At 72.4% G+C, this 56,525-nt stretch carries 55 protein-coding genes and 1 tRNA gene (2 of these 56 cut by a window edge); 20 read left to right on the top strand and 36 right to left on the bottom strand.

Features of this window, described 5'->3' with window-relative positions; genetic code table 11:
- A protein-coding gene (locus EV378_RS20955; protein ID WP_132428885.1) for a cadmium resistance transporter crosses the window boundary here: on the bottom strand, nt 1-515 show its 5' portion. It extends 82 nt beyond the left edge of the window; 515 of the gene's 597 nt are visible here — the first part of the coding sequence; the start codon lies at nt 513-515; its stop codon lies beyond the left edge, outside the window.
- A 178-nt stretch (nt 516-693) separates the two neighbouring features.
- Nucleotides 694-1,239, bottom strand: a complete 546-nt coding sequence (locus EV378_RS20950; RefSeq protein WP_132428883.1) for a DUF2231 domain-containing protein — start codon at nt 1,237-1,239, stop codon at nt 694-696.
- A 69-nt stretch (nt 1,240-1,308) separates the two neighbouring features.
- On the opposite strand from EV378_RS20950, the gene EV378_RS36795 reads away from it, so the two are divergent.
- Entirely contained in the window at nt 1,309-1,437 is a 129-nt protein-coding gene (locus EV378_RS36795) for a PIN domain-containing protein (protein ID WP_279389656.1), read from the top strand.
- A 358-nt stretch (nt 1,438-1,795) separates the two neighbouring features.
- Here the strand turns inward: EV378_RS36795 and EV378_RS20940 are convergent, their stop codons facing one another.
- Nucleotides 1,796-2,023: a hypothetical protein gene (locus tag EV378_RS20940; protein WP_132428881.1), complete on the bottom strand. Its 228-nt coding sequence runs from the start codon at nt 2,021-2,023 to the stop codon at nt 1,796-1,798.
- A gap of 528 nt (nt 2,024-2,551) precedes the next feature.
- Between EV378_RS20940 and EV378_RS20935 the strand changes: the two genes are divergently transcribed.
- The 3 genes from EV378_RS20935 (at nt 2,552) to EV378_RS36410 (ending at nt 4,318) form a co-directional block, all read left to right on the top strand.
- Nucleotides 2,552-2,992 (top strand): ester cyclase, encoded by a 441-nt coding sequence (locus EV378_RS20935; RefSeq protein WP_132428879.1) that lies wholly within the window; start codon nt 2,552-2,554, stop codon nt 2,990-2,992.
- A gap of 538 nt (nt 2,993-3,530) precedes the next feature.
- Nucleotides 3,531-3,776, top strand: a complete 246-nt coding sequence (locus EV378_RS36415; RefSeq protein ID WP_165922408.1) for a hypothetical protein — start codon at nt 3,531-3,533, stop codon at nt 3,774-3,776.
- Nucleotides 3,777-4,099: 323 nt separating this feature from the next.
- Nucleotides 4,100-4,318, top strand: a complete 219-nt coding sequence (locus EV378_RS36410) for a site-specific integrase (protein WP_243653681.1) — start codon at nt 4,100-4,102, stop codon at nt 4,316-4,318.
- A 111-nt stretch (nt 4,319-4,429) separates the two neighbouring features.
- Here the strand turns inward: EV378_RS36410 and EV378_RS20925 are convergent.
- Nucleotides 4,430-4,511, bottom strand: a tRNA-Tyr gene (locus tag EV378_RS20925).
- 89 nt (nt 4,512-4,600) lie between these two features.
- On the opposite strand from EV378_RS20925, the gene EV378_RS20920 reads away from it, so the two are divergent.
- Together EV378_RS20920 and EV378_RS20915 are read left to right on the top strand one after the other, a co-directional pair.
- Nucleotides 4,601-5,092 carry a YajQ family cyclic di-GMP-binding protein gene (locus EV378_RS20920; protein WP_132428877.1) on the top strand — a complete coding sequence of 164 codons (492 nt, stop codon included), beginning with the start codon at nt 4,601-4,603 and terminating at the stop codon, nt 5,090-5,092.
- Nucleotides 5,093-5,801: 709 nt separating this feature from the next.
- Entirely contained in the window at nt 5,802-7,373 is a 1,572-nt protein-coding gene (locus EV378_RS20915) for an FAD-dependent monooxygenase (protein WP_132428875.1), read from the top strand.
- Between the two features lie 326 nt (nt 7,374-7,699).
- Here EV378_RS20915 and EV378_RS20910 read toward each other — a convergent pair whose 3' ends face one another.
- On the bottom strand, nt 7,700-8,086 hold the full coding sequence (locus EV378_RS20910; RefSeq protein ID WP_132428873.1) for a hypothetical protein: 387 nt from the start codon (nt 8,084-8,086) through the stop codon (nt 7,700-7,702).
- Between the two features lie 202 nt (nt 8,087-8,288).
- Between EV378_RS20910 and EV378_RS20905 the strand changes: the two genes are divergently transcribed.
- Complete coding sequence (locus tag EV378_RS20905) at nt 8,289-8,723, top strand: BLUF domain-containing protein (RefSeq protein WP_132428871.1); 435 nt, start codon at nt 8,289-8,291, stop codon at nt 8,721-8,723.
- Nucleotides 8,724-8,741: 18 nt separating this feature from the next.
- On the opposite strand, the gene htpX is transcribed toward EV378_RS20905, so the two are convergent.
- The gene (gene htpX, locus EV378_RS20900; protein WP_132428869.1) at nt 8,742-9,602 is read right to left on the bottom strand and encodes a zinc metalloprotease HtpX; all 861 of its coding nucleotides are present in this window, start codon (nt 9,600-9,602) and stop codon (nt 8,742-8,744) included.
- 161 nt (nt 9,603-9,763) lie between these two features.
- Between htpX and EV378_RS20895 the strand changes: the two genes are divergently transcribed.
- From EV378_RS20895 to EV378_RS20885, 3 genes are all read left to right on the top strand, one after another.
- The gene (locus EV378_RS20895) at nt 9,764-10,522 is read left to right on the top strand and encodes an enoyl-CoA hydratase (RefSeq protein ID WP_132428867.1); all 759 of its coding nucleotides are present in this window, start codon (nt 9,764-9,766) and stop codon (nt 10,520-10,522) included.
- Nucleotides 10,523-10,658: 136 nt separating this feature from the next.
- A complete protein-coding gene (locus EV378_RS20890; protein ID WP_132428865.1) occupies nt 10,659-12,596 on the top strand; it encodes a 2-oxoacid:acceptor oxidoreductase subunit alpha in 1,938 nt (645 codons plus the stop codon).
- Nucleotides 12,593-13,663 carry a 2-oxoacid:ferredoxin oxidoreductase subunit beta gene (locus EV378_RS20885; protein WP_132428863.1) on the top strand — a complete coding sequence of 357 codons (1,071 nt, stop codon included), beginning with the start codon at nt 12,593-12,595 and terminating at the stop codon, nt 13,661-13,663. The genes EV378_RS20890 and EV378_RS20885 overlap by 4 nt, the downstream gene beginning before the upstream one ends.
- 60 nt (nt 13,664-13,723) lie before the next feature.
- Here the strand turns inward: EV378_RS20885 and EV378_RS20880 are convergent, their stop codons facing one another.
- The gene (locus EV378_RS20880) at nt 13,724-15,145 is read right to left on the bottom strand and encodes a sunset domain-containing protein (protein WP_132428861.1); all 1,422 of its coding nucleotides are present in this window, start codon (nt 15,143-15,145) and stop codon (nt 13,724-13,726) included.
- 151 nt (nt 15,146-15,296) lie between these two features.
- On the bottom strand, nt 15,297-15,665 hold the full coding sequence (locus tag EV378_RS20875; protein WP_132428859.1) for a sunset domain-containing protein: 369 nt from the start codon (nt 15,663-15,665) through the stop codon (nt 15,297-15,299).
- Between the two features lie 942 nt (nt 15,666-16,607).
- Here EV378_RS20875 and rarD point away from each other — a divergent pair.
- The gene (rarD, locus tag EV378_RS20870; RefSeq protein ID WP_132428857.1) at nt 16,608-17,525 is read left to right on the top strand and encodes an EamA family transporter RarD; all 918 of its coding nucleotides are present in this window, start codon (nt 16,608-16,610) and stop codon (nt 17,523-17,525) included.
- Here rarD and EV378_RS20865 read toward each other — a convergent pair.
- The 17 genes from EV378_RS20865 to EV378_RS20785 all read right to left on the bottom strand — a co-directional run bounded on the left by EV378_RS20865 (nt 17,501) and on the right by EV378_RS20785 (nt 36,622).
- On the bottom strand, nt 17,501-18,478 hold the full coding sequence (locus EV378_RS20865) for a polyprenyl synthetase family protein (RefSeq protein ID WP_132432473.1): 978 nt from the start codon (nt 18,476-18,478) through the stop codon (nt 17,501-17,503). The two genes, rarD and EV378_RS20865, sit on opposite strands and share 25 nt — an antisense overlap.
- 42 nt (nt 18,479-18,520) lie before the next feature.
- Nucleotides 18,521-20,131 (bottom strand): NADH-quinone oxidoreductase subunit NuoN, encoded by a 1,611-nt coding sequence (nuoN, locus tag EV378_RS20860; RefSeq protein WP_132428855.1) that lies wholly within the window; start codon nt 20,129-20,131, stop codon nt 18,521-18,523.
- A complete protein-coding gene (locus EV378_RS20855) occupies nt 20,128-21,774 on the bottom strand; it encodes an NADH-quinone oxidoreductase subunit M (RefSeq protein ID WP_243653680.1) in 1,647 nt (548 codons plus the stop codon). Before EV378_RS20855 ends, nuoN begins: the two co-directional genes overlap by 4 nt.
- On the bottom strand, nt 21,771-23,666 hold the full coding sequence (gene nuoL / locus EV378_RS20850; protein WP_243653938.1) for an NADH-quinone oxidoreductase subunit L: 1,896 nt from the start codon (nt 23,664-23,666) through the stop codon (nt 21,771-21,773). The genes EV378_RS20855 and nuoL overlap by 4 nt, the downstream gene beginning before the upstream one ends.
- Nucleotides 23,667-23,748: 82 nt before the next feature.
- On the bottom strand, nt 23,749-24,048 hold the full coding sequence (gene nuoK / locus EV378_RS20845) for an NADH-quinone oxidoreductase subunit NuoK (RefSeq protein WP_132428851.1): 300 nt from the start codon (nt 24,046-24,048) through the stop codon (nt 23,749-23,751).
- Entirely contained in the window at nt 24,045-24,896 is an 852-nt protein-coding gene (locus EV378_RS20840; RefSeq protein WP_132428849.1) for an NADH-quinone oxidoreductase subunit J, read from the bottom strand. The genes nuoK and EV378_RS20840 overlap by 4 nt, the downstream gene beginning before the upstream one ends.
- Nucleotides 24,893-25,435, bottom strand: coding sequence for an NADH-quinone oxidoreductase subunit NuoI (gene nuoI, locus EV378_RS20835; RefSeq protein WP_132428847.1), 543 nt, complete (start codon nt 25,433-25,435; stop codon nt 24,893-24,895). The genes EV378_RS20840 and nuoI overlap by 4 nt, the downstream gene beginning before the upstream one ends.
- Before the next feature lie 4 nt (nt 25,436-25,439).
- Nucleotides 25,440-26,726, bottom strand: a complete 1,287-nt coding sequence (nuoH, locus tag EV378_RS20830) for an NADH-quinone oxidoreductase subunit NuoH (RefSeq protein WP_132432469.1) — start codon at nt 26,724-26,726, stop codon at nt 25,440-25,442.
- Nucleotides 26,727-26,764: 38 nt separating this feature from the next.
- A complete protein-coding gene (locus EV378_RS20825; protein WP_132428845.1) occupies nt 26,765-29,215 on the bottom strand; it encodes an NADH-quinone oxidoreductase subunit G in 2,451 nt (816 codons plus the stop codon).
- Nucleotides 29,212-30,567: an NADH-quinone oxidoreductase subunit NuoF gene (nuoF, locus tag EV378_RS20820; RefSeq protein WP_132428843.1), complete on the bottom strand. Its 1,356-nt coding sequence runs from the start codon at nt 30,565-30,567 to the stop codon at nt 29,212-29,214. The genes EV378_RS20825 and nuoF overlap by 4 nt, the downstream gene beginning before the upstream one ends.
- 4 nt (nt 30,568-30,571) lie before the next feature.
- Nucleotides 30,572-31,390, bottom strand: coding sequence for an NADH-quinone oxidoreductase subunit NuoE (gene nuoE / locus EV378_RS20815; RefSeq protein WP_132428841.1), 819 nt, complete (start codon nt 31,388-31,390; stop codon nt 30,572-30,574).
- Entirely contained in the window at nt 31,387-32,751 is a 1,365-nt protein-coding gene (locus EV378_RS20810; protein WP_132428839.1) for an NADH-quinone oxidoreductase subunit D, read from the bottom strand. The genes nuoE and EV378_RS20810 overlap by 4 nt, the downstream gene beginning before the upstream one ends.
- Nucleotides 32,748-33,596 (bottom strand): NADH-quinone oxidoreductase subunit C, encoded by an 849-nt coding sequence (locus tag EV378_RS20805; RefSeq protein WP_132428837.1) that lies wholly within the window; start codon nt 33,594-33,596, stop codon nt 32,748-32,750. The genes EV378_RS20810 and EV378_RS20805 overlap by 4 nt, the downstream gene beginning before the upstream one ends.
- 2 nt (nt 33,597-33,598) lie before the next feature.
- A complete protein-coding gene (locus tag EV378_RS20800) occupies nt 33,599-34,309 on the bottom strand; it encodes a NuoB/complex I 20 kDa subunit family protein (protein ID WP_132428835.1) in 711 nt (236 codons plus the stop codon).
- A gap of 19 nt (nt 34,310-34,328) precedes the next feature.
- Entirely contained in the window at nt 34,329-34,709 is a 381-nt protein-coding gene (locus EV378_RS20795) for an NADH-quinone oxidoreductase subunit A (protein WP_132428833.1), read from the bottom strand.
- Between the two features lie 389 nt (nt 34,710-35,098).
- Complete coding sequence (locus EV378_RS20790; protein WP_132428831.1) at nt 35,099-35,791, bottom strand: demethylmenaquinone methyltransferase; 693 nt, start codon at nt 35,789-35,791, stop codon at nt 35,099-35,101.
- Nucleotides 35,792-36,034: 243 nt separating this feature from the next.
- Nucleotides 36,035-36,622, bottom strand: coding sequence for a hypothetical protein (locus tag EV378_RS20785; RefSeq protein WP_132428829.1), 588 nt, complete (start codon nt 36,620-36,622; stop codon nt 36,035-36,037).
- A 39-nt stretch (nt 36,623-36,661) separates the two neighbouring features.
- Here EV378_RS20785 and EV378_RS35430 point away from each other — a divergent pair, with 39 nt between their 5' ends.
- Entirely contained in the window at nt 36,662-36,826 is a 165-nt protein-coding gene (locus EV378_RS35430) for a hypothetical protein (protein WP_165922407.1), read from the top strand.
- Between the two features lie 279 nt (nt 36,827-37,105).
- Here EV378_RS35430 and EV378_RS20780 read toward each other — a convergent pair whose 3' ends face one another.
- Entirely contained in the window at nt 37,106-38,224 is a 1,119-nt protein-coding gene (locus EV378_RS20780) for a glycosyltransferase (RefSeq protein WP_132428827.1), read from the bottom strand.
- Nucleotides 38,224-39,384 (bottom strand): glycosyltransferase family 4 protein, encoded by a 1,161-nt coding sequence (locus EV378_RS20775; RefSeq protein WP_207908817.1) that lies wholly within the window; start codon nt 39,382-39,384, stop codon nt 38,224-38,226. The genes EV378_RS20780 and EV378_RS20775 overlap by 1 nt, the downstream gene beginning before the upstream one ends.
- Before the next feature lie 176 nt (nt 39,385-39,560).
- On the opposite strand from EV378_RS20775, the gene EV378_RS20770 reads away from it, so the two are divergent.
- Nucleotides 39,561-40,415, top strand: a complete 855-nt coding sequence (locus EV378_RS20770) for an inositol monophosphatase family protein (protein WP_132428825.1) — start codon at nt 39,561-39,563, stop codon at nt 40,413-40,415.
- A gap of 9 nt (nt 40,416-40,424) precedes the next feature.
- On the opposite strand, the gene EV378_RS20765 is transcribed toward EV378_RS20770, so the two are convergent.
- From EV378_RS20765 to EV378_RS20755, 3 genes are read right to left on the bottom strand one after another with little or no spacing between them, the layout of a single operon-like run.
- Nucleotides 40,425-40,895, bottom strand: a complete 471-nt coding sequence (locus EV378_RS20765; protein ID WP_132428823.1) for a DUF3592 domain-containing protein — start codon at nt 40,893-40,895, stop codon at nt 40,425-40,427.
- Between the two features lie 34 nt (nt 40,896-40,929).
- Complete coding sequence (gene menD / locus EV378_RS20760) at nt 40,930-42,516, bottom strand: 2-succinyl-5-enolpyruvyl-6-hydroxy-3-cyclohexene-1-carboxylic-acid synthase (protein WP_132432465.1); 1,587 nt, start codon at nt 42,514-42,516, stop codon at nt 40,930-40,932.
- 33 nt (nt 42,517-42,549) lie between these two features.
- Entirely contained in the window at nt 42,550-43,278 is a 729-nt protein-coding gene (locus EV378_RS20755) for a PIG-L deacetylase family protein (RefSeq protein WP_132428821.1), read from the bottom strand.
- A 99-nt stretch (nt 43,279-43,377) separates the two neighbouring features.
- Here EV378_RS20755 and EV378_RS20750 point away from each other — a divergent pair, with 99 nt between their 5' ends.
- Both EV378_RS20750 and EV378_RS20745 read left to right on the top strand, forming a co-directional pair.
- Nucleotides 43,378-44,118 (top strand): dienelactone hydrolase family protein, encoded by a 741-nt coding sequence (locus EV378_RS20750; protein WP_132428819.1) that lies wholly within the window; start codon nt 43,378-43,380, stop codon nt 44,116-44,118.
- 41 nt (nt 44,119-44,159) lie between these two features.
- Entirely contained in the window at nt 44,160-45,812 is a 1,653-nt protein-coding gene (locus EV378_RS20745) for an ABC-F family ATP-binding cassette domain-containing protein (RefSeq protein WP_132428817.1), read from the top strand.
- Between the two features lie 89 nt (nt 45,813-45,901).
- On the opposite strand, the gene EV378_RS20740 is transcribed toward EV378_RS20745, so the two are convergent.
- The 5 genes from EV378_RS20740 to EV378_RS20720 all read right to left on the bottom strand — a co-directional run bounded on the left by EV378_RS20740 (nt 45,902) and on the right by EV378_RS20720 (nt 51,687).
- Nucleotides 45,902-46,213 (bottom strand): adhesin, encoded by a 312-nt coding sequence (locus EV378_RS20740; protein WP_132428815.1) that lies wholly within the window; start codon nt 46,211-46,213, stop codon nt 45,902-45,904.
- Nucleotides 46,214-46,319: 106 nt separating this feature from the next.
- Nucleotides 46,320-47,141 carry an aldo/keto reductase gene (locus tag EV378_RS20735; protein ID WP_132428813.1) on the bottom strand — a complete coding sequence of 274 codons (822 nt, stop codon included), beginning with the start codon at nt 47,139-47,141 and terminating at the stop codon, nt 46,320-46,322.
- A gap of 50 nt (nt 47,142-47,191) precedes the next feature.
- On the bottom strand, nt 47,192-48,040 hold the full coding sequence (locus EV378_RS20730; protein WP_132428811.1) for a patatin-like phospholipase family protein: 849 nt from the start codon (nt 48,038-48,040) through the stop codon (nt 47,192-47,194).
- Nucleotides 48,037-51,036 carry an FAD-binding and (Fe-S)-binding domain-containing protein gene (locus tag EV378_RS20725; RefSeq protein ID WP_132428809.1) on the bottom strand — a complete coding sequence of 1,000 codons (3,000 nt, stop codon included), beginning with the start codon at nt 51,034-51,036 and terminating at the stop codon, nt 48,037-48,039. Before EV378_RS20725 ends, EV378_RS20730 begins: the two co-directional genes overlap by 4 nt.
- 60 nt (nt 51,037-51,096) lie before the next feature.
- The gene (locus tag EV378_RS20720; protein ID WP_132428807.1) at nt 51,097-51,687 is read right to left on the bottom strand and encodes a hypothetical protein; all 591 of its coding nucleotides are present in this window, start codon (nt 51,685-51,687) and stop codon (nt 51,097-51,099) included.
- A 134-nt stretch (nt 51,688-51,821) separates the two neighbouring features.
- On the opposite strand from EV378_RS20720, the gene EV378_RS20715 reads away from it, so the two are divergent.
- The 3 genes from EV378_RS20715 (at nt 51,822) to EV378_RS20705 (ending at nt 54,053) form a co-directional block, all read left to right on the top strand.
- Complete coding sequence (locus EV378_RS20715) at nt 51,822-52,208, top strand: aminoglycoside phosphotransferase family protein (RefSeq protein WP_207908816.1); 387 nt, start codon at nt 51,822-51,824, stop codon at nt 52,206-52,208.
- A 10-nt stretch (nt 52,209-52,218) separates the two neighbouring features.
- Nucleotides 52,219-53,127: a 1,4-dihydroxy-2-naphthoyl-CoA synthase gene (locus EV378_RS20710; protein WP_132428803.1), complete on the top strand. Its 909-nt coding sequence runs from the start codon at nt 52,219-52,221 to the stop codon at nt 53,125-53,127.
- Nucleotides 53,128-53,270: 143 nt separating this feature from the next.
- Nucleotides 53,271-54,053, top strand: a complete 783-nt coding sequence (locus EV378_RS20705; RefSeq protein ID WP_132432463.1) for a VldE C-terminal domain-containing protein — start codon at nt 53,271-53,273, stop codon at nt 54,051-54,053.
- 2 nt (nt 54,054-54,055) lie between these two features.
- Here EV378_RS20705 and EV378_RS20700 read toward each other — a convergent pair whose 3' ends face one another.
- Nucleotides 54,056-54,274, bottom strand: coding sequence for a hypothetical protein (locus tag EV378_RS20700; RefSeq protein ID WP_132428801.1), 219 nt, complete (start codon nt 54,272-54,274; stop codon nt 54,056-54,058).
- Between the two features lie 155 nt (nt 54,275-54,429).
- On the opposite strand from EV378_RS20700, the gene menE reads away from it, so the two are divergent.
- A complete protein-coding gene (menE, locus tag EV378_RS20695) occupies nt 54,430-55,611 on the top strand; it encodes an o-succinylbenzoate--CoA ligase (RefSeq protein WP_243653678.1) in 1,182 nt (393 codons plus the stop codon).
- Nucleotides 55,612-55,811: 200 nt separating this feature from the next.
- Nucleotides 55,812-56,525, top strand: partial view of a hypothetical protein gene (locus EV378_RS20690; protein WP_165922405.1) — the 5' end (the start) only. It continues 891 nt past the right edge of the window; 714 of the gene's 1,605 nt are visible here — the first part of the coding sequence; the start codon lies at nt 55,812-55,814; its stop codon lies beyond the right edge, outside the window.

The following is a 56,525-nucleotide window of genomic DNA, read 5'->3' as shown; positions in this document are numbered from 1 at the left end:
CGGGCCAGCGTCCGGGCGACGGGCGGCCGGGTCGCAAGGAAGCGACCGGCGACGCACCACACGCCGACGAGCACGAGGAACACCACGACGTAGGTGATCATCCCGGCGGTTCCGGCGGTGGCGAACACCGGGACGTACACACCGATGTTGTCGCCACCGTTGGCGAGGGTGACCAGCGCGACGGTGAGGATCCCGACGTCGCCGTCCCCCGGACCGGACTCGTCGCCGGTGTCGTGGCGTTCGCGCCATGCCGCCCGGGCTGCCCGGATCCCCAGCAGCAACGGCAGCAGACCGAGGTAGGGCAGGACCGACTCCGGCAGCAGCCCGGCCGCCAGGGCTCCGACGACGGCGCCGGCGAGGATCCCGGCGAACCCGAGGTACTGACCGACGACCACGTCCGGCACGCCCCGCCGGTTACCGGCGACCCGGGCGAAGAACAGGGCCAGGATCAGGATGTCGTCGATGTTCGTCACCGCGAACATGCCCGCAGCCTGGGCGATCACGGACAACGACACGGGACCTCTCCGGCTCGGCAGCGACCGCGCCGGTCGACGCGACAGGCCTCAGTGTCGGGGATGCCCGATTCGGCGCGCCGCTCGGACGGCGCCACGGATCGTCACCGGTCGGCCGACCGCGGCTCGTGACCGCGTCCCGGACGGACCTGCGTTTCAGCCGCCGCCCGGCGGCGGCCCGTCAGGGTGGCCCGACCCGGGCCTGCTGTGAGAACTGACCGGTCCAGGCGGCCCGTGCCCCGGACTCGCCGATCCGGTAGACGGTGAACACGGAGCCCGCGGCCACGACGACGGCCAGCAGCCCGACGACGACGGTCACGACGGTCCCGCCCGGCTGCCCCGATGTGGTTCCGGGACCGGTGGCCGTGGCCGCGCCGGGAGCGTCCCGTCCGCCGGATCGACGCGAGCCGAGAAGGTGACGGCCCAGCAGGACCATGGCGACGACGGCCATGGCGATCGCCCACGGCAGCATCGTGTCCCCGATCTCGGTATGGGTGCTCACCAGCGGGGTCCGCGCGACCCGTTGCTCGAGCCACTCGCCTGCCTCGGTCGTCAGCGGGACGAAGATCAGGGCCACCACCGAGAGGATCGCGGTCGGCCAGACGAGGCGTCGTCGAGCGGCGGGCCAGAACGCCACGAGCAGGATCAGCAGCGCACTGAGCGGCACGAGTACGACGACCGCGTGCACGAGCAGGATGTGGGCGGGAAGCCCGTCGATCGTGGACACGGCCGCGATGATCGTGCCCGCCGCCGTACCGTGGCCATACCGCGATCATGACGACCGACAGCGCAACCGATGCGGCCCGTCGTCCTGGACGACGACGTCGCCTCCCAGGCCCTCGAGAACCGCCTCACCGGGCCGGTGGCTACCAGACTGATCGGCGCCACGTGGTGCGTCACCTTCGTGACCGTCGCCGAACTGTGACAGTGGGCCGAGATCCGGCACTGGGGACACCGGACCCGCGACCAGCTCGACGACTGGCTCGCCCACGTCGTGGTCCTGGACTCGGATGAGACGGTCGCCCGGACCTGGGGTCGGATCAACGCCGCCGCCCGGCTCCGCGGACGCTCACAGCCGGTGAACGACTCGTGGATCGCCGCCACGTGCATCGCCAACGACGTCCCACTCGCGACGCTGAACATCAAGGACTTCGCCGACTTCACCGAGCACGACGGCCTCATCCTGCTGCCGTCGTGACCGGCCTCCACACGCGCCCGGCCGCGGATCCTTCATGGTCTCCGAGCGGTGTCGGGTTCGGGCGGAGCCCGGCCGCCGGAGGCAGCTACTCGATGTACCCGGTCGCAGGGTCGACCTGGACGAGGAAGCTGCGGATGGACTCTTCGAGATCTGTTCGGCTCATGGCCTCGCCGCCGCACGACGACGCGGTGAACCCGTAACCCTCGCTGGGACCGGTCAGCCAGTCGAAGTCGTACTGACCGAGGACCCCGGGGCGCCTGGTCACCCGGAATGTGTGCCCGTCGACAGTCATGGTGTCCGGGGTCTCGGACATCGGCCCAGCGTGTCGGTCCGGCATCGGTGCTGCAACCGCTTCGAGCCTGAATCGGGGTGAGCTGCTCGAACGTCGGATGCCCGAGACGGCTCATGAGAACCGGCTCGTCCTCCGTTGGCCTGGGCCGGGTAGCCGGCCCGCGCCGGCCGGAGGCGGCGCATTGACGTGGCTCAACGACGATGTCCCGGCGCTCACAGGTGGCGGCATGGCCCGGGTACAGCGTCGACGTCCTGTTGCGCGTCTACGCGACGTGCATCGTCGGCCAGGAAGCGGCCCGTGCGTCGTCGAGTCGAGGAGGCCTTACGCGCGGGCGGCGACCAAATCACTCGCCCGGCTGTTATCCGATCCCTGAGCGGAGCCGGACTCGGACGCAGCTCGGAGGCCAGCCCCAACCCGTGGAAGGCGCCCTGGGTTGCCAGGGATTCAAGTGTCCTCTTCCGATCGGCAGATGTTGTCGATGTCCCGGCCTCCTACCGTCGAGTCGCACCCGCCTTGGGAGTGCCTGATCATGTCGGAGGGGTTATGAGCATGAGCGTTAAGCAGGAATCGACGCCTACCTGGGTTCAGAGCTGGCTGGATGCATGGAACGAGCGCGACGGGGCCGCGATCAACGCCCATCTGGCCTCCGATGTGGTGTACCAGGACATGACACTCGGGGAGCGATTCGAGAGCCCAGAGGCGGTTCGGGCGTTCGCCGACGAGATGACTACTACGTTCTCATCTGACTACGGGTTCATCGGCGGCCCGCAGTCGGTCTCCGGCGACGACAGCTACGCGTTCGAGTGGACGCTGACCGGCACGAACGACTGCGCCGACCCGCAGCGCGGCCTTCCCGCAACGGGCAAGAAGTTCGAGATCCCGGGCATCTCGATCGGGCGACTCCGCGACGGGAAGATCGTGGAGAACCGGGACTACTGGGATCTGGCTGGATACCTCATGCAGGTCGGTCTGATGGAGCAACCCGGCTGACGCGACAGGGCACGTCGTTGTTCCCTGTCCGGCCTACAGACCGGCTCGTCCGCCCCGCTCTCCCCACATGCATCGCGGGAGCGGGGCATCCGCGCTGACCAGCGGACACCGCCTCGCGTCCGCTGGCGAGTTCTCGACGCTCTCGGATGCTCCACGGCCCAGAGGTGGATCTTGGTGCCCCATTCTCCGAGCAGCTCCCTCGTCCTGGCCGCCTGCTCGTCGTAGAGGCGGGGACCAGGGTGGCGCCTGCGCCATCGCATAGCGACGCCGCAGGCACCCTGGTGGCCGTCTCTGCGGCGTGGACACTCATCGGCCGAGGGGCAGCATCTCGTCACGCTCCGTTGGTCCTGGCGTCTTCGTACGGTCGCAGCTCGACGCCCTGGTGCTCGTCGCCGATCGGCTCATGGATCTGGGCGCCCTGTCCGTGGCTGGGGCCGGGTAGCCGGACCCGGCGCCGCGAACGGGCCGGAGGTGTAGTGAGCGAAGCGACGGGGCCGGCCTGGCCGGCCCCGCGCCGCCGGAGGCGGCGCTCTTGACGGTGAGCCGCAAGCGGGCGATCTTCCACAACGCGGTGGACTACGCGGTCGAGCTGGGCCACCTGTCGGGCAACCCGATCGGCTCGATGAAGTGGCGTGCGCCGAAGCTGACCGAGGCGGTCAACCCGCGCGTGGTGATCAACCCGGGGCAGGCGCGCGCTCCTGGCTGCTGTTCGGCAAACCGGCTCCGGCGCGCGGCTGGTCGCGTTCTTCGGGTTCATGTACTACGCGGCCCCGCGTCCGGGTGAGGCGGTGGATCTACGACGCGACGCGCTGTCGCGGCCGTCGTCGGGCTGGGGCGAGTTGTACCTGAGCATGTCGGCCCCGTCGGCCGGTCGGTCGTGGAGCGAGTCCGGAACGCGCCGCGAGCCCCGCCAGCTCAAGCACCGGGGCGCCGAGGAGGTCCGCGTCGTGCCGTGCCCGCCCGCGCTGACCGAGCTGCTGCGTGCACACCTCGTCGATCACGGCACCACGCCGGATGGACGGCTGTTCCGTGGCGCTCGCGGTGGTCCCCTGTCGGAGAGCCTGTACGGCCGGGTGTGGGCCAAGGCGCGTGACGTGGCGCTGTCGGGTGAGGAAGTGGCGTCCCCCGCTCGCCCGTCGTCCGTACGACCTGCGGCACGCGGCGGTCTCGACGTGGCTCAACAGCGGCGTCCCGGCGCCTCAGGTCGCGGCCTGGGCGGGTCACAGCGTGGACGTCCTGCTGCGGGTCTACGCGACGTGCATCGTCGGCCAGGAGGACGCGGCCCGGCGCCGGATCGAGGAGGCGCTGAGTGACCCGCATCCATGATCGCGACCGCGGATCCCCGTACACAGGGGGACTCAGTCGAACAGAGCCGGACCGACGAGAAGCGGCCCCCGTCCAACGTTTCCGCTGGTCGGGGGCCGTTCTCGGTGGGTGTGGCAGGTGAAGGATTCGAACCTTCGAAGGCGATGCCGACGGATTTACAGTCCGCTCCCTTTGGCCGCTCGGGCAACCTGCCGGGGGTGCGATCGGCGTACCGAAGCGCGTGGAAGAGGATACGACACGATCCGAGCGCTCCCATCGAGGGGGCCTGTCCGAGGAGGAGTCATGGCCGACCCGTCGTTCGACGTGGTGAGCAAGGTCGACCGGCAGGAGGTCGACAACGCCCTGAACCAGGCGGCGAAGGAGCTGTCACAGCGCTTCGACTTCCGCGGGACGAACACGAGCGTCTCGTGGGCCGGCGAGGAGGCCGTCTCGTTCGAGTCCGACACCGAGGAGCGCCTGAAGGCCGGCATCGAGGTCTTCAAGGAGAAGCTGATCAAGCGTGACATCTCGCTGAAGGCCCTGGAGGTCGGCGAGCCGGCGTTGTCCGGCAAGGCCTACAAGGCCACCGGCACGATCCTGCAGGGCATCGCGCAGGACAAGGCCAAGGAGATCAGCAAGACGATCCGCGACGAGAAGCTCAAGGGCGTCCAGGCTCAGATCCAGGGCGACCAGCTCCGCGTGTCCGGCAAGAAGAAGGACGACCTCCAGGCCGTCATCACGCTGCTCAAGGGCAAGGACTTCGGGATCGCACTGCAGTTCACCAACTACCGCTGACGCCACGGACGCCGCCTCGGTGCGGGCGAACCGATGGCGCCCCGCTCGGCACCGAGGGCACGGTGACCTCGCGCATCCGAGGCCGACGTTGCATCTCACGGTCTGGCTGTCCGGGGTCGGTAAGACGACGCTCGCACGCGACCTAGAGAGACCGACGGTGCTCTGCGGCTGACACCGACGAGTGCATGCTGCCGCCGTTCGGGGTCCGGTGGAACGAGGTCGCCGGCAAGTGTGACGCCCCGGAGGGCCGGTTCGCCTGGGCCGCCCACCAGGTGTTGCGAGCGGCCGGCTCGGTGATCCTCGGCTTCGGCTGCTGGTCACGCGGGGAGCGGTGGGCCCTCTGCGGGATGGCCGACCCGGCCGGCGCCGACGTCGCGCCGCAACACGTCACTCACCTCAAGTCCGAGCGCATCGAGCGAGCGACGGACCGGCGGCGCGAGGCTCCCGAGGCCTTCGAGCTGACCCGACGATCACGCGCGGTTCCACGCCGTGTTCACGCCGCCGATGCCCGAGGATCGCCGCCGACGCCCGAGGAGCTGAGAGGGGACCCGCCGCAGCCTCCGGCCCCGTGCGGGAGCTGGCCGGAGTAGGCGTCCGACCGCGGCCAACGGCGCCTGGGCGTCTGAACGGGTGACAGAGCGGCGAGCTGGAGGTCAGTTGATGCTCCTCGTGCCAGCCTGAGCTCGCTGGGTGGAGCGGCCACCCCGGCGTGACGGGAGTCGCGATGGGCGACGGCGGAGCGGACGAGGTGCTGGTGGTCGGGGCAGGGCCGGTCGGCCTGACGGCCGCCTGCCAGCTGGCTCGGCTCGGCGTCCGGCCGCGGGTGGTCGAGACGCTCGCGATCCCGACGACGGAGTCACGGGCGGTCGCGGTGCAGGCACGGAACATGGAGATGCTCGCCGCGCTCGGCGTTCTGGACCGGCTCGAAGAGCGGGGGCGGCGCATCCCCGGCCTGGAGATCAGCGACGGCCGGACCGGACGAACTCACGCCCGGATGGAGTTCGGCGAGATACCGAGCCGCCACCCGTACATGCTCGACCTCCCGCAGCCGGACACCGAGGCGGCGCTGGCCGAGCGGGCCGTCGAGCTCGGCGTCGTCGTCGAACGCGGTGTCACGCTCACGACGTTGACCCAGGACGACGACGGCGTCGACGTCACCCTGCGGTCCGCGAGCGGCGCGGAACGGACAGCGCGGTTCGGCTGGGTCGTCGGCGCCGACGGCGGGCACAGCACCGTCCGCGCGCAGGTCGGCACGACACTCCACGGCAGCTTCGTCGGGCAGCACTTCGCGATGGCGGACGTCGACGTCGAGACCACCCTGTCACTCGACACGATCCGGATGTTCACCCACCCCGACGGCCCGGGGATGCTGTTCCCGATGGCCGGGACCAGGGCGCGGGTCCTGTTCCAGGTCGCCGAGCCGGGCGACGGCGACCCCACCCTCGCGCAGATCCAGGCGCTCGCCGAGGCACGGATGGGCGGCGCGGTGAACTGCAGCGATCCCCGGTGGCTGACGTACTTCGAGATCCACCACGCCCAGATACCGCGGTACCGCTTCGGTCGCGTCCTGCTGGGCGGCGACGCCGCGCACGTCCACAGCCCGGCGGGTGCGCAGGGCATGAACACCGGTATGCAGGACGCGGCGAACCTGGCCTGGAAGCTGGCGCTGGTGGCGCGGGGCCGGGCAGACGCCGCCCTGCTCGACACCTACCACGACGAGCGGCATCCGGTCGGCGCCGACGTCGTCCGCCAGACGACCACGCTGACGAACATCGGGACCGCGACGGGCGCCGAGGCCGTCGTCCGTAACCTCGCCTTCTTCGTCGTGGGCCACGTCCGGCGGATCGGTGAGGCCGCCGCCACGAAGACGGCCGAGCTCACGGTCGCGTACCCGCACAGCAGCCTGTCCGTCCAGCATGGACGGGGCGTCCGGGCCGGCGATCACGCGCCGGATCCGGCTGGCACGTCGGTGGCCGTCGAGCAGCTCCTGGCCCGGCCAGGGTTCACGCTGCTGGTGTTCGGACCAGCCGACCTCGACAGGCTCGCGGCGACGCTGGGCGAGCTCGGGACCGTCGTCCCGGTCGTCACCGAGGCGGACCGCGGCGTCGGTGTCGTCGACGCGGACGGCGTCCTGGCGCACGCGTACGGGCTCGGCTCCGGCGGGCTCGCGCTGATCCGTCCGGACGGGTACCTCGGGCTCGTCGCGGACTCGGCCGACGACCGGCTACTGCACCACTACCTGCAGGTCAACCTGCACGTCGGAAGCCGCGCCACGGCCTGACGCACCCCGTACCGGCGTGCCGCACCCGTCGCAGCCGGTGCGACACGCCGGGGAGGGGTGCGGCACGCCGGCGAGAGAGGGGTGCGGCGCTCAGCGAGGAGGTGCGGCACGGCGCACAGGAGTGCGGTGGGCTGAGAACGGAGGGCCGCGCCGCGGCCTGACGCACCCCACACCGGCGTGCCGCACCGGTCGCAGCCGGTGCGACACGCCGGGGAAGGGTGCGACACACCGGGACGGAGCGCGGGGCTCGGGAAGGGGTGCGGCACGCCGGAAGGAGTGCGGCGCTCAGGGACGGGGCGCGGCACGCCGGGACGGCACCGGGAGGGTCAGGGGGTACCCGAGATCGACGAGCCGGTCAGGTCGGCGCTCGTCGCCCCGGTCACGCCGACGGCGACGCCCGCGGCCAGCAGGAGGGCGGTCATGCCGGCGAGAACGGCGGGCAGGATCCGGCGGCGGGCCTTCGGGGTCGTCGGCACGGTCGCGACCGGGTGCAGCCCGGCCGGCTGCAGCGGCGGGAACACGTCCGGGACCGGGTAGACGCGCGGGACCGGCGCGTGGCCGGGGGACGACGTGCGCTGGACCGGGATCACCGGGATCACCTGCGTCGAGTCGTCGGTGAACTCACCGGGGACGACGGTGGGGATCGCGGTCGTCGGCGGCTCGAGCTCCTCGAAACGCGCGTGGCGAGGGCCGGAGGGCGTGGTCTGGGTCATGGGATGCCCTTTCGCGCGGAGGAACCTCTTGCTCCGGATATCGCACTCGCACGGGGGCGCCGTTAGCGAGGCGACCGCTGTCATCGGCAGAACTGGGTACGTGGCAGCGGCGGTCGCAAAGTGAGACATCCACAGTGTTCTGCATCACAGAGACTGACGGCCATCCGAACATGATCACTGTTGATCGAGGAGAGCCTCTCGTATGAGCGACACCACGTTCCGGCTGATCTACCGGAGCCGCTCCCTGATTCCCGCGGAGACCCGGAAGGCCGTGCTCGGCGAGATCTTCAGCTCCGCCCGGTCGAACAACAAGCGGCAGCAGATCACCGGGGCGCTGCTGCTCAGCGGCGACTACTTCGTCCAGGCGCTGGAGGGCGACGAGCAGGCCGTCCAGGCGCTCTACGAGCACATCGCCAAGGACGACCGGCACGAGGACGTCACCGTCGTCGACGAGCGCCGCCTCGACGAGCGCACGTTCGGCAAGTGGTCGATGGCCCAGGTGTCCGACGACGGCGGCGCCGACATCCCGTTGCTGACGAACCGGGACAAGGGCGGCATCACCCGGAAGGCCGCCGATCCGACCACCGCCGACCAGGACGTCGTCCTCGACTACATGCACGACGTCGCACAGTCCTAGACGATGCGCCCGGACCGGTCAGCCGCGACGGGCCATCTCCTGCAGGCGCGCGATCCGGTCCTCGATCGGCGGGTGCGTGGAGAACCAGCGCGCCGTGCGCTCGCCCGGCCGGAACGGGTTGGCGATCATCAGATGCGACTGGGCCGTCAGGCCGGGCTCCGGCGGGAGCGGCGCGGCCGCCGTCCCGTACTTCAGCTTGTTCAGGGCCGACGCCAACGCCAGCGGGTCGCCGGTGAGCTCCGCCCCGGACGCGTCGGCCTGGTACTCCCGCGACCGGCTGACCGCCATCTGCACGACGCCGGCCGCGATCGGCCCGAGCAGCGCCACCAGGATCATCGCGATCGGGTTCGGGCGCTCCTCGTCGCCGCCGCCGAACATGCTGAACAGGAACCCGAACTGGGCCAGGAACGTGATCACCGCCGCCATCGCGCCGGCCACCGACGAGATCAGGATGTCCCGGTTGTAGACGTGGCTCAGCTCGTGCCCGATCACGGCACGCAGCTCGCGCTCGTCGAGCAGCTCCAGCAGGCCGCTCGTGACGCAGACGGCGGCGTTGCGCGGGTTGCGCCCGGTCGCGAACGCGTTCGGGGCCTCCGTCGGGCTGATGTAGAGCGCCGGCATCGGCTGGCGCGCACGCTGGCTCAGCTCCCGGACGATCCGGTGCAGCGCGGGGAACTGCGCCTCGGTGACCGGCTGGGCGTGCATCGAGCGCAGCGCCAGCTTCGCCGAGTTGAAGTACGCGTAGCCGTTCACGCCCAGCGCGACCAGCAGCGCGACGACCAGACCGGTACGACCGAAGAACGACCCGATCAGCAGCACGACCGCGCTCATCCCGCCGAGGAGCACGGCCGTCTTGAGCCCGTTCATGTGCCTGTGCACGCCGTCGCCGTCCTTCCACCCGAATCCGTGTTCCCGCCGGGTCAACGATCCGCCCGCACCCCACGTTCCCCCGTGACCGCCGGCGTGTTCGCGGTGCCACGTTCCGCACCGTGGGACCCGGCGCATGCACCGGAACGGACACGAGGGGAGGATCGGACCCCATGAGCACCGAGGTCCGCACCGAGGTCACCGACGGCGTCGCCGTGCTGACGCTGTCCAACCCGGCCCGCCGCAACGCGTTGAACCTGGAGCTGTCGCAGAAGCTCGTCACCGCCGTCGAGGACGCCGCGGCGGACGAGAAGGTAGGCGCGATCGTCGTCACCGGCGAGGCGCCCGCGTTCTGCGCGGGCGGCGACCTCGGGGAGCTGCAGCAGGCCGACCCGGCCACGCTGCGCAAGGTCTACTCCGGATTCCTGTCCATCGCGGCCTGCCCGCTGCCCACGCTGGCCGCCGTGAACGGCGCCGCCGTCGGCGCCGGGATCAACCTCGCGCTGGCCTGCGACGTGCGCCTGGCCGGCCCGACGGCCAGATTCGACGTCCGGTTCATGCAGCTCGGGCTGCACCCAGGCGGCGGGTACACGTGGATGGCGCACCGGATCCTCGGCGCGCAGGGCGCGGCCGCCATGACCCTCTTCTGCGACGTGCTGGACGCGGCCGAGGCGCAGCGCGTCGGTCTCGTGTGGCGCACCTACGACTCCGACGAGGCACTGCTCGACGGCGCCCGCGAGCTGGCCGGTCGTGCGGCCGCGGCGCCGCGGGAGCTGATCGAGCAGACCAAGGCGACGATGCGGGTCACGTCGCGCCTGGACAGCCAGTCCGACGCGACCGACATCGAGGTGCGCGCGCAGGCCGAGTCGGTCCACTCCGAGGCGTTCCGCGAACGCGTCGCGGCGCTGCAGGCGAAGATCTCGAAGAAGTGAGCGGGATCACTCATGAATAACCGGAGCCTGCTGTGATGTGGCACAGGGTGCACGGACAGCGCACGTCACGGCGAGTTAACCTCGGCCAGAGCAGGCTCACTACCACAGCCGATGGGAACCGGGGGCTGAGAGGCCGATGACGACCAGCGACACCTCTGTCGAGAGCCACGACGGGGAGGTGGTCCAGCGCGACCGGGTCGTGATCCGGTTCGCCGGTGACTCGGGCGACGGCATGCAGCTCACCGGCGACCGCTTCACGTCGGAGACCGCGAACTTCGGCAACGACCTGTCGACGCTGCCGAACTTCCCGGCCGAGATCCGGGCGCCCGCCGGCACGCTGCCCGGCGTCTCGTCGTTCCAGCTGCACTTCGCGAACTACGACATCCTGACGCCGGGCGACCGGCCGGACGTGCTCGTGGCGATGAACCCGGCCGCGCTCAAGGCGAACATCCGCGACCTGCCCCATGGCGGCGTGCTGATCGTCAACACCGACGAGTTCACGAAGCGGAACCTGACCAAGGTCGGGTACGACGCGAACCCGCTCGAGGACGGATCCCTGGAGGCCTACGACGTGCACGGGGTCGCCATGGCGACGCTGACCCGAGGCGCGCTCGAGGAGACCGGGCTGTCCAAGAAGGACGCGGAGCGCGCGAAGAACATGTTCGCGCTGGGGCTGCTGTCCTGGATGTACCACCGGCCGAGCGAGTCGACCGAGCGGTTCCTGCGCGAGAAGTTCGCGAAGCGACCGGACCTGGCCGAGGCGAACATCCTGGCGTTCCGCGCCGGGCACGCCTACGGCGAGACGACCGAGTCGTTCGCGGTCACCTACGAGGTGGCGCCCGCGCGGCTGGAGCCGGGTACCTACCGGCAGATCACCGGCAACACGGCGCTGTCCTACGGGCTCGTCGCGGCCGGGCAGACGACCGGGCTGTCGGTGTTCCTCGGCTCGTACCCGATCACGCCGGCGTCGGACATCCTGCACGAGCTGTCCAAGCACAAGGCGTTCGGCGTGACCACGTTCCAGGCCGAGGACGAGATCTCCGGCGTCGGCGCGGCGCTCGGTGCCTCGTTCGGCGGCGCACTCGGCGTCACGACGACGTCGGGTCCCGGCGTCGCGCTCAAGGCCGAGACGGTCGGCCTGGCGGTGGCGCTCGAGCTGCCGCTGCTCGTCGTCGACGTCCAGCGCGGGGGTCCGTCCACCGGGCTGCCGACGAAGACCGAGCAGGCCGACCTGCTGCAGGCGATGTTCGGGCGCAACGGCGAGGCGCCGCTGCCGATCATCGCGCCGTGCACGCCCGGCGACTGCTTCTCCGCCGCCGTCGAGGCCGCCGCGGTCGCCGTCCGGTACCGGACGCCGGTCATGCTGCTCTCCGACGGCGCGCTGGCCAACGGCTCCGAGCCGTGGAAGATCCCGGACGCGGAGTCGCTGCCGACCATCGACCCGGGCTTCGCCACCGAGCCGAACGCCCCGGACGGGTCCGGGGAGTTCTGGCCGTACCTGCGTGACCAGGACACGCTGGCCCGCCCGTGGGCGATCCCCGGCACGCCAGGACTGGAGCACCGCGTCGGCGGTCTGGAGAAGGCCGACGGCCGCGGATCGATCTCCTACGACCCGGACAACCACGACCGGATGGTCCGGCTGCGGCAGGCCAAGATCTCCGGCATCGAGGTCCCGGACCTCACGGTCGACGACCCGGACGGCCCCGACGACCCGGCCGACGTGCTGGTGATCGGCTGGGGCTCCACGTACGGCCCGATCAACGCCGCCGCGCGCCGGGTCCGCAACATGGGCCACTCGATCGCCACCGCGCACATCCGCAACCTGAACCCGATGCCGTCGAACCTGGGTGACGTGCTCGCGAGCTACCGCACGGTGCTCTGCCCGGAGATGAACCTCGGGCAGCTGGCGCTGCTGCTGCGCTCGCGGCACCTGGTCGACGTGAAGAGCTACACGAAGGTCGCCGGGCTGCCGTTCGGCGCCGAGGAGCTGCAGGACGTGTTCCTGGACTACCTGACCGGCACGCACCCGGACGCCCAGGCGTCCACCACGGAGCCCGAGGGGGCACAGGCATGACCGCCATCGACCTGGGTCTGCCCGGGGTCGGCGGACTCGACGGGGTCCCGACCACCGACGAGAAGCAGACCGCGAAGGACTACACCTCCGACCAGGAGGTTCGCTGGTGCCCCGGCTGCGGCGACTACGCCGTGCTGGCCGCCGTCCGGCAGTTCCTGCCGACGCTGGGGATCAAGCGCGAGAACACGGTCTTCGTCTCCGGCATCGGCTGCAGCTCGCGCTTCCCGTACTACCTGAACACCTACGGGATGCACTCGATCCACGGCCGTGCGCCGACGATCGCGACCGGGCTGGCCACCACGCGTCCTGACCTGTCGGTGTGGGTCGTCACCGGTGACGGCGACGCGCTGTCCATCGGCGGCAACCACCTGATCCACGCGCTGCGCCGCAACGTGAACCTGAAGATCCTGCTCTTCAACAACCGGATCTACGGGCTGACCAAGGGCCAGTACTCCCCGACGTCCGAGGAGGGCAAGGTCACCAAGTCCACGCCCTTCGGGTCGGTGGACCACCCGTTCAACCCGATCTCGCTGGCGCTCGGCGCAGAGGCCACGTTCGTCGGCCGGGCGCTGGACTCGGACCGTAAGAGCCTGACGTCGGTGCTACAGGCGGCGGCCGAGCACCGTGGCAGCGCGCTCGTCGAGATCTTCCAGGACTGCCCGATCTTCAACGACGGCAGCTTCGACGTCCTGCGCAAGGGCGAGAACGAGAACCGGCTGGTCCCGGTCACCCACGGCGAGCCGATCCGCTTCGGCCCCGAGGGTGACGACGGCCTCGGCACGTGGGCCGTCGTCCCACGCGGATTCGGCCTCGAGGTCGTCGAGGCGTCCACGGTGGACCCGTCGCGGATCGTCGTGCACGACGCGTCGGACCACGAGCTCGCGTTCGCGCTGTCGCGTCTGTCCGACCAGGACCTGAACCACACCGTGACCGGTGTGTTCCGCAACGTCGAGCGGACCACCTACGACGACGCCGCCCGCGCCCAGGTGACGGCGGCCTCCGAGGCGGCGGGCACGCCGGACCTGCAGAAGCTGCTCAACGGCCGGGACACCTGGACGATCGTCTGAGTTCCCGATCCACGACGACGGCCGGGACCCGATCGGGTCCCGGCCGCCGGTCGTTCCGGGTCAGCGACCGGTGGTCCAGATGACGAACCCGGCCGCCTCCGCCTCCGCGACCCCGATGAAGTACAGGTCGGCGCGGGTGCGCAGGTAGTACGGCGAGTCGGGCGTGTGGTACCGCCCGGTCGCCACCTGCACCTTCACCCGGTGCGTCATCGGCGCGCCGGAACCGTCGGCCGCGGGGTGCAGGGAGCCGGGGTGCGGCCCCTCCGCTCCGGTCGCTGCCGGCGCGGCCGCGGGCTCGGCCGGAGCGGCCGCACCGCCCGCGGCGGCGTCGCGGGCCGCGATCTTCTCGCCCGCCCCGCCCGGTGCCGGACCGAGCAACCGGCTGCCCGACGGCGTCGGCTCCGGCGGGCCGTCCGTTCCCGACGCCGGTGGGTCGGCGACCGCCACACCGGCGGACCCACCCCCCGCGGCATCGGCTGCGATCTTCTCGCCGGCCCCGCCGGGCGGCGGACCGAGCAGCCGGCTGCCCGTCGGCCCCGTGTCCGATGTGGACGAAGCATCGGTCGACGCCCCGTTCGTGCTCGTCGCGGCGACGGCAGCGGCCCCTCCGGCCACGGCAGCCCCGCCGGCCACCGCTGCGGCGGTCCCGGCCCCGGAACCGGCGGAGGTTCCTGCGTCCGTCTGCTCGGGCGGGGCGCTCACCGACGCCGAGCCGGCCGCGTCGGTCGGCGTCGCCCCGGAACCCGCGGCAGCGGCGTCGCTTGCCGCGATCGCCTCGCCCGCGCCACCCGGGGGCGGGCCGAGCAACCGGCTCCCCGCGGGTCCCTCCTCCGCCGCGGCCGAGCCCGACGACGCGTCCGGCGACGCCGACGCCGACGCCGTGGACGCGGGCGCCGCGGCGGATGCCCCGGCTGCCTCGCGCGCGGCGATCGCCTCGCCGGCACCACCGGGCGGTGGACCGAGCAACCGGCTGTCCGTCCCACCCGCACCCGACGAGGCGTCCGGTGCCGGCTCCGCCGTCGCCGCGGGTGCAGCGCCGGCGGATCCGGCCTCCGGCGCCGCGGTCGCCTCGCCCGCGCCACCCGGCGCCGGACCGAGCAGGCTGCTGTCCCCCGAACCCGGGGACGTGCCGCCGGCCGACGCCGCGTCGGCGTCGTCGGGCGCGGCTCCGTTCGAGCTCGATGCGGCTCCGACGGCGGCCGCTCCTCCGAGCACGGCGGCCCCGCCCGCCACGGCCGCAGCGGTCCCCGCCCCGGAGCCGTCGGCGGTGCCGGCATCCGCCCCGCCCGGGGAGGCGTCGGCCGGCGGCGGACCGGTCGGGGCGTCGGCGGCCGCCGGGGCGTCGGGCGGGGTCTCGGCAGGAGCGTTCGGTGCAGCGTTCCCCGCACCGCCCGCCGGCGGCCGAGATCGGTTCAGGCGAATGATCAAGACGATCAGAGCGAGCACCGCGACGATGGCGACCAGCCACAACAAGGCAGACATCGGACAGGCCCTCCGATTTCCCCCGCGGCCCGGACGGGCCGGACTGTGTGGTTGATATCACGAAAGCGCGGCGACCCGCACGATCGAGTCAATTCTGAGACAGCCCATCGGTCGTGGGCCGTTCGGAGGTACGTCGACTGCCCGGACGGTCTCAGCCGCTGCCGCCGCCGGGTCGCGAGTTCCACGCGACGAACCCGGCCGCTTCCGCCTCCCGAGCGCCGACGAAGTACAGGTCGGCACGCGTGCGGACGTAGTACGGCGACTCCGTGGTGTGGTACCGACCGGACCCGGTGTGCACCTTGACCGGATGTGTCGACGGAGGCTCCGCCCCGTCGGCGGGTGCCCGCACGCCGCCCGGGTACGGATCCCCGGCGTCGGCGGCCCGTTGCCCCGGGCTCACCCCCGCCGGGCCGATGAGCCCGGTGTCCAGCGACGCCATCGCCGGCCCGCTGGCCGGTTCCGACCGGGCCATGTCCTCGGCCGACACGGTCCACAGCGGGGAGCCGTCCGCGACCTTCATGCTCGGGACGGGACTCGTCGGAGGTGCTCCGCGAGGTGGCGTGGACGTCGCCTCCGGAGCGGGGTCTGCCGAGACGGGGCCGGGTGCGACCTGCTCCGGGCCGGGTGGGGCCGTGGTCGGCGGCTCGGCAGCCGGCGGCGGCCCGGCGGTCGGCGGCGGCCCGGCGGTGGGCGGCGGCCCGGCGGTGGGCGGCGGCCCGGCAGCCGGCGGCTCGGCAGCCGGCGGCTCGGCAGCCGGCGGCTCGGCAGCCGGCGGCTCGGCAGTCGGCGGCTCGGCGGTCGGCGCCGGCCCAGCGGTCGGCGCCGGGCCGTCGGTCGGCCGCGGCTCGGCAGTCGGCGGCTCGATAGTCGGCGCCGCCCCAGCAGTCGGCGCCGCCCCAGCAGTCGGGGCCGGGGCAGGAGAGCCGGCACCGAATCCGAGGTCCGCGTCGCCGTGCGGATCGGGGGCGGTCCCGGCGGCCGCACCGTCGGGCGCGGACGGCTCCGACGGTCCGTCGACGGCGAGCGGGTCCGAGGCGGGCTCCGCGACGGGCGGCTCCGCGACGGGCGGCTCCGAGCCGTGCGTGAGCAGGTCGGCCTCGTCGCCGCCGGTCGGTGTCGGGTCCTCCGAGTCCTCCGAATCCTCCGGGAGCGGATCACCGGGCCGGTACCGGCGCGGCCGGGCGATGGCCTGCTCCTCCCCCGCTGACGGCACCGGAGCACCGGTCGTCGACGACTCCGGGACGGCATCGACGGCCGTGTCGCCGTCGGACCCCACCGTGGAACGGCGGGACCGCGAGCGGACCACCAGTGCCACGACCGCGATCACGACGATCACTGCAACGGCGATGAGCAGCCACGACAAGCTCGACATCGGGTCGGTCCCCTCGTTCTGCCCGGCTACCCGGACCCCGGTGGTTGATATCACGGATCGCGTGCGACGCACAGGTGCTCTGATGAGCGGGTGAGGGTCGACGACGATTCCCTCGACCGCCGTGGCGTCGCGCTCGGGGTCGGTGCGTACGCGGTGTGGGGGCTGTTCCCGGCGTTCTGGGCCCTCCTGTCGCCCGCGTCTCCGCCGGAAGTGCTCGCCCACCGCATCCTGTGGACGGCCGTGCTCATGTCGGTCGTCCTGACCGTGCTGAGGGGCTGGCGGGACCTGCGCACGCTCGGGCTCCGCGGCTGGCTGAACGTCGCGGCGGCGGCCGTGTTCATCGCCGTCAACTGGGGCGTGTTCATCTACTCCGTGTCGATCGGGCACGTCGTGGAGGCCGCGCTCGGCTACTACATGACGCCGCTGGTCAGCGTGCTGCTGGCGGTGCTCGTGCTGCGCGAGAAGGTCGGCCCGGCGCCCTGGGTCGCGCTGGCGCTGGCCACGGCGGCGATCGTGGTGATCGCGGTCGGGGCGGGCGCGGCACCCTGGCTGAGCCTGGTGCTGGCCGTGACGTTCGGGATCTACGGGTTGATCAAGAAGACGATCCCGCTCCCGGCGACGGCGAGCCTCACCGGAGAGGGCATCGTGCTGGCGCCGATCGCGGCCGCGGTCGTGCTGGCCTACCAGCTGAGCGGCTCCGGAACGTTCGTCGGCCTCGGACCGTGGCACACGCTGCTGATGCTGGCCGCCGCCCCGGTCACGGCCCTGCCGCTGCTGCTCTACGGCGCGGCGGCGCGGCGGATCCCGCTCGCCACGCTCGGCGTCCTGATGTATCTGAACCCGACGCTGCAGTTCCTGTGGGGCGTGCTCGTCGTCGGCGAGCAGATGCCGACGAGCCGCTGGATCGGGTTCGTGCTGGTCTGGCTCGCGCTGACCGTGTTCACCGTCGACATCGTGCGACGGGCACGGCGGCGCGCACCGGTTCAGCCGGTGCGGTCCACGGTGTAGTCGACGAGCGTGCGCAGGGCGTCCACGGCCGGGCACGGCGGCAGTGCGTCCAGCTCGTGCCGGGCACGCTCGGCGTATCCCGCCACGGTCTCCCGCGCCCGCGTCAGCCCCTCACCGGACCGCAGGAGGGTCAGCGCCTCCTCCACCTCGCCGTCGTCGTCGAGGGGGCGGGACAGCAGGTCCCGCAGCCGCATGTCGTCGGGACCCGCGTCGCGCAGCGCGTAGAGCATCGGCAGCGTGTGCACGCCCTCGCGCAGGTCGGTGCCGGGTGTCTTGCCGGAGTCGTCGGACGGCGAGGCGATGTCGATGATGTCGTCGGAGATCTGGAACGCGCTGCCGATGACGTCGCCGAAGCGGTGCAGCGCCTCGACGTGCTCGGGTGCCGCACCGGAGAACATCCCGCCGTAGCGTCCGGACGTCGCGATCAGGCAGCCGGTCTTCTCGTCGATCACCTGCAGGTAGTGCTCGACCGGGTCGACCGACTCCTTCGGTCCCCTCGTCTCGCGCATCTGCCCGGTGACGAGCTCGGCGAACGTCTCCGCGACGATCCGCACGGCGTCCGGCCCCAGCTCGGCGACCAGCCGCGACGCGTGCGCGAACAGGAAGTCGCCGGTCAGGATCGCGACCGAGTTGTCCCACCGAGAGTTCGCGCTCTGCGCGCCCCGGCGCATCGTGGCCGCGTCCATCACGTCGTCGTGGTAGAGCGTCGCGAGGTGGATGAGCTCGACGACGGCCGCCGAGGTGATCACGTCGTCGCGTTCCGGGTGCGGGCCCACGTGCGCCGCGATCAGCGTGAACAGCGGCCGGAACCGCTTGCCGCCCGCGTCGATCAGGTGCAGGGCGGTCTCGGTGACGAACTGGTACTCGCCCTGCACCTCCCGGTGCAACAGGTCCTCGACGCGCTTCAGACCGTCCTCGACGGCCTCGGCCAGCGCCGGGTCGGCCAGCTGCATCCCGGCGACGCTCTGTGTCTCCACCCCCACAGGGTACGAACGTCAGCCGCCGAACGCCCCGCCGGAAGCCCACTGCAGCGCAGGTGTGGGCAGGATCCCGAGCAGGAGCGTCACGAGGACACCGAGCGTGATCGCCATCGTCGTGAAGGCACCCGGCACGACGACCGTCGGGCCGTCGGCCGCCGGCTCGCTGAAGTACATCATCACGATCACGCGCAGGTAGAAGAACGCGGCGACGGCGCTGGCCACCAACGCGATCACCACCAGCGGAGCCATCCCGTCCGCCAGCGCGGCCGAGAAGACCGCGAACTTCGCGGTGAAACCGCTGGTGAGCGGGATGCCGGCGAGCGCGAGGAGCAGGAACGTCATCACGCCCGCGACGAGTGGTGAGCGCTTCGCCAGCCCGGCCCACTGGGACAGGTGGCTCGCCTCGCCGTCGGCGTTGCGCACCAGGGAGATCACGCCGAACACGGCGAGCGTGGTGAACCCGTAGGCCAGCAGGTAGAACATCGTGCCAGCGGTGCCCTGCTGGGTGATCGCCATCGTGCCGAGCAGCAGGAAGCCGGCGTGCGCGATCGACGAGTACGCGATCATGCGCTTCACGTCGGTCTGGGTCAGACCGAGCACGGCGCCGACGGCCATCGAGATGATCGCGACGGCCCACAGCACGCCGCGCCACTCCCACCGGGTGGCGCCGAACGCGACGTACAGCACGCGGGCGATCGCGCCGAACGCGGCGACCTTCGTGCACGCCGCCATGAACGCCGTCACCGGCGTCGGGGCGCCCTGGTAGACGTCCGGCGTCCACGTGTGGAACGGGGCGACGGACCCCTTGAACAGCAGGCCGATCAGCAGCAGCGCGAGCCCCGCGAACAGCAGCGTGTCGGACACGGCGGAGCCGGCGGACGCGTTCGCGATCGCGGACAGCCGCACCGAGCCCGCGTAGCCGTACAGCAGCGCCACGCCGTAGAGGAAGAACGCCGAGCCGAACGCGCCCAGCAGGAAGTACTTGACGGCCGCCTCCTGGGAGAGCAGCCGGCGACGGCGGGCGAGCCCGCACATCAGGTACAGCGGCAGCGACAGCACCTCGAGTGCGATGAACATCGTCAGCAGGTCGTTCGCCGCGACGAACGCCATCATGCCGCCGAGCGCGAACAGCGCGAACGGGAAGACCTCGGTCTGCATCGTCGGCGCGTCGCCGGGCGGCCCGTACGACCGGTCGACGTGCTCCGACGAGCCGCCGCCACCGGAGCCGCCGGAACGGGCGAGCGCGCGCTCCGCCGCCGACGGGATGAACGCCCCACCCGGCTCCACCGAGCGGTCCGCGATCATCAGCAGGCTCGGGATCGCGAGCAGCAGCAGCGTGCCCCACAGGAACAGCGTCGGCGGGTCGACCGACAGCGTCTCGCCGAGCGTGATCACCGGTGTGGGCGAGCCGAGCGCGTAGGCGCCGAGCGACACCAGCGCGACGACGAGCACCAGCGCGGTCCAGACGACCTGCACCGGCCACCGCTGGTGGCGGGGCAGGAACGCCTCGATCAGCACCGCGATGCAGGCACCGCCGAGGATCACCAGCAGCGGTGCGACGGCGACGCCGTCGACCGCGGGCGGCGGGATCTGCTCCTGCGCGAGAACAACATCCGTGACGATCATCGGGCGGTCCCTCCCACGGACACCGGGTCGGGCAGCCCGACCTCCTGCATCGTCGCCGCCACCGACGGGTTGATCACGTCGAGCACCGGGCCCGGGACGAACCCGAGCACCAGGATCAGGACGATCAGCGGGGTGAGCACACCGATCTCACGCCGGGACAGGTCCGGGAAGCCGGAGCCACCGGTCGTTGTCGCGGCCACACCCGGGTCGACCATCGCGCCCGGACCGCCCGCGCCGCCGCGCTCCAGCGCGCCCAGCACGGCGTCGCCGCGCAGCGGGCCCTGCATCGTGCGCTGGTAGAACCAGAGCACGTACAGCGCGGCGAAGATGATCCCGACCGTCGCGATGATCGTGAACACCGGCGCGTTCGGGAACGACCCGACCAGCACCAGGAACTCGCTGACGAACGAGTTCGTGCCGGGCAGCGCCAGCGACGAGAGCCCCGCGACGAGCAGGCAGCCCGCCATCAGCGGGGCGACCTTCGCGACGCCACCGTAGTCGGCGATCCGCCGGGAGCCGCCGCGGGCGATCAGCATGCCCACCATCACGAACAGCATCCCGGTCGAGAGACCGTGGTTGACCATGTAGAGCGTCGCGCCGGCGAACGCCTGGCTGGAGAACGAGAAGATCCCCAGCGCGATGAAGCCGAAGTGCGCCACCGACGTGTAGGCGACGAGCCGGCTCATGTCCGACTGCCCGACGGCCAGCAGCGCGGCATAGATGATGCCGATCACCGCGAGCGTCAGCACCAGCGGCGCGAGGACCTTGCTGGCCTCCGGGAACAGCGGCAGGCAGTACCGCAGGAAGCCGTAGGTACCGACCTTGTCCAGCACGCCGACCAGCAGCACGGCTCCGACGATCGGGGCCTCGGCGCCGGCGTCCGGCAACCAGGTGTGGAACGGGAACAGCGGCGCCTTGATCGCGAACGCCACGAAGAACCCGAGGAACAGCCAGATCTGGGTCGACGTCGACGTGCTCGCCGCGATCTGCTGCAGCTCGGCCCAGGTGAACGTGCCACGGCCGATCGCATCGAGGCTGTTCACGTACAGCCCGATCAGCGACGCCAGCATGATCAGGCCGCCGAGCAGCGAGTAGAGGAAGAACTTCACCGCCGCGTACTGCCGCCGGGCCCCGCCGAAGCGTCCGATCAGGAAGTACATCGGGATGAGCATCGCCTCGAAGAAGACGTAGAACAGGAACACGTCGGTCGCGGCGAACACCCCGACGAGCGTGGCCTGCGCACTCAGCAGCAGCGCCAGGTAGCCGCCGACGGTGCGCCCCTCCGGCAGCTTCTCGGACCACGCGTAGAGCATCAGGACCGGCACCAGCACCGCGGTGAGCACGATCATCACCAGGGCGATGCCGTCCACACCGAACGCGATGTGCGTGCCGAACGTGGGGATCCACGGCACGGAGAACTCGAGCTGGAACCGGGTGCCCGCTTCCGCGGCCGCCGTCGAGTAGCTCGCCCACGCGACGATCGCGCCGACGAGCTGGAGCAGGGCGAAGCCCATCGCCGTCGCCTTGGCGGCGCCGGGGTTGGAGCGCAGCCCCACCAGCACGAGCGCGCCCACGACGGGCACCAGGAACAGGATCAGCAGGAGCGGGTTGCCCCCGGAGTCCGGAACGATTCCGGTGTTCACGCGAACCTCACCGCCAGCATGGCCGCGACGATGAGGACCCCACCGCCGAGCATGGACAGGGCATAGGACCGGACGAACCCGGTCTGCAGTCGTCTCAGACGCCCGGAGCCGCCGCCGAATCCGGCGGCCAGACCGTTCACCGCGCCGTCCACGCCGCGGTTGTCGAAGAACACCAGGATCCGGGTCAGCCAGATCCCGGGACGCTCGATGAGCGCCTCGTTGATCGCGTTCGCGTACAGGTCACGGCGGGCCGCGCGGACCGGCAGCGACACCGGCTCCGGCCGCTCGACCGGCGTCTCGCGCCTGCCCACGACGAGGTAGGCGACGATCACGCCGAGCGCGGACAGTGCGATCACCAGCCACGGCACGACCGCGTGCGGCAGCGCGCCGCCCTCGGACTCCTGCAGCTCGCCGAGCGTCGGGGCCAGCCACTCCGGCAGCAGCGGCGACAGGATCGCGCCCGCGCCGATCGAACCGAGCGCCAGGATGATCATCGGGACGGTCATCGTCGCGGGCGACTCGTGCGGGTGGTACTCGTGCCCGTCCGGACCCTCGCGGCCCTCCCAGCGCGCCTTCCCGAAGAACGTCATGAGCACCAGGCGCGTCATGTAGAACGCGGTGAGCCCTGCGGCCAGCGCGGCCAGCCCGCCGAACACCCAGCCCCGCCAGCCGTCCTGGGCGAACGCGGCCTCGATGATCGCGTCCTTGGAGAAGTAGCCGGACAGGAACGGGAAGCCGATCAGGGCCAGGTAGCCGAGGCCGAACGTGACGAACGTGACCGGCATCTTCCGCCAGAGACCGCCGAAGTTGCGCATGTTCACGTCGTCGTTCATGGCGTGCATGACCGACCCGGCACCGAGGAACAGCCCGGCCTTGAAGAAGCCGTGCGTCAGCAGGTGGAAGATGCCGAGCGCGTAGCCGACCGGCCCGAGCCCGACGGCCAGGATCATGTAGCCGATCTGGCTGACCGTCGAGTACGCGAGCACCTTCTTGATGTCGTCGTACGCGCAGCCGATGATCGCGCCGATCATCAGCGTGATCACGCCGATGAGTGCGACGACGAGGCGTCCGGTCTCGGTCAGGTTGTAGATCGGGTTCGCGCGGGCGATCAGGTAGACGCCCGCCGTCACCATCGTCGCCGCGTGGATCAGCGCCGAGACCGGGGTCGGGCCCTCCATCGCGTCCGGGAGCCACGCCTGCAGCGGGAACTGGCCGGACTTACCGCAGGCGCCGAGCAGCAGCAGGATCGTGATCGCCAGGACGGTGCCGGACGGGACCTCGCCGATCCGCGCGAACACGTCGGTGTACTGGACGGTGCCCAGCTCCAGCCAGATCAGGAAGATCGCGATCGCGAGCCCGACGTCGCCGACGCGGTTCATCAGGAACGCCTTCTTCGCGGCGGTCGCCGCGGACGGGCGGTCCTGGTAGAAGCCGATCAGCAGGAACGACGCGAGACCGACGCCCTCCCAGCCCAGGTAGAGCATCACGAAGTTGTTGCCCAGGACCAGGATCAGCATCGCGGCGACGAACAGGTTCAGCTGCGCGAAGAACCGCCGCCGTCCCGCGTCGTGCGACATGTACCCGACCGAGTACAGGTGGATCAGCGAGCCGACGCCGGTGATCAGCAGCACGAACGTCAGCGACAGCGGGTCCAGCCGGAGTCCGAAGTCGACGTTCAGCGCGCCGGAGCCCATCCACTCGTAGAGCGAGAGCTCGCGGGTGCGCTGCTCCGGGTCGAGCCCGGTGGTCTCCAGGAAGATCAGCAGGCCGATGACGAACGCCGCGACGACCGTCGCGACGCCCAGCCAGTGGCCCCAGCGGTCGGCCCTGCGGCCGGCGACGAACAGCACGAGCGCGCCCGCCGCGGGGAGCGCGACGAGCAGCCAGGCCAGCGAGGCGGTCCCGGAAGCGGGGGCGACTTCCTGCGCCTGCGCGAGAGCGGCGGGGAGCGTTGTGTGCACGGGGGAGTCGCTCCTAGTACTTCAACAGGTTCGCGTCGTCCACGGAGGAGGACTGCCGCGTCCGGAAGATCGACGTGATGATGGCCAGCCCGACCACGACCTCTGCCGCGGCGACGACCATGACGAAGAACGCCATGACCTGGCCGTCGAGGTTGCCGTTGATCCGGGAGAACGTGACGAGCGACAGGTTGACCGCGTTCAGCATCAGCTCGATGCACATGAACACGACCACGGCGTTGCGCCGCACCAGCACGCCGACCGCGCCGATCGAGAACAGCAGCGCGGACAGGAGCAGGTAGTTGGTGGGACTCACCTCTTGGCCTCCGTCCCGTCCGGGGTGGTGACGTCGTTCGGTTCCCCGGCGGCGATCCCCTTGTCCGGGGTGGGACGACCGGTCAGGGAGTGCGCGTCCGGTGTGGCGGTGTCCGGGACGTCGACGGCGACCGACTCGATGATCTCGGAGAGCGAGTCCTCGGCGATCGACCCGTCCGGCAGCAGCGCCGGTACGGCGACCGAGTTGGCCGTCGCGTAGACGCCGGGGCCGGGCAGCGGGGACACCCGAGCGTGCTCGCCACGCAGGCGGGCGATGACCGTCTGGCGCTGGGTACGACGGGCGTGGGTCGAGGACTGCGCGTGCGCGAGCACCATCGCGCCGAGCGCGGCCGTGATCAGCAGTGCGGACGTCAGCTCGAACGGCAGCAGGTAGGTGGTGAAGACCAGCCGCCCGATGCCGCCCAGGTTGTTCGTGCCGACGCCGGGACCGGCGATCGGCTGCACCGACTGCAACCCCCTGGCCAGCGCCGCGACCAGCAGGCCGGCCATCCCGACGCCCAGCACGAGCGCCGCGACCCGCTGCCCGCGCAACGTCTCGACGACCGAGTCCCGGCTGTCCCGCCCGACCAGCATGAGGACGAACAGGAACAGCATCATCACGGCACCGGTGTAGACGATGATCTGCGTGAAGCCGAGGAACGGTGCCGAGTTCAGCACGTACATCACGGCCAGCGAGAACATCGTCAGCACCAGCATCAGCGCCGCGTGCACGGCGTGCCGCGCGAAGATCATGCCGAGGGCGGCGGCCACCGCGATCGGAGCGAAGATCCAGAAGAAGATGCCCTCGCCGACCGTCGTCGTGTTGTCCACCGCCTGAGCGAGGATCATCGGACCTGCTCCCCGGTCTGGTCGGCCACCGACGACGACCGCGCGAGCGTCGGACCCTGGACGTAGTAGTCCTGCTCGTCCTCACCGAGGCGCATCGGGTGCGGCGGCTGCTCCATGCCCGGCAGCAGCGGCGCCATCAGCTGCTCCTTCGTGTAGATCAGGTCCTGCCGGTTGTCGTCGGCCAGCTCGTAGAAGTTCGTCATCGTGAGCGACCGGGTCGGGCAGGCCTCGATGCACAGGCCGCAGCCGATGCAGCGCAGGTAGTTGATCTGGTAGATCGCGCCGTAGCGCTCACCGGGCGAGTAGCGCTCCTCCGGCGTGTTGTCCCCGCCCTCGACGTAGATCGCGTCGGCCGGGCAGGCCCAGGCGCACAGCTCGCACCCGACGCACTTCTCCAGCCCGTCCGGGTGCCGGTTCAGCTGGTGGCGGCCGTGGTAGCGCGGGGCGGCCGGGGGAAAGTCCTCCGGGTACTCCTCGGTGACGACCTTCTTGAACATCGTCGAGAAGGTGACGCCGAACCCCTTGAAGAAATCGAACATCGAATCACTCCCCAGCCTTGTCGGCGCCGGAGTCGGCAAGCGCGCCCGCCGGCTCCTTCGTGCCCGCACCGACAGCACGTTTCCGCCGTGGCGGGCCGTTCGGGACGGTCAGGTCCATGGGTGGCAGCGGGTAGTCCGACGCCGGCTCGATCGGGGCGTCGGTGGTCGTGCGCTCTGGCAGCAGGAACGCCACGCCGAGCACGATCACGAGCAGGAAGCCGATCAGCAGCAGGAGCAGCGCCGTGTTGTTCCCGCCGGTGTTCACGTACGTGCGGATGCCGAACACGGCGACGATCCAGACCAGCGACAGCGGGACCAGGACCTTCCAACCCAGGCGCATGAACTGGTCGTAGCGCATCCGCGGCAGCGTCCCGCGCAGCCAGATGAACACGAACAGGAAGATCAGCGTCTTGATCAGGAAGGCCACGAACATCAGCCAGCCGTTCTCGTTGAACGACGAGAGCGGCCACGGCCAGCGGCCGCCGCCGAGGAACAGCGTCGTGGCCATAGCGGAGACGGTCACCATGTTCACATACTCCGCCAGGAAGAACAGCGCGAACTTCAGCGACGTGTACTCCGTGTGGAACCCGCCGACGAGCTCGGACTCCGCTTCCGGCAGGTCGAACGGCGCGCGGTTCGTCTCGCCGACCATCGCGATCACGAACACGACGAAGCTGGGCAGCAGCAGCCAGACGTACCAGCCGGACCCCTGCGCGTCGACGATGTCCGCCGTGGACATCGAGCCCGAGTAGAGCACGACGCCGACGATCGACAGCCCGAGCGCGATCTCGTAGGAGATCACCTGGGCGGCGCTGCGCAGAGCGGCGAGCAGCGGGTACGGCGAGCCGGACGACCAGCCACCGAGCACGATCCCGTAGACGCCGATCGAGCTGCACGCCAGCACGACCAGCAGGCCGACCGGCAGGTCGACCAGCTGCAGCACGGTCCGCTCGCCGAAGATCGAGACCTCGCCACCGAACGGGATCACGGAGAACGCGACGAACGCCGGGATCGTCGAGATCACCGGCGCGATGAAGTAGACCTTCTTGTCCGCGAGGACCGGGATGATCTCTTCCTTGAACGCGAGCTTCAGCCCGTCGGCGAGGCTCTGCAGCCAGCCGCCCGGACCGGTGCGATTCGGGCCGGGCCGGTGCTGCATCCGGCCGACGACCTTGCGCTCCCAGTTGATCATGAACAGGGTCAGCACGACGCCGATCGCGAACAGCGCGACGACCTTGAGCAGGACCAGCCAGATCGGGTCGTCGGCCAGCAGCTGCTGGGTGCGGGTCAGCCCCTCGGTCCCGAGGTCGGGGGCCTGCTGCAGGAGGTTCACGATGCGCTCCCGTCGCTACCGGCGGCGCTGACGCCGACCAGGTCACCGTGGCCGACCCCGAGCGTCGGCCGGACGTGCGAGCCGGGCGAGTTGGTGGGCAGCCACACCACCCCGTCCGGGAGATCGGACAGCGCGACCTGCAGCGTGATCGTCCCGCGGTCGCTGCGCACGCTCGCGTTCTCGCCCTCGACGAGGCCGAGCCGCTCGGCCGTCGCGGCGTTCACCCGCACGTACGGGCGCCGTGCCGTGCCGGCGAGCGCCGGCTCGTCGACCTGCAGCGAGCCGTCGTCGATCAGCTGGCGGTGCGTCGCGAGCACGGCCTGCCCGAACGCGGGCCGGGCCGGCTCGCCCGCCGCGGACGTCGGCGCGGACGCCCCGGGACGCTGCGAGCCGATCCGCTCCAGCTCGCCGGCCGCGGCGGCCGGGGTCTGGGTGAACAGGTCGATGTCCATCTCGACGCCGAGCGTGTCGAGCACCCGGCAGTCCGGGAGCACGCCGCTCGCGTCCAGCGCCACGCCGAACTCCCGGCGGCGGCCCTCCCAGTTGACGTACGCCCCGGAGCGCTGCGCGTCCGGTGCGACCGGGAGCACGACGTCAGCCAGTTCGGTGACCGCCGACGTGTGCATCTCGAGGCTGACCAGGAAGCCGACCTCGCGCAGCGCCGTGAGCGCGGCCTGCGGGTCGCCCATGTCGTTCGGGTCCACGCCACCGACGACCAGCGCCGAGAGGTCGCCGGACGCGGCCGCGGCCAGGATCGTGTCGGCGTCGCGGCCCGGGCGGTCCGGCAGCTCGCCGGGACCGACGCCCCAGGCCCGCTCGATCTCGGTGCGGCCCTTGACGTCCGACACCGACCGCCCGCCGGGCAGCAGCGTGGGCAGGGCACCGGCCTCGACGGCGCCGCGGTCGCCGGCCCGGCGCGGGATCCAGGCGATTGTGGCGCCGGTGCGGGCGGCCAGCGCGGACACCGCGGAGTAGAGCCCCGGCGACTCGGCCGCCCGGTCCCCGACCAGCAGCACGGTGCCCGGCGCGGACAGCGCGTCGACGACATCCGGTGCGAGCTCGTTCAGCACGGCGGCCTCGGCGCCGGGGACGGCGTGCAGCAGCGTCGTCCCGGTCTTCTCGGCGCCGACCGTCGTCCAGCTGCCGAGCTGGAAGTGTCGCAGGCCCTTCTTGCGCCACGCCTTGCGCAGCCGGAGGAAGACGATGGACGCCTCCTCCTCGGGGTCCATCCCGACGGTGAGCACCGCCGGCGCGTCCTCGATGCCGAAGAAGCTCGTGCCGCCGTTCTCGGCGGTCGTGCCGACGACGTGCGCGGCCAGGAAGTCCAGCTCCTCGTCGGAGTGCGGACGGGAGCGGAAGTCGACGTCGTTCGTGCGGGCCACGACGCGGGCGAACTTCGCGTACGCGTACGCGTCCTCGACGGTCAGCCGCCCGCCGGGCAGCACGCCGATGCCGTTCGCGTCACGGGCGGCCAGCAGCCCCTCTGCCGCGGCGGCGAGCGCCTCGGTCCAGGACGTCTCGGCCAGCTCGCCGTCGGCGCCGCGGACCATCGGCCGCGTGATCCGGCCGGAGCTGGACAGGTACCGGAACGCGAAGCGGGACTTGTCGCAGAGCCACTCCTCGTTCACCGACGGGTCGTTGCCCGCCAGGCGGCGCAGGACCGTGCCGCGCCGGGAGTCGGTGCGCAGGTCGCAGCCGGAGCTGCAGTGCTCGCAGACGCCGGGCGTCGACCGCAGGTCGAACGGCCGGGACCGGAACCGGTAGGCGGCGCTGGTGAGCGCCCCGACCGGGCAGATCTGGATCGTGTTTCCGGAGAAGTAGGACTGGAACGGCTTGTCCTCGGCGATGCCGATCTGCTGGTTCGCGCCGCGCTCGAGCAGGTCGATGAACGGATCGCCGGCGATCTCGTCGGAGAACCGGGTGCAGCGCTGGCAGAGGACGCAGCGCTCGCGGTCCAGCAGCACCTGGGTGGAGATCGGCAGCGGCTTCGGGAACGTCCGCTTCGTCTCGACGAACCGGGAGTCGGCCCGCCCGCTGGTCATCGCCTGGTTCTGCAACGGGCACTCGCCGCCCTTGTCGCAGATCGGGCAGTCCAGCGGGTGGTTGATCAGCAGCAGCTCCATCACGCCCTGCTGCGCCTTGTCCGCCACCGGCGACGTGTGCTGGGTCTTGACCACCATCCCGTCTGCGACGGTCATGGTGCAGCTGGCCTGCGGCTTCGGCATCGGCCGGCCGCCCATCTCGACCTCGACGAGGCACTGGCGGCAGGCACCGGCCGGGTCCAGCAGCGGGTGGTCGCAGAAGCGCGGAACGATGATCCCGAGCCGCTCGCAGGTGCGGATCAGGATCTCGCCCTTGGGCGCGTCGACCTCACGGCCGTCGATCGTGAGCCGGACGTGGCCCTCTGGGACGGGCCGCTCGGTCTTCTCCTCGGGAGCGAGGGTCATGCGGAGGCTCCGCTCAGCTCGGCCAGCTGCTCCGGGCGTGCGACCGCGGGCTGCTCCGCGATCAGGTCCAGGAACTCCTGGCGGAAGTACTTGATCGCGCTGGTGATCGGCGACGTCGCGCCGTCACCGAGAGCGCAGAAGCTGCGGCCGAGGATGTTGTCGCAGACGTCGACCATCGTGTCGACGTCCTCGGCGGTCCCCTCGCCGTGCACCATCCGCTCCAGGATCTGGACCAGCCAGTACGTGCCCTCCCGGCACGGGGTGCACTTGCCGCAGCTCTCGTGCTTGTAGAACTCGGTCCACTTCATGACCGCCCACGGGACCGACACGGTCTCGTTGAAGATCATCAGTGCGGTGGTGCCGAGCATCGACCCGGCCTCGACGGCGCCCTCGAAGTCCAGCGGCGTGTCCAGGTGGTCCGCGGTGAACAGCGGTGTGGACGAGCCACCGGGCGTCCAGAACTTGAGCGGGATCCCGTCCTTCATCCCGCCCGCCAGCTCCAGCAGTTCGCGCAGCGTGACGCCGAGCGGTGCCTCGTACTGGCCGGGCCGCTCGACGTGGCCGGACAGCGAGTAGATCTTCGGGCCGGGGCTCTTCTCGCGGCCCATCCGCCGGAACCAGTCCGATCCGCCGTTCACGATCGCCGGGACCGACGCGATCGTCTCGACGTTGTTCACGACGGTCGGGCACGCGTAGAGCCCGGACGTCGCCGGGAACGGGGGCTTGAGCCGCGGCTGGCCGCGACGGCCCTCCAGCGAGTCCAGCAGCGCCGTCTCCTCGCCGCAGATGTAGGCGCCCGCGCCGGCGTGCACGACGATCTCCAGGTCGAACCCGGAGTCGAGGATGTTCGTCCCCAGGTAGCCCTTGGCCTTCGCCTCGGCGACGGCGGCGCGCAGCCTGCGGATGCAGTGCACGGCCTCGCCTCGCACGTAGATCGCGCAGAAGTTCGCGCGGATCGCGTAGCTGGTGACGATGCAGCCCTCGATCAGCGAGTGCGGGTCGGCCATCATCGTCGGGATGTCCTTGCAGGTACCCGGCTCGCCCTCGTCGGCGTTGATCACCAGGTACTTCGGCTTCGCGCCGGGCCCCTTGCCGCTGCCGTCGTCCTGCGGGATGAAGCTCCACTTCATGCCCGTCGGGAATCCCGCGCCGCCGCGGCCGCGCAGGCCGGAGTCCTTGATCAGCTGGATCAGCTGGTCCGGCTGGGCGGCGAACGCGGTACGGAGCGAGCGGTAGCCCTCGAGCTGCTCGTAGGTGTCCATCGACCACGACCGCGGCGACAGCCACCGGCGGGTCAGCACCGGGGTGAGCGGGTCGGGCTTGCGCGCGGGCTCGTTCGCGGTGTCACTCATGCGATCACTTCTTCTCCGGTAGCGCAGGCATCGCCGGTGGCTCGTCGGGCATCGCCGGGGCCGTCCATCCGCGCTCCTCGGCGAGCTTCGCCCCGCGCACCGACTCGACGGCCGACGACGGACCCTCGACACCGGACGCCTGGTCCGGCGGGAAGCCGGCCAGCTCCAGCTCGATCGTGCGCAGGTCGGTCAACGGCGCCCCGCGCGTCGGCTGCGGCCTCTCACCGCGCCGCAGCGCGTCCACCAGCTCGGTCGCCGAGTCGACGGTCTGGTTGTCGTAGTACTCGTAGTTGACCTGCAGGACCGGGGCGAGGTCGCAGGCCGCCAGGCACTCGGCGTGCTCCAGCGTGATCGAGCCGGTGCTGCCCGGCTCGCCCGCCGTCTCCTCGTGGCCGAGCGGGCGGTCGTCGGTGCCGAGCCGCTTCTGCAGCGTCGCGTAGATGTCGTCGCCGCCGAGCGCCGCGCACAGCGTGTTCGTGCACACGCTGACCAGGTGCTCACCGCACGGCGTGCGCTTGTACATCGTGTAGAACGTGACCACCGCGGTGACCTCGGCGAGGCTGAGGTCCAGTGCCTCGGCGCAGAAGCGGATGCCGTCCTGGCTGACGTGGCCCTCGACGGACTGCACGAGATGCAGCAGCGGCAGCAGCGCCGACCGGGACTCCGGGTACAGCGCGATGATCTCCTTCGTGCGCTGCCGCGTGAGCTCGTCGAACCGCGGCGAGACCGGCGACGGCTCCGTCGCGACGGCCTCGAACTGCTGCTCGGTCGCCGTCGCGTGCGACGGCGCGTTGGACTCCGGGTTCCCCTCGGGGAGGGTCATCGGTCACATCCCCCCATCACCGGGTCAATCGAGGCGACGGCGGCGATCACGTCGGCGATCTGGCCGCCCTCGCTCATCGCGGGCATCGTCTGCAGGTTCACGAAGCTCGGGTCGCGCATGTGCACCCGGACCGGGCGGGTGCCGCCGTCCGAGACGACATGTGCGCCCAGCTCGCCGCGCGGGGACTCGACGGCCACGTAGGCCTGGCCCGGCGGCACGTGGAAGCCCTCGGTGACGAGCTTGAAGTGGTGGATCAGCGACTCCATCGACTGACCCATGATCTTGCGGACGTGCTCGAGCGTGTTGCCCATGCCGTCGCTGCCGATCGACAGCTGCGCCGGCCAGGCGATCTTCGGGTCGTCCACCATGACGCGCCCCGGCTCGATCTTGTCCATGGCCTGTTCCATGATCTTCAACGACTCGTGGATCTCGGCCACGCGCAGGCGGTACCGGGCGTAGCAGTCGGCCTCGGTGGCCACCGGGACCTCGAAGTCGTACTCGTCGTAGCCGGAGTACGGCATCGTCTTGCGCTGGTCCCACGGCAGGCCCGCGGCACGCAGGATCGGGCCGGACGCACCGAGCGCGAGGCAGCCGTCCACCGGCAGGTAGCCGACGCCCTGCATGCGCTGCTTCCAGATCGTCTGGCCGGTGAGCAGCTTGTCGTAGTCCGGGAGCCGCTTGCGCATGACGGCGAGGAACTCGGTGACCTTCTCGCGCCAGTCGTCCGGCAGGTCCTGGGCGAGGCCGCCGGGACGGAAGAACGCGTGGTTCATCCGCAGCCCGGTCAGGTGCTCCAGCAGGTGGAGCACCTCCTCGCGCTCCCGGAACCCGGACGTCATACCGGTCAGGGCGCCCAGCTCCATGCCGCCGGTGGCCAGCGCCACGAGGTGCGACCCGACCCGGTTCAGCTCCATGAGCAGCACCCGGATGTGCTCGGCACGGCGGGGGACCTCGACGTCCAGCAGCCGCTCGGTGGCCAGGCAGAACGCGGCCTCGTTGAACAGCGGGGACAGGTAGTCGGCCCGGGTCACGAACGTGACGCCCTGGGTCCAGGTCCGGTACTCGCAGTTCTTCTCGATGCCGGTGTGCAGGTAGCCGATCACGGCGCGGCCCTGGGTCACCGTCTCGCCCTCGACCTCGAGGACCAGGCGCAGCACGCCGTGGGTCGACGGGTGCTGCGGACCCATGTTGATCACGATGCGGTCGTCGTGGTCGGAGTCGATCAGGGTGTCCCAGTCCCCACCGGTGACGGTGTAGACCGTGCCCTCTGTCGTCTCGCGCTGACGCGCGGCGTACGGGTCGGCCGTGTCCTGCTCGGTCGTGCCATCGGCCGCTGTGCCCTGCTCCGCGTCGGTGCTCATGAGTAGGCCCTCCGCTCGTCGGGCGGAGGAATCTCCGCCCCCTTGTACTCCACGGGAATGCCGCCGAGCGGGTAGCTCTTGCGCTGGGGGTGGCCCTCCCAGTCGTCCGGCATGAGGATCCGGGTCAGCGACGGGTGACCGTCGAAGATCACGCCGAACATGTCCCACGTCTCGCGCTCGTGCCAGTCCGCGGTCGGGTAGGTGTCCACGACGCTCGGCACGTGCGGGTCGTCGAAGTCGAGCGCCACCTCGAGCCGGATCCGGCGCCGGTAGGTCATCGACAGCAGGTGGTAGACCACGTGCAGCGGCGACTCGACCGGCTCACCGTCCGGCGCCGAGTAGTCCACACCGGACACACCGGAGCAGAACTCGAAACGCAGGCCCGGGTCGTCGCGGAACGTCCTGGCGACGTCGGCGAGCCGATCGCGCTGGACGTAGAACGTGATCTCCCCGCGGTCGATCGTGATCTGGCGGATCGCCTCGCGGTCGATGCCACGCTGGTCGAGGGCCGCGCCGAGCTCGTCGGCGATCTCGTCGAACCAGCCGCCGAACGGGCGCTCGGCGGGCGCGGGCGCGTAGCCCGGCAGCCGCAGCCCCCCGAAGCCGGACGTGTCACCGGTGCCGCGGACGCCGAACATGCCGCTGCGGGTCCGGGTCGCCGCCATCGGCGCCTCGCCGTCCTGCGACGCGGGGCGGACGCCGGTCTCCGGGTTCTCACCGCCGGCGGCGCGCTGCTCGTCGAGCGCGGCGCCGCCGGCCTCCGACGACGACTGTGCGGCGCCGGTGCGCTCGCCGTCGTCCTTCGACGTGCCGGTCTCGCCGGGGTCGTTGGGTCCGGTGCTCACGCTTACTCCTCCCCCGCGGACCGGCGGGCGGCGTCGGCGAGCGACGGCAGCTCCTCGGCCTCACCGGCGGTCAGCGACCTGGCCGTGTCCTTCGGCTGCGCACCCGGCTCCAGGATGTTCGGGACGTCCGGCGTGTGCGTCGTCTTCAGCGCGCCGAGCTGCTTCGCCTTCGGCGCGAACTTCACCGACGACGGCACCATCGGCGTCCGGTACCCGCTCGCCTTGAGCTCGGCGGCCCGCTTCTCGCCCAGCGGCTCGTCCATGATCTTGGCGTGGATCTTGAGGATCGCGTCGATCAGCATCTCCGGCCGCGGCGGGCAGCCCGGGAGGTACATGTCGACGGGCACGACGTGGTCGACGCCCTGCACGATCGCGTAGTTGTTGAACATGCCGCCGGAGCTGGCACAGACGCCCATCGCGAGCACCCAGCGCGGCTCGGGCATCTGGTCGTAGATCTGGCGCAGGACCGGGGCCATCTTGTTGCTGACCCGTCCCGCGACGATCATCAGGTCGGCCTGGCGCGGCGACGCGCGGAAGACCTCCATCCCGAAGCGGGCGAGGTCGTAGCGGGGCGCACCCGTCGTCATCATCTCGATCGCACAGCAGGCCAGGCCGAACGTGGCCGGCCAGAGCGAAGACTTGCGCGTCCAGTTGACCAGCTTCTCGACGCTGGTCAGCAGGACGCCGTTCGGAAGGTTCTCCTCGAGGCCCATCCGGCGCTCCTCTCCGGGCTCAGTTCCAGTCCAGGCCGCCGCGACGCCAGACGTAGGCGTAGGCGAACCCGACCGTGACGATGAACAGGGCGATCTCCACCAGCACGAACACGCCCAGCCCGCCGGCCGAGAACCGGTCTGCGCTGACGGCGAACGGGTAGAGGAAGACCATCTCGATGTCGAACAGGATGAACAGCATCGCCGTGAGGTAGTACGCGACGGGCATGCGGCCGCCGCCGACGATCGGCTGGGGCGACGGCTGGATCCCGCACTCGTACGAGTCGAGCTTCGCCCGGTTGTAACGCTTGGGTCCGACGAACGGCGCTGCCGTGACGGAGAACAGCGCGAACGCCCCTGCCAGCAGGAACAGCAGCACGAGGGGGAGATAGGGGTCGAGCATCTGCAGACACCTTTGTCGGGAGTCAACGCTGTCAGGACGGGTCGTCGCGGGCCGGCGCGTCGCCGTCGCCGGTGGCACCGACCCGACGGGACCTTATGCGCGCGATGTTGTGAGCAACGACCCAGGTGAGCCTTAGTTCAGCAGCGACGATCACTCCGCGGACGCGGTCCCGTCGCTGGTCAGCACTCCCTCCCCGTGATCTACGTCGACCGGCTTGTGAAGAAATTCACGAAGTTCGCGACGAGTGTAAGACCTCCGGGCGACGCGCGCGCCTCCGGATCGGGGACACGGGGGTCCACCGGCTACCGGCCCGCGCCGCGAGCAGGCTCCCGGTCCGCCCCATGGGCAGGCGTGCGCTCCGGGCCCGGGGCGGGCGTCCGGTCCAGGCCTCAGGCGGGTTTCGTGGCGCGGTGCAACGCGACGGCGCCGCCTGTCAGGTCACGCCACGCGACCCGCTCCCACCCGGCGTCGGCGATCCGCTCGGCCAGCACCGGCTGCGACGGCCAGTCCCGGATGGACTCGGCGAGGTAGAGGTAGGCGTCCGGGTTGGACGAGATCCGGCGGGCGATCGCCGGGAGCAGGCGCCCGAGCATCAGGCCGTGGTACGCCGCGCGGAACGGCGCCCACGTCGGCGTCCCGAACTCGCAGACCACCAGCCGTCCACCCGGCCGTGTGACGCGGGCCAGCTCGGCGAGACCTGCGTCCGGATCGGACACGTTGCGCAGTCCGAAGGAGATCGTCACGGCGTCGAACACGCCGTCGGAGAACGGGAGGTGCAACGCGTCGGCGGCGACCTTCGGCACGTTCCTGCGGTGCCCGGCGCGGAGCATGCCCTGGGAGAAGTCGGCCGCGACGCACCACGCGCCGTCGCGCGCGAGCTCGACCGTCGACACGGCCGTGCCCGCGGCGAGATCGAGCACCTTCTCACCCGGCCGCGGCGCCAGTGCACGACGGGTCTGGGCCCGCCAGTACCGGTCCTGTCCGCCGGACAGCGCGGTGTTCGTCAGGTCGTAGCGCCGCGCCACGCCGTCGAACATGCCGGCGACGTCGTGCGGGTCCTTGTCGAGGTCGGCGCGGGACACGACGTCGAGGTTACGGGCGCTGCGCCCGCAGACGTCGACCGAACCCGTCACTCCGCCCGGCCGGGCACCGCACGCGACCGGTCCTGCGGTCACGGGCCGGGCCTCCGGGCCGGACGATGATCAGCCCGTAGGGAGGAAGTCGGCCACCAGCGGCCGCAATCCTCCGCACGCTGCGATCACGGTCCGTCGGCCGACGTCTGCTCGGCCCGGCCGGGGAGGACCAACGGCCGCCGCCTACGACCGTCACGGGCGCGGGCCGAACACCTCACGCAGGACCTCGCGCAGCCCGGTCAGGTACTCGGCGCGGACCTGCGCGGCGAGCGCCGGCCACTCCTGCTGCGGCACCGACGCGGGACCGCCGTCGTCCGGGAGGAACGCCCGCATGCCGTGCAGGGCGATCCATCGGTGGTCGTAGTCGTGCGGCGCGCTCCGGTCCCACGCGACGGCCGTGACCGCGGCGCGGCGCACACGTCCCTCGTCGGCGAACGCCCACCGGTTGACCGGCTCTCCGTAGCGGTCGCGCAGCAGCCCCAGCGCCGACGCGGCCGACGGGTCGGTGCAGCGCGTCGCGTCGTAGCGGGCCCGGAGCTGGCCCGCGTAGAACCAGACGGCGGCCTCCGCAGGTCGATCCAGCGCCGTCAGTACCTCGGACGCGGCGTAGAGCACCGGCGGCATGACGCGGTGCGGCGCGGCGAGCACGTCGTCCAGCGCCGCGCGGGCCCTGCGCCCTCCACCGTTCAGGAGGCCGATCCGTTCCAGCGCATGCCGGGTGTCCACCTCCCGCAGCTCACCGGGCGGGTCGACGACGATCGTGCGCGAGGATCCGGTCATGGCGTCGACACTGCTCGCCCGCGGTCCGGTGCGGATCCGGTGAACTACGCAGACGCCGTCCTGCTCGAGGCGATCGGCTCCGGCGCGACGGTCCGGGCGGGCGTCCCGAACGACATGACGTCCTTCGTGATCAGCGGCCGCGTCCGGATGAGGGCGGGATGTCGCCCCGATCCGGACCGACGCGCCGACCGTGGCCGGGCCTGAGCAGCCCGGCCTCACAGCCCCTCATCATGATCGGCAGGAATGGTCGGAACGCGCCTCTGGTGGCGCTGTCGTGCCACTTCCGCCGATCATGGCCGGTGGCGCGGCCCGCCCGGGCCGACGTGACAACCGGCGCCATGGCCGGTGGCGCGGGCCCCGCCAGGGCTCCCTGCGCACACGAACACGATCGCGCGGAGTTCCGCCCACGGTCGTCCGCGCGGTCGGCTTGACGTGACGACCGGTGCCAGTTCCGGGGCCCACGCGAGTCGGGTACGGGTCCGCTCAGGACGCGGTCAGGGTCGCCAGCATCCCGTCCACGGCGGACGGCCATCCGAACTGTTCGGCGCGGGTGCGGGCGGCGTGACGGCGGCCCACCTCGTCGGCGGCGAGAACGGTGGTGATCCCGGCCGCGAACGCCTCCGGCGAGTCCGCCGCCGTCGCGCCGTACCCCTCGCCACCGCGGCCGACGATCTCGGTCAACGCGGACGAGCGGGACACCACGACCGGCGTGCCGGACGCCAGCGCCTCCAGCGCGGACAGGCCGAACGTCTCGTGCGGCCCCGGCGCGATCGACACGTCGGCGGACGCGAGGAGCGTGGCCACCCGGTGGCGCTGCGGCACGAATCCCACGAACGTGACCGGCAGGCCGGCCGCCCGTCGTTCCAGCGCCGCCCGCCGCGGGCCGTCCCCGGCCACCACGAGACGGACCGAGGCGCCCCGCTCGTGCAGCGCGGCGACCGCGTCGATGCTGCGCTCCGGGTGCTTCTCCGGCGACAACCGTCCACAGTGCACGAGCAGGGTGCCTGCACCATCGGCGAGCGAGCGGCGCAGCGACGCGTCGTGGTGGCGCGGGGAGAACGTCGCGAGGTCGACGCCCAGCGGGACGCGCCGGACGTTCGTCGCGCCGATCCGGTCGAACTCCTCGCCGGCGAAGGCCGTGGTGCAGACGACCGTGTCGTAGGCCGCCGCCATCCGCGCGTTCGCCACGTCGGCCAGCGCGCGGGCCGGCCCCGACGGCAGGAAGAACTGGTGCAGCAACCGGTCCAGGCGCTCGTGCGAGACGACCACGCCGGGCACGCCGCGACGCGAGGCCCACCGGCCGAGGCCGCGCAGTGTCAGGCGGTCGGACACCTCGATCGCGTCCGGGCGCAGCCGTTCCAGCAGCCGTTGCACCCGCCACGGGTCCACCATGCGGTACCCGCCGGTGCCCGGAACCTGCGGCGCGGGCACCTGGATCCGCCGGATCCCGCCCGGCAGCCGCTCGTCGGCCGCCGCGCGCCCTGGCACCACGAGCACGACCTCGTGTCCCCGCGCGACGTACCCGACGCCGAGCGCGGTGAGCGCCGTGCGCAGGCCGCCGGAGCGGGGACCGTAGAAGTTCGCCAGCTGGACGATCCGCATCAGGCGGCGATGCGGGACGCACCGGCCCCGACGACCTGCGTGTAGTGCGCGACGAGCTCGTCGCCGACCGCGGTCCACGTGCGGCGCAGCACGGACTGGCGGGCGGCCGCGCCGAACGCCGCGCGCAGCGCCGGGTCCGCGACCAGCCCGGCGACGGCGGCGCGCAGGTCGGCGTCGGCCGCGTCGGTGTCCGGGTCTCCCGCCACCCCGCCGTCCGGGCGCGGCGCGACCAGGTAGCCGGTGCGGTTCGGCAGCACCAGGTCACGCGGGCCGCCCGCGTCCGGGGCGACCGCGGGGACGCCGGAGGCCAGTGCCTCCTGGACCGCCTGGCAGAACGTCTCGGCCTGTCCCGGGTGGACGAACACGTCCAGCGACGCGTACAGGTCGGCGAGCTCGTCGCCGCCGCGGTGCCCGAGGAACGCCGCGCCGGGAAGCATGTCGCGCAACGGTTCCGCGCTCGGCCCGTCGCCGATCACGACGACCCGCACGCCGGGCAGGTCGGCGAGCGCAGCGAGCCGGTCGACCTGCTTCTCCGGCGCCAGCCGCCCGACGTAGCCGACGAGCGTCTCTCCGTCCGGCGCGAGCGACCGGCGCAGGGCCCCGCTGCGCCGCGACGGGGTGAAGCGGCGGGTGTCCACGCCGCGGGCCCACTGGTGCACCCGGGGGACGCCACGGGAGCGCAGCGCACCGGTCGCCCAGCTCGACGGCGCCAGCGTCCGGTCCGCCATCGAGTGCAACCGGCACGTCCACCGCCACGCGGCCCGCGCGGTCAGGCCGAGGCCGTACGACGACGCGAACCCGGCGACGTCGGTCTGGTAGATCGCGACGGTCGGGATGTCCAGCCGGCGGGCGGCCGCCAGCCCGCGCGCTCCGACGACGAACGGCGCCGCCAGGTGCACGACGTCCGGCACGAAGGAGCGCAGGGCGGTGAGGATCCGCCTGCTCGGCACGCCGACCGGCATCGAGTTGACCACCGGCAGCTCGAGCGCCGGGATCCGGACGACGGGGATGCCGTCGTGCTCGTCCGGCTCACCGGTGCCGGGCGCGACGATCATGACGTCGTGCCCTCCGGCCCGCAGGTGCTCGCACACCCTCAGGATCGAGTTGGTGACGCCGTTCATCACGGGCAGGAAGCATTCGGACACGATCGCGACGCGCACGGTCAGACCGTGGTCGAGGCGGCGCTCCGGGTCGGGTCGTCCGCATGTCCCGTCACGAAACGCTCGGCCAACAGTGTGTACCGGGCCGACCCGGACGGCGGAGTTGGCCGGACGGGTACCGGCCGGTCATCTCGCGGTCGCGACGGGGTCACCGGGCGCCCGGACACTCGGCGCACATGACGGCCGCCCGGACCCCCTCCTCGACGACCGCCGGTCCGCGAACCGCGCCGGAGCCGGTCGATCCGGGGTTGTTGTCGCGGGCACTGGAGGTCGCGGGCCGGCTCGCGAACGACGCCGCCGAGGTGATCTCCGCGACGCTCGGTGGCGGGGACCGGTACGGCGCGACGCAGGGTGCCGGGACGAAGGCCAACCCGTTCGACTGGGTGACCGACACCGACCGCACGCTGGAGCGTCACACCCGCCGCGTGCTGGCCGCGGAGTTCCCGTCGTTCCCGGTGGTCGGCGAGGAGTACGGCGCCGACGCGGCGGCCGCGCACGCGCCGATGTGCTGGGTGGTGGACCCGGTGGACGGCACCGCGAACTACGTCGCGGGCCTGCCGTGGTGCGCGTACAGCCTCGCGCTGGTCGACGGCGGAGGCCCGGTGGTCGGGGTGATCGCCGACCCGGGCCGCGGACAGATCTACGCGGCCGCGCGCGGTCGCGGGTTCCGGGCCAACGGCGTGCCGGTCCGCCCGCCGGAACCGGACGGCGTCGCCGGGGCGCTGGTGTGCGCGGAGGACCCGATGGCCGGGTTCGTCGCCGGCATCCGCGGGGCGCACGCCGGGGTCCGGGTGCTCGGCTCCGCCGCGCTCGCGGTCACCCAGGTGGCACTGGGGCACGCCGTCGCGGCCGTGCTGGAGCAGTACCACGACTGGGACGTCGCCGGGGCGCTCTGCCTGGCCTCCGAGGCCGGTGCCGTCGTCGTGGACCGCGACGGTCGTCCGCACCCGATGCCGGAGGGTGGCCTGCTCGTCGCGATGCCCCAGGTGCTCGACGACGTGTACCGCCTCTGGTCCGACGCGGACCGCTGACCGGGTCGGTCAGTCACGGGCCGCGTCGGCGGTGGACCGCCTGCGCCGCAACCAGACCACCAGCGGACCGAACACGGCCCAGATCACGACGAGCCCGATCGCCGTCGGCAGCAGCCCGTCGATCCAGCTGCGCCCGGCGACCCGCACGCGGTCCGGCTGGGTCGCGTCGTACTCCACGTAGATGTTGTCGCCTGCGGACAGGCCGCTCGGGTAGAGCACCGACGGCGTGCGCAGCTGGCCCTGGCCGTCGGTGAACTGGACGACGGTGCGGGCCTCCAGCACGGTGGCGGCCGTCGTCGCGCGGTGGCTGGAGATCCGGACGTCGTTCATCACGGCACCGGCGAGGGCGAGCACGGTCAGCACGCTGAGCACGACCGCGATCCAGGCGACGATCTCGGGCAGCTTCCGGGCGCCCGCACGCAGGATCCGCAACGCCAGCGTCCGGCTCTCGGCCAGGACGTCGCCCGCGGGACTGGTCACGTCTCCCGATTCTAGGTGGACGCCGGCGGCCGTCTCACTCCCCGTCGCGGATCGCCCGGCGCAGCGACGCGTGCGCCGCGCGCAGGCCGTCGCGCCCGGCGCGGACCTCGGTGATCCGGATCCCCTGCCCGGCGTGCGCCACCAGGTCCTCCTGGCGGCCGTCGGAGACGGTGTGCGCGATCCCGGCCGCCGTGGCCAGCGCGCCGAGGTCGACGCCGGTCGGCGTGCCGAACACCCGCTCGAACGCGCGCGCGTGCTCCGGGCCGCCCTGCTCGAGCAGGTGGAAGATGCCGCCGCCGTCGTCGTTGAGCACGACGAGCGTGAGGTCGGGGCGCGGCTCGTCCGGACCCAGGTACAGGCCGGTCGTGTCGTGCAGCAGCGTGAGGTCGCCGAGCAGCGCGACCGTCGGGCCGTCGTGCACGAGTGCGGCGCCGACCGCCGTGGAGACGGTGCCGTCGATGCCGGCCACGCCGCGGTTCGCCCGCACGGTCACCCCGGTCCGGGGCGCGGCGCCGAGCGCGACGTCGCGCACCGGGTTCGACGAGCCGAGCACGAGCTGTGTGCCGTCCGGCTGCGCCGCGACCAGGTCCCGCGCCAGGCGCAGGCCCACCGTCGCGTCACCGGCCGCGAACGCCTTGTCCAGCACGACGGACGCGGCCGCGTCGGCGTCCCGCCACCGCGCGGTGAACCCCGCGGGAGGCCGCAGCGCGGGGACCGCACCGACGGCCCGGACCGAGCCCGGCACGTCGGCCCACGGCTCGCCCTGCGGGCCCGCCGCCGCGTACACGGCGATCTCCGGGTCGCCGAGCAGGCGCATCACGTCGCGGTGCAGCGTCGGGCGCCCGACGACGACGACCTGGTCCGGTCGCAGGTCGGCGCGGCCGGCCAGCCACGGACCCGTCCGCAGCGCCCGCGGCCACAGCGGTGACGACGGCTCCGCGACGACCGGGACGTCACCGGGCAGGTCGACGTCCGCACCCCCGGACCCGGCAACGACGACGGTGCGGGCCTCCGGATCGAGCGGCAGCGGCGCGGGCGTCCGGTGCACCGCGGTGACGTCGGTCCACGGCCGGTCGCCCGCGCGACCGTCCGGGACGGGACCGTCGTCGGGGCCGGGGACCAGCGGCTCGGTGAACGGGAGGTTCAGGTGGACCGGTCCAGGAGGCGTCCCGGACCGGCCCGTGGCGGCCACGACGGCCCGCACGACCGCCGACCGGGTGCGCGGACCGGCCGCACGGTCGGCCGCACCGGCCCACCGCACGGCGCCGCCGAAGATCCCGGCCTGCGCGATCGTCTGGCTCGCGCCCGTCCCGACCAGCTCCGGCGGGCGGTCCGCGGTAACCGCGAGCAGCGCGACCCCGGAGTGCAACGCCTCCAGCACGGCCGGGTGGAGGTTCGCGGCCGCCGTACCGGACGTGACGGCCACCGGGACCGGTCGTCCGGACCCGAGTGCCAGGCCGAGCGCCAGGAAGCCCGCCGTGCGCTCGTCGGTCCGGACGTGCAGCCGGATCCGGCCGGTGGCGTCGGCGTCGTGCAGCGCGAACGCGAGCGGCGCGTTCCGGGACCCCGGACACAGCACGGCGTCGCGGACCCCGCAGCGCGCCAGCTCGTCGACGACCATCCTGGCCAGCGCCGTGGACGTCCCCGCCACGGCCTACGGCTCCAGCAGCTCGAAGGCGGTGGCCAGCTCGGCGCCGGGCAGACGGGTGCCCGCCTCGGCCGCGGCCTCGCGCAGGAACGCGCCGGGGTCGGCCATCGGCCCGCCGAGCGCCTCCAGGTAGGCCCGGTGCGCACGCAGCGACGCCACCGCCGCGTCGATCGTCGCGGTGATGTCCACGGCGTGCGTCGCCTGCGGCGAGGCCGACACGGCGACGTGCCGCACACCGCCCCACGGATCACCGCCCGCTCCGGGGAAGATCCACCGGTTGGCCGCGTCGCGGACCGCGTCGATCGCGGCCCGTCCGGTGTGGACGTGGTCGGCCTGGTTGAGCGCGCCGCTGCCCCACGTCTCCCGGATGTTCGAGATCACCAGCATCTCCGGACGGTGCCGCCGGATCGCCGCGGCGATGTCCCGGCGCAGCGGCACCCCGTACTCGACCAGCCCGTCCGGGTGGTCCAGGAACTCGACCTCGGTGACCCCGACCGCCGCGCACGCCGCGCGCTGTTCGGCCTCCCGGACCCGCGCGCACTCGCCGGGAGCCATCGTGTCGATCCCGGCCTCCCCGCGGGTGATCAGCAGGTAGGCGACCTCACGACCCTGCCCCGTCCACCGGGCGACGGCACCGGACCCGCCGTACTCCATGTCGTCCGGATGCGCGACGACGACGAGTGCCCTGTCCCAGTCCTCGGGCAGCGGAAGGTACTGATCGTCCACGGTTTCCATTGTGCCCGCGTTGCGGGCGCCCCCGGTCGTGCCCCGGTGCCGCCGGAGGCGTAGAACGACCACGGGCGATGTCCGACGACGGCTCCGGGAGGCTCCTCCATGGCCCGCACCGACCTCACGATCAGCACTCCGGACGGCGACGCGCCGGCCACGCTGCACACCCCGGACGGGGCCGGCCCGTGGCCGGGCGTGATCCTCTACGTGGACGCGGGCGGCGTGCGCCCGACGATGCACGCGATGGCCGACCACCTCGCCGTGCTCGGCTACGCCGTGCTCCTGCCGGACGTCTACTACCGGCACGGCGACTGGAAGCCGTTCAGCATGGAGACGGCGTTCTCCGACGCGAGCGAGCGCGAGCGCCTGATGGGCATGGTGCACGGCCTGACCAGCGAGATGGTGGCGATCGACGCCGAGTCGTACGTGACCGCGTTGCTGGACCGCCCCGAGGTGTCCGGCACCGCGATCGGCACCACCGGCTACTGCATGGGCGGCGTGCTGTCCCTGCGCACGGCGGGCACCCAGCCGGAGCGGGTCGCGGCGGCCGCGTCGTTCCACGGCGGCAACCTGGCCACCGAGGCGCAGGACAGCGTGCACCGCCTGGCCGACCGGATGCGCGCCACCGTGTACGTCGCCGCCGCGCAGGACGACGGGTCGTTCCCGGCCGAGCAGTACGAGCGCCTCGATCAGGCGCTGTCCGGTGCCGGCCTGAGCTACACGCTGGAGACCTATCCGGCCGCGCACGGCTTCGCCGTCCCGGACAACCCGACCCACGACGACGAGGCCGAGCAGCGGCACTGGGAGTCGCTGCACCGGCTGTACGCCACCGCCCTGTCCGGCTGAGCGTCCGACCGGCCGGACGCGCGGGTAGCGTCGGCGCCCTGATGAGCGCCACCCTCCACGCGTCCGGCCTGTCCGCCGCCCACGGCGCCCGCACCCTGTTCTCCGGCCTGGACCTGGTCCTCGCGCCGGGCGACCTGGTCGGCCTCGTCGGGGCGAACGGCGCAGGCAAGTCCACGCTGCTGCGGATGCTGGCCGGCCTGCGGGCACCGGACGACGGGCGGATCACGCTCGCACCCCCCGACGCCACCATCGGCTACCTCCCGCAGGAGCCCGACCGCCGCCCCGGTGAGACGGTCGGCGGGTTCCTGGCCCGGCGCACCGGCGTCGCGGGGGCGCAGGAGGCGATGGACGCGGCCGCGGAGGCCCTGTCCGACGGCGGCGCGGGCGCCGACGACGCGTACACGTCCACACTGGACCGCTGGCTCGCGCTCGGCGGCGCCGACCTCGACGAGCGGACCGGCGAGACGCTCGCCGACGTCGGACTGGACGCCGACCGGGACACGCCGATGACGGCGCTGTCCGGCGGTCAGGCGGCCCGCGCCGGGCTGGCCGCGCTGCTGCTGTCCCGCTACGACGTGCTGCTGCTCGACGAGCCGACGAACGACCTCGACCTGGACGGGCTCGCCCGGCTCGAGGAGTTCACGAGCGCGCTCGCCCGCGGGCGCGCCACCCCGACCGTGATCGTCAGCCACGACCGGGAGTTCCTGTCCCGCACGGTGAACCGGATCGTCGAGCTGGACCTCGCCCAGCAGCAGATCGGGATCTACGACGGCGGCTACGACGCCTACCTCGTCGAACGCGAGGTCGCGCGGAGGCACGCCAGGGACGCCTACGAACAGTACGAGGACACGCTCGAGGGCCTGAAGGCCCGGGCCACGATGCAACGCAACTGGATGGCGCAGGGCGTGCGCAACGCCCGTCGCAAGGCGGGGTCGGAGCCGGACAAGAACCTGCGACGGCTGCGCGCCGAGTCCAGCGAGAAGCAGGCTGCGAAGGCCCGCCAGACGCAGCGGGCGATCGAGCGGCTCGACGTCGTCGAGGAGCCTCGCAAGGAGTGGGAGCTGCGGATGACGATCGCGTCCGCGCCGCGCTCCGGAGCCGTCGCCGCGCGGGCCGACGGCGCGGTGGTCCGTCGCGGGGACTTCGTGCTCGGTCCGGTGACCGTTCAGGTCGACTGGGCGGACCGGGTGATGATCACCGGCGAGAACGGGGCCGGGAAGTCGACGCTGCTCGGCGCGCTGTTGGGTCGGATCCCGGTCGACGACGGCGAGGCCGGACCGGGCTCGGGCGTGCGCGTCGGCGAGGTGGACCAGGCGCGCGGGACGTTCCTCGGCGGGGAGACACTGCTGCGCGCGTTCGGCGACGCCGTCCCGGACTGGCCGGAGTCGGAGGTCCGCACGCTGCTGGCGAAGTTCGCGCTGACCGCCGAGCACGTGATGCGGCCGTCGTCGTCGCTGTCACCCGGCGAGCGCACGCGGGCGGCGCTGGCGCTGCTGCAGGCCCGCGAGGTGAACCTGCTCGTGCTCGACGAGCCGACCAACCATCTCGACCTGCCGGCGATCGAGCAGCTGGAGCAGGCCGTCGACTCGTTCCCCGGCACGGTCCTGCTCGTGACGCACGACCGCCGGATGCTGGACTCGGTGCGCTCGACCAGGCGCTGGAACGTCGCGGACGGCACGGTGACGGAGCGCTGACGCGCACGACCACCCCGGCACGGCGAACGAGGGGGCCGTTCGAGCAACGGGATTGCTCGAACGGCCCCCTCGTTCGGGTCGGGCTGAGCTCAGCTCTGCGCGTCGGCGTCCGGCTGCGTGACGATGGCGAACCGGAGCTCGTCCTGCCCGTCTGAGCCCGGGACGGCCTGCACGTCGAGGACCTTGTCGTCGAGAACCTGCGCCGCCGCGGGCTCCAGGAACACCGCGACACCCTCACCGCGGAGCACGGTGTCCTGGTCGTCCGCGGACTGCGCGAGCGCCAGCTCCAGGCCCTGTTCGGGGTCCGGCGCCGTGATCCGCAGTCCCCCTTCCTGGGGGAGCTCGGCGTCCGAGCTGAGCGACTTGATGGCCTCGGCTGCGTTCTCCGTGATTGACAGCATCGCCGACCACCGTACAAACGCGCCCCGGGCCGATGCAGCCCGGGGCGCGCCCCGTCCGTGCGATCACGCCGTGCCCTCGGAGAACGCGACAGTGACCGGCGTCACATCAGCCGAAGTTCTCGGGGTTCGGTCCGATGCGCTGGTCGGCATTCATCCGGTCGATGGCGGCGATGTCGTCGCCGCCGAGCTCGACGTCGAAGATCTGGAAGTTCTCCTGGATGCGGGACACCGTGTTCGACTTCGGGAAGACGATGTTCCCGTGGTGCAGGTGCCAGGCGAGAACGACCTGCGCGGGCGTCTTGCCGACCCTCTGCGCGATGTCGGTGATCGTGGACTCCTCGAGCAGGCCCTTGCCCTGCCCGATCGGGCTCCACGCCTCGGTCGCGATGCCGTGGTTGTGGTGGTACTCGCGCAGCGCCGCCTGGCTCAGGTGCGGGTGCAGCTCGATCTGGTTGATCGACGGCACCGTGGACGTCTCGGCGGCCAGGCGGTCGAGGTGCTGCGGGTGGAAGTTCGAGACACCGATCGAGCGGGTCCTGCCCTCCTTCTTCGCGTCCTCGAGGCCTTCCCAGGTCTCGACGTACCGGTCGAGCTCCGGCTGCGGCCAGTGGATCAGGTAGAGGTCCACGAACTCGAGGCCGAGCCGGTCGAGGCTCTCCTCGAGACGCTTCAGCGCCTCGTCGCGACCGTGGCCGTCGTTGTTCAGCTTCGTGGTCACGAAGAGCTCGTCGCGGGCGATACCGGAGTCGGCGATCGCCTTCCCGACGCCCTCCTCGTTGCCGTACATCTGCGCCGTGTCGATGTGGCGGTAGCCGATCTCGAGCGCGGCCTTGACCTTGTCCGCGGTCCGGGCGGGGTCGATCTGGAACACGCCGAAACCGAGCTGCGGGATGCGGACGCCGTCGTTGAGGGTGATCGTCGGAGTCATACCGGTGACTACCCGTCGATCTCGGTGGTCATTCCCGGACGTGGCGCAGACTACTGCTCCCAGACGGCCCGCACGGCGTCGGCGACGGCGGCGGACTGGCGGCGTCCGGCCCATGCCGCGGGCGGTCGTGTCGCGGGGTCGAACACGTTGCGGCCGAACGCGCGGCGCGCCTCCCGATCCGGTGTCACGAGCGTCGCCCGCGACGTCGCGGCCAGCGCCTCGACCTGCGTCGACGGCTTCGCCATCGCTCCGATCCCTGCGGCCAGCGGAGCCAGGACGACGACCCGTCCGTACCCGGCCGCGAGGTCCGCGTTCGCCGACGAGCGGACCCCGCCGTCGATCCACCGGGTGCCGAGCGCGGTCACCGGCGGCCACACGCCCGGCACCGCCCCGCTGGACGCGACGGCCGTGACGAGCGGCACGCCGTCGTCGCGGCCGAACGCCCGGAACTCGCCCGTGCGCGCGTCCACGACGGTGATCCGCAGGTCGGTCGTCGGCGACCAGTCCACGTCACCGAGACGGGAACGGATGGCGGCCAGCCTCTCCGTCTCGTCGACGGTGTCGGCGTCCAGCGCGAGGCGGCCGATCCGTGCGCGCACGTCCTGGGCGGTACGGGGGCCGGAGACCACGGCGCGCAGCACGCGCAGCGCCAGTCCGGCACCGGGCGTCACGGCGATCTCGCCGGCAGCGGGCGCCAGCTGCGCGGCACAGCGCTCCTCGAGGTCACGTCCGGCCGCGACGTTCGCCCCGACGGACGCGCCCGCCGACGTCCCGACGACGAGGTCGGCACCGGACAGGTCGACGCCGTGCTCGAGCAGGCCGGCGAGCACCCCGTACATCCAGGCGATGCCGGCCAGACCGCCGCCGCCGAGTACGAGCGCCCGCTCCCGGCCGCTCATCCCCGCAGCACCCGGGCGGCGAGCTGGGCCAGGTGCACGGGCTCGCGCTCCCCGGCCTGGCGGACCTGGGTGCGGCAGGAGAACCCGTCGGCGAGCAGGTCGACCGACGGTGCCGCGGCGCGCAGCTCCGGCAGGAGCACCCGCTCCGCGCAGGCCATGGACACGTCGTAGTGGCCGTCCTCGAACCCGAAGTTGCCGGCCAGGCCGCAGCAACCGGAGTCCAGGATCGTCGCCTGCACGCCGAGCGCGTCCAGCACGCCCCGGTCGGGCTCGGTGCCCAGCTCGGCGTGCTGGTGGCAGTGCACCTGCACCAGGACCTCCGGCGCCGGCCCTGTCCGGCGCGCCGCGGCCGACGACAGGTCGTCGGCGTGCGCGGACAGCATCTCGGCGAACGTCTTCACGCCGTCACGGAGCCGGGCGACCATCGGGTCGTCGGGCAGCAGCTCCGCGGAGTCCGACCGCAGCGCGGCCGTGCACGACGGCTCCAGCCCGACGACCGGGACGCCCTCGCGCAGCCACGGCGCGATCGCGGCCAGGCTGCGGGCGAGCACGGCGCGGGCCGTCGTGACCTGCCCGGTCGACGTCCACGTCAGTCCACAGCAGACGGCGCGCGGCGGCAGCTCGACGGTGTAGCCGAGCGCGGTGAGCACGGCGGCGGCGTCGCCTCCGATCACCGGGTCGAAGTGGTCGGTGAACGTGTCCGTCCACAGCAGAACCCGGCCGCGGCTGCCCTGCGGGATACCGAGGTCCGGGACCCGCGCCCCGGCCGTCGCACCCCGGGCGCCCGCGGTGGCGGTGAACGTCTCTCGCGCGATCGGCGGGATGTCGCGCTCCTGGGCGATGCCGCCCAGCTTCTTGACCAGCCTGGCGAGCCGCGGGCGCCGGGCCAGCCGGTTCAGCCCGTCGACGACACCGGCGGGCAGCCCGCCGACCAGGTGCAGCCAGAGCGGCAGCGCGCCCATCGAGTAGTGCGTGATCGGACGGATCCTGCGCTTGTAGCGCTGGGCGAGGAACTCCGTCTTGTAGGTCGCCATGTCCACGCCGACCGGGCAGTCGGACTTGCATCCCTTGCAGGACAGGCAGAGGTCGAGAGCCTCGGCGACCTCGTCGGACTGCCAACCGTCCTTGATGATCTCGCCGTTCGCCATCTCGAACAGCAGCCGCGCGCGACCGCGGGTGGAGTGCTTCTCCTCGCCGGTGACGTTGAAGCTCGGGCACATGACTCCCGAACCCTCGATGGCGCACTTGCCGACGCCGAGGCACCGCCGGGTGGCTCGGGTGAAGCTGCCGCGGTCGTGGGCGAACGCGAGGATCGGCTTGTCCCGCATGGTCGGCATGCCCAGCTGCACGCGCAGGTTCTCGTCCATCGTGGCCGGTCGGGTGACCCGGCCGGGGTTCATCCGCTCGTCCGGGTCCCAGATCGCCTTGAACGTCTCGAACCCGGCGATGACCTCCTTGGGGTACATCCGCGGCAGCAGCTCGGCGCGGGCCTGGCCGTCGCCGTGCTCGCCGGACAGCGACCCGCCGTGCGCGACGACGAGGTCGGCCGCGTCGGTCATGAACGCCCGGAAGTTCGCGACGCCCGGCTTGGTGAGCAGGTCGAAGTCGATCCGGACGTGCAGGCAGCCGTCGCCGAAGTGGCCGTAGTAGACGCCCTTGCGGCCGTGCTGCTCCAGGACCTTGTCGAACTCGCGCAGGTAGGCGCCGAAGCGCTCCGGCGGGACCGCGGCGTCCTCCCAGCCGGGCCACGCCTCGCCGCCGTCCGGCGACCGCGTGAGCAGGCCCGCGCCCTCCTCGCGGATGCGCCAGAGCTGCTGCATCTGCCGCGGGTCGTCGACGACGAGGTGGCCGGTCGTGTAGGGCGCCATCGCCTTCGCGACGGCCTGGGCGGCGGCCTCCGCCTCGGCGCGCGTGGCACCGCCGGTCTCCACGTAGAGCCAGCCCTTGCCCTCCGGCAACATGCGGCTGGTGGTCTCGTTGGGGCGCAAGGCACGCAGCGACGCGATCAGCCCGGCGTCCATGCCCTCGATCGTCAGCGGGCCCTGCTCGCGGACGATCATCACGTTGTCCGCGGCGTGGTAGGCGTCCGGGAAGCCGAGCACGGCGAGCGCGCGGGCCGGCGGCGACTCGACGAGATCGACGACGGCCTCCAGCGTCGTCGCGCACGTGCCCTCGGTGCCGACGAGCGCCTTCGCCATGTTCCAGCCGGCCTCGGGCAGCAGCTGGTCCAGGTTGTAGCCCGACACGCGACGGGTGAGCTCCGGGAAGTGGCCGCGGATCGTCTCCGCCATGCCCTCGCCGAGGTCGCGCAGCGCCTCCGGGATCGTGCCCGAGCCGGGCATGTTCGGACCGACGGTCAGCTTCTCGCCGCGATAGGTCAGCACGTCGAGCGTGCGGACGTTGTCGACGGTCTTGCCCCACGCCACGGAGTGCGACCCGCAGGCGTTGTTGCCGATCATCCCGCCGATCGTGCAGCGGTTGTGGGTCGACGGGTCCGGGCCGAACGTGAGCCCGTGCGGCTTTCCGGCGTCGCGCACGGCGTCGCAGACCGCGCCCGGCTGGACCCGCGCCGTCCGCGCGGCCGGGTCCACCTCGACGATCTTGTTCATGTGCGTGCGGAGGTCGAACGCGACGGCCGTGTTGACGGCCTGCCCGGCGATCGAGGTGCGGCTGCCCAGCGGGAGCACCGGCACGTCGTGACTGCGGCACACGGCCATCGCGGCCTCGACGTCGGCCGCGTCGCGCGGGGAGATCACGCCGATCGGGATGCCACGGTAGTTCGACGCGTCCGCCGACCACATCGCCCGACTGGACGCGTCGAAGCGGACGGCGCCGCCGATCGCCCTGCGCAGGTCGTGCTCGAGCGCCCGGCTCGCCTCGGCCCCTGCGTCCGTCGTGTCGCGCGCGCTGTCCAGGCTCAACGTCTCTCCTCTCGCCCTTGAGGAGACGCTACCTACCGCCTTCGGACGGCGTGCGGTGACGGCCGACGCATCCATGATCGGCGGATCGATGCGGATCGGCGCCGTGCACGGCACCGATCCGGGCCGGACCGCCGATCACGCGACGGCGGCGGGGACGCGTGGAGCGCTCCGGGTGCGGCTCCACTCCAGCAGCGCCGCACCGGCCGCGCTCGCGACCATCGCCGCGACGCCCGTCGGCCAGAAGATGTGCGACGTCTGGAACGGGATCGCGGCGCCGACGAGCAACAGTGCGCCGGGCAGCGCGACGAGCCCGGCGCGGCGCAGCAGCAGGCCGGCCACCGCGAGCGTCGCGACCAGGTAGGCGCCGGTGCCGACGTAGGACAGCCGGTCGCCGAGACCGATCAGCTCGATGATCGACTGCTGGCCGCGGCCCTCGGTCTCCAGCACCAGCCCGGCGGCGATCCCGGCCAGGCAGTCGAGTGCGGTGTAGAAGCAGCCGTAGACGTACGCGCCGACGACGACGAGCACCTTGGCGGGGCCCCGCTCGTCGCGCACCAGGGCCCAGAGCACGACACCGAGCAGCGGGAACACCGGAATCAACGGGACGTGGGCGGTCCACCACATGTGCGCGGTGGACACGTCCAGGCCGCCAGGGTGGTGGTAGCCGGCAACGGCCAGGACGAGCCCGGGCAGGGCGACGGCGATGATCTTCCACGCGTTGCGCACGACCGGCATGGTCCCGTTCGCCCGGAATCCGGATGCAGCCGCCCGACCGCGGCCACCAGGATCGACGCCGTGATCGACGTGCCGGACATGCTGGCCCGGACCGTCTCCCGGACATGGCCCCGCGAGGCACCGGCATGGCTCGGCGAGCTGGTCGGCGAGCTGGCGAGCTGTGCGACTCGTCACCCGCCGACGTCGTGCTGCACGGCGACCTGCACCACCCGAACGCGCTGACCGCGACCCGGCGGCCGTGGCTCGCGATCGACCCGCACGGGCTCGTCGGCGACCCCGGGTACGACACGGGCCAGCTGCTCTACAACCCGCTCGACGCCGCCGATCGCCTGGTGGGGCTGGCTCCGTCGCGGATCGAACAGGTCTCCGACGAGCTCGGCCTGCCGCTCGACCGGGTGCGGGCGTGGGGTTGCGCGGTGTGCGTGCTGTCCGAGGTGTGGTCGGCGGGAGACGGGCCGATCGACGGCGTGCCGCTGGAGATCGCGCGGCGGCTGGACGACGACCGCTCCTAGGGTGTCCGGCATGCCGGACACCGTCTCCGAACTGTTCGACCCGAAGGCATGGACCCGCGTCGAGGGTTTCGACTTCGTCGACATCACCTACCACCGCGCCGTCGACACCGGTGCGGTCCGGATCGCGTTCGACCGCCCGGAGGTCCGCAACGCGTTCCGCCCCGGCACCGTCGACGAGCTCTACACGGCACTCGAGCACGCCCGGACCAGCCCGGACGTCGGCGCCGTGCTGCTCACCGGGAACGGCCCGTCGCCGCGCGACGGCGGGTGGGCGTTCTGCTCCGGAGGCGACCAGCGCATCCGCGGGCGCACCGGGTACCAGTACGCGTCCGGGGACACGGCGGACACCGTCGAGAAGGGCCGTGCCGGCCGCCTGCACATCCTGGAGTGCCAGCGGCTGATCCGGTTCATGCCCAAGGTCGTCATCTGTGTCGTACCGGGCTGGGCGGCCGGTGGTGGGCACTCGCTGCACGCCGTCTCGGACATCACGCTGGCGAGCGCCGAGCATGCCCGCTTCAAGCAGACCGACGCCGACGTCGGCTCGTTCGACGGCGGCTACGGCTCGGCGTATCTGGCGCGACAGGTCGGGCAGAAGTTCGCGCGCGAGATCTTCTTCCTCGGCCGCACCTACACCGCCGAGCAGATGCACCACATGGGCGCGGTCAACGAGGTCGTCCCGCACGCCGAGCTGGAGGCCACCGCGCTGCAGTGGGCGCGGGAGATCAACGGCAAGTCGCCGACGGCGCAGCGGATGCTCAAGTACTCGTTCAACCTGATCGACGACGGGCTGGTCGGCCAGCAGCTGTTCGCCGGCGAGGCGACCCGGCTGGCGTACATGACCGACGAGGCCGTCGAGGGCCGGGACGCGTTCCTCGGCAAGCGCGAGCCGGACTGGGCGCCGTACCCCTGGCACTACTGAGACCGTCCACCCCGGACGCCAGCGGCCGCGCTCCGGTCCCGTGGCACAGTAAGAGTCCATCGGTCGGGTGAGGGCGGGAGGCGGACAGGGTGCACCGGGTGCCACCGCAGCGCCGGCCCGCGCCACCCCGCCGTCGTCGCGCCGTGGGGCCCCTGCTGGTGCTCGTCGCGGTGTTGGCCCTGGTCGTCGGCGGCGTGGTCTGGGTGGCGAACAACCTGCCCGGAACTCCCGGCTGCACGGTCACCGGCGGCGAGCGGGACGTCGCACTGACGCTCGAGCAGGCCGGGAACGCGGCGACGATCGCCGGCGTCGGCGTGGCGGAGGGGATGCCGGACCACGCCGTGACGGTGGCGCTGGCGACGGCGTTGCAGGAGACCGGGCTGCGCAACCTGTCCGGTGGCGACCGGGACTCGGCCGGACTGTTCCAGCAGCGGCCCAGCCAGGGGTGGGGCACCTACGACCAGGTCACCGACCCGGTGTACTCCGCGAGGGCGTTCTACACGAAGCTGCGCACCGAGCCGCACTGGCCGACGCTGGACGTCGCGGACGCGGCCCAGCTGATCCAGCGGTCCGCGGACGGGTCGCTGTACGCGCAGTGGGAGCCGCAGGCCCGGTCGATGGCCGCGGCGCTGACCGGGGAGGCGGGGCCTGCGCTGCGCTGTCAGGACCTGCCGGACAACGCGAACCCGGACGACGTGGCACGGGTGGCGACCGCTGAGCTCGGCACGGCCTCGCTGAGCGGCCCGCACGAGGCGGCGCGGGGGTGGCAGATGGCGAACTGGCTGGTCGCGCACGCGGGCCGGTTCGGCCTGCAGAGCGTGACCTACGACGGGACGAGCTGGACGGCCGACGCGGGCGACTGGTCCCAGTCCGGGGCGAGGGACGGCAGGCTGTCGCTGCAGCGGGCCGACCCGTCGGCGGAGTGAGGTCAGACCTCGGACGGACCGCGCTGGGCCGGGATCGGCAGCGGCAGGGCGAACGCCAGCGCGGCGAGCTCGGAGCCCCTGGTGCGGTGCGGACGGCCCGCACGGGCCCGCGGAGCGGGCGGTTCGACGACCGGGAGCGCCTCGGTGAACGCGGGCTCAACCGGCTGCCGGGGCATCGGCAGCGGCGTGATCCGCAGGGGACGGTGCTCTGTGGTGGACATTCGCACTCCTCGTGGTCGTCCGATCACCTCGCGGTGATGTGACGCTTGTCGTGCCGCACGAGCATGTCGTTAACCGCCGCCCGTCCGTTCCTCACATCTGACGAAATCGCCGGATGGCACAGTGGACCGTGTCGCGGCGAGTCGGAGGGGGTGCGGTGACGGGACGTGTGGTGTGGACGGTTCCGGTCGGCGCGTCGCCGTCGTCGGTGCACGAGCTCGCGGATGCGTTGCGGCGCGCCACGGACGGGAGCGGCCCCGCCGTGCGTCCCGTCGCGGCGGCCGGGCCGACCGCGTCCGTCCCGGACACGCCGGTGCCGGACGGCGTGGCCGTCGTCGTCGCCACGTCCGGGTCCTCCGGGGACGCCAAGCACGTCCTGCTCACCGCGGAGGCCCTGCGCGCGTCCGCGTCGGCGACCGAGCGCCGTCTCGGCGGGCCCGGTCGGTGGCTCCTGGCGCTCCCGGCCGAGCACGTCGCGGGCGTGCAGGTGGTGCTGCGCGCGCTGCTCGCCGGCGCCGCACCCGTCGTGCAGGACCTGACGGGCGGTTTCCGTCCGGACGGATTCGCCAGTGCCGCGACGGAGCTGCCCGTCAGAGCCCGGCGCTACACCAGCCTCGTCCCGACGCAGATCGCCCGGATCCTGGACACCGGACCGGGCGCGCCGTTGGACTCGCTGGTGTCGTTCGACGCGGTGCTCGTCGGTGGAGCAGCGCTCGACCCGGGGCTGCGACGGCGGGCGGAGGACGCGGGCGTCTCCGTCGTCACGACGTACGGGATGAGCGAGACCTGCGGTGGCTGCGTCTACGACGGCGTCGCGCTCGACGGCGTGACGGTCGACATCGAGTCGCCGGACCCCACCGGCGCGGGCCGGATCGTGCTGGGCGGGGCGGTCGTCGCCGCGGGGTACATCGACCCGGTCGACGACAACGGCGCGTTCGACGGCGGCCGGTTCCGCACCGGCGATCTCGGCCGGCTCGACGGCGGTCGCCTCACGGTCCTCGGCCGGGTCGACGACATGATCAACACAGGCGGGGAGAAGGTCGCGCCCGCCGCCGTCGAACGGGCGCTGCTCGGCGTGCCCGGCGTGCGGGCCGCGTGCGTGACGGGGCTCGACGACGCCGAATGGGGCCAGATCGTGGCCGCTCTCGTCGTCGCGGACGGGGGTGCCGACGACGACACGCTCCGGTCCGCCGTGCGGTCCGCGTCCGGTCGCGCCGCGGTCCCGCGAGTGCTGCGCCGCGTCGAGCGCATCCCGGAGCGCGGGATCGGCAAGCCGGACCGCGCGGCCGTGGCGCGGCTACTCTCCGGAGACGGCTCGGACACGCTCCGCACTCGCTGAGCAACCGAATCCCCCTCCGGCCATCGCCCGACCCGGTGGTGGACACGTACACCTCTCGGTGGTTGTCACGCTGCGTTGGTTGCGCGCTACGTCGGCGTGAGGTCTATTCGTCACCGGCGACACACGAGCACCTGTCGTCACACGATTCACACGAACCACGGCGTCACGGGCGCCGCCACGGAACCTCGGGGGTAGCGAGCATGCGGAGCAGAGTGCGGACCGGGCTTCGCGCAGCAGGCCTGCTCGCGGCGGCGAGCGCGCTGTGCGCCGCGATCGGGACCCCCGCGTCGGCCGCACCCGCGGCCCAGTGGCAACCCGATCTGGCCGCGGGGCAAGGCACAGGGGCCGTCGTCGACGGCGGACAGGTCCGCTTCGACCCGGCCACCGCCCACGGCGCTCCGGCCGGGGACACCGACTCGATGACCGAGTCCTCCGCCGACCCGTCGGCCGTCGTGCCGACCGGGCTGTTCACGCTCCAGGAGCGCACGCTGGACACCGCGACGTCCGAGGTGTCGTCCACTCTGGACGCGAAGGTCGGTCCGGGCTCGACGGCCACACTGGACGTCCGCGGCAGGAGGGCGGGGGGTGGCTGGACCGAGTGGGTCCCGTCGACACCGGGCGCCGCGCCCGGAACGGGTGTCGCCGCGCTGCCGGAGCCGGTCCGGGAGGTGCAGGGCCGACTCGTCCTGACCTCGACCGGCGCCGACCGCCCGTCGGTCGAGGGCGTGACGCTCACCGCAGCCCCGGCGACCGAGGCGGAGGGCGACGGCGACGCGCAGGCCGAGGCGGCGCCGTTGCACTACTCGGTGTTCGCCACCCGCGAGGGTCTCGTCGGAGGCACCACGGCGAACGGCCACAAGATCGCGAACCGGGACAGGTTCGTGGCGCTGCCGTCCCGTCGGGCGCTGTCCCCC

It is taken from the genome of Pseudonocardia endophytica (assembly GCF_004339565.1).
GTDB lineage: Bacteria > Actinomycetota > Actinomycetes > Mycobacteriales > Pseudonocardiaceae > Pseudonocardia > Pseudonocardia endophytica.
This window is presented reverse-complemented; position numbering and strand designations above follow the sequence as displayed.

Coding starts and splice junctions, on each gene's coding strand:
- menD (WP_132432465.1), bottom strand. CDS start 42,516: ATGGTCGTCGACGAGCTGGCGCGCTGCGGGGTCCGCGACGCCGTGCTG.
- EV378_RS20745 (WP_132428817.1), top strand. CDS start 44,160: ATGAGCGCCACCCTCCACGCGTCCGGCCTGTCCGCCGCCCACGGCGCC.
- EV378_RS20875 (WP_132428859.1), bottom strand. CDS start 15,665: ATGAAGGTCGCGGACGGCTCCCCGCTGTGGACCGTGTCGGCCGAGGAC.
- EV378_RS20710 (WP_132428803.1), top strand. CDS start 52,219: ATGCCGGACACCGTCTCCGAACTGTTCGACCCGAAGGCATGGACCCGC.
- EV378_RS20895 (WP_132428867.1), top strand. CDS start 9,764: ATGAGCACCGAGGTCCGCACCGAGGTCACCGACGGCGTCGCCGTGCTG.
- nuoF (WP_132428843.1), bottom strand. CDS start 30,567: ATGAGTGACACCGCGAACGAGCCCGCGCGCAAGCCCGACCCGCTCACC.
- EV378_RS20865 (WP_132432473.1), bottom strand. CDS start 18,478: ATGCAGCTGGCCGACCCGGCGCTGGCCGAGGCCGTCGAGGACGGTCTG.
- EV378_RS20935 (WP_132428879.1), top strand. CDS start 2,552: ATGAGCGTTAAGCAGGAATCGACGCCTACCTGGGTTCAGAGCTGGCTG.
- EV378_RS20920 (WP_132428877.1), top strand. CDS start 4,601: ATGGCCGACCCGTCGTTCGACGTGGTGAGCAAGGTCGACCGGCAGGAG.
- EV378_RS20780 (WP_132428827.1), bottom strand. CDS start 38,224: ATGCGGATCGTCCAGCTGGCGAACTTCTACGGTCCCCGCTCCGGCGGC.
- EV378_RS36795 (WP_279389656.1), top strand. CDS start 1,309: ATGCGGCCCGTCGTCCTGGACGACGACGTCGCCTCCCAGGCCCTCGAG.
- EV378_RS20890 (WP_132428865.1), top strand. CDS start 10,659: ATGACGACCAGCGACACCTCTGTCGAGAGCCACGACGGGGAGGTGGTC.
- EV378_RS20740 (WP_132428815.1), bottom strand. CDS start 46,213: ATGCTGTCAATCACGGAGAACGCAGCCGAGGCCATCAAGTCGCTCAGC.
- EV378_RS20750 (WP_132428819.1), top strand. CDS start 43,378: ATGGCCCGCACCGACCTCACGATCAGCACTCCGGACGGCGACGCGCCG.
- EV378_RS20755 (WP_132428821.1), bottom strand. CDS start 43,278: ATGGAAACCGTGGACGATCAGTACCTTCCGCTGCCCGAGGACTGGGAC.
- EV378_RS20770 (WP_132428825.1), top strand. CDS start 39,561: ATGACGGCCGCCCGGACCCCCTCCTCGACGACCGCCGGTCCGCGAACC.
- EV378_RS20785 (WP_132428829.1), bottom strand. CDS start 36,622: ATGACCGGATCCTCGCGCACGATCGTCGTCGACCCGCCCGGTGAGCTG.
- EV378_RS20735 (WP_132428813.1), bottom strand. CDS start 47,141: ATGACTCCGACGATCACCCTCAACGACGGCGTCCGCATCCCGCAGCTC.
- nuoN (WP_132428855.1), bottom strand. CDS start 20,131: ATGATCGTCACGGATGTTGTTCTCGCGCAGGAGCAGATCCCGCCGCCC.
- EV378_RS20880 (WP_132428861.1), bottom strand. CDS start 15,145: ATGTCTGCCTTGTTGTGGCTGGTCGCCATCGTCGCGGTGCTCGCTCTG.
- nuoE (WP_132428841.1), bottom strand. CDS start 31,390: ATGACCCTCCCCGAGGGGAACCCGGAGTCCAACGCGCCGTCGCACGCG.
- nuoI (WP_132428847.1), bottom strand. CDS start 25,435: ATGTTCGATTTCTTCAAGGGGTTCGGCGTCACCTTCTCGACGATGTTC.
- EV378_RS20825 (WP_132428845.1), bottom strand. CDS start 29,215: ATGACCCTCGCTCCCGAGGAGAAGACCGAGCGGCCCGTCCCAGAGGGC.
- EV378_RS20700 (WP_132428801.1), bottom strand. CDS start 54,274: ATGTCCACCACAGAGCACCGTCCCCTGCGGATCACGCCGCTGCCGATG.
- EV378_RS20715 (WP_207908816.1), top strand. CDS start 51,822: ATGGCTCGGCGAGCTGGTCGGCGAGCTGGCGAGCTGTGCGACTCGTCA.
- EV378_RS20795 (WP_132428833.1), bottom strand. CDS start 34,709: ATGCTCGACCCCTATCTCCCCCTCGTGCTGCTGTTCCTGCTGGCAGGG.
- EV378_RS20940 (WP_132428881.1), bottom strand. CDS start 2,023: ATGTCCGAGACCCCGGACACCATGACTGTCGACGGGCACACATTCCGG.
- EV378_RS20810 (WP_132428839.1), bottom strand. CDS start 32,751: ATGAGCACCGACGCGGAGCAGGGCACAGCGGCCGATGGCACGACCGAG.
- EV378_RS20885 (WP_132428863.1), top strand. CDS start 12,593: ATGACCGCCATCGACCTGGGTCTGCCCGGGGTCGGCGGACTCGACGGG.
- EV378_RS20905 (WP_132428871.1), top strand. CDS start 8,289: ATGAGCGACACCACGTTCCGGCTGATCTACCGGAGCCGCTCCCTGATT.
- EV378_RS20800 (WP_132428835.1), bottom strand. CDS start 34,309: ATGGGCCTCGAGGAGAACCTTCCGAACGGCGTCCTGCTGACCAGCGTC.
- EV378_RS20910 (WP_132428873.1), bottom strand. CDS start 8,086: ATGACCCAGACCACGCCCTCCGGCCCTCGCCACGCGCGTTTCGAGGAG.
- EV378_RS20840 (WP_132428849.1), bottom strand. CDS start 24,896: ATGATCCTCGCTCAGGCGGTGGACAACACGACGACGGTCGGCGAGGGC.
- EV378_RS20725 (WP_132428809.1), bottom strand. CDS start 51,036: ATGGATGCGTCGGCCGTCACCGCACGCCGTCCGAAGGCGGTAGGTAGC.
- EV378_RS20730 (WP_132428811.1), bottom strand. CDS start 48,040: ATGAGCGGCCGGGAGCGGGCGCTCGTACTCGGCGGCGGCGGTCTGGCC.